Raw genomic sequence first — 45,734 nt, forward strand, 5'->3', positions numbered from 1 at the left:
CGATCGGTGAACTGACCTTTCGCCTGCCGGATGAGGAGCGCTTTCCCGCCACGCGGCTGGCGCGCGCGGCCGCGCAGGAAGGGGGCGGTATTCCCGCCGTGCTCAATGCCGCGAACGAGATCGCCGTGGCGGCCTTTCTGGCCGGTCAGATTTCGTTCACCCGGATTGCGGCACAAGTGGAACATGTGCTCAATGCCTTTGCGCCGGCGCCGCCTGCCTGCCTGTCCGACGTGCTTGCCGTCGACAGCGAGGCAAGGGCCAAGGCGAGGGAACTGATGGAGACTGCCTGACTTGACCGGATCGCCCAATCTGCTGACGACGATCTTCGCTTTCCTGCTGGTGCTGGGGCCTCTGGTCCTGATCCATGAGCTGGGGCACTATCTCGTCGGCCGCCTGTTCGGGGTGAAGGCCAAGGCCTTCTCGATCGGTTTCGGCAAGGAAATCGCGGGCTGGACCGACAAGCGCGGCACCCGCTGGAAGCTCTCCGCGCTGCCGCTGGGCGGCTATGTCCAGTTTGCCGGTGACATGAATCCCGCCAGCGCGCCCTCCGCGGCGGACGACGGGCTGACGCCGGAAGAGCGGGCGCACACGTTCCACGTCAAGCCGTTGTGGCAACGCGCGCTGATCGTGTTTGCGGGGCCGGCAACCAATTTTCTGCTCTGCGTCGCGATCCTGGCGGCATTTTCCTACGTCAACGGCCGGCTGGTTGGCGATCCCGAAGTTTCAGAGTTCACTGAGAACTCGCCAGCGCAAGCGGCGGGCATGGAGATCGGCGACCGCATCGTCGCGATCGACGGCAACAAGATCGAAAGCGTCACCGACGTTCCGGAATACACGGCCTATTTTGCAGGCAAGACGGTGTCGGTCGCGGTCGAACGGGATGGGCGCACGCTGGTTTTGCCGGTGACACTTGCCAACCGCGAAGTCAGCGATGAATTCGGCAATACCGCCCGGATCGGTGATCTGGGTGTGGATTTTGCGGCTCCGGTGATCGGCGGCTTCTTCGGGGCATCTTCGGCGGAGGCCGCAGGCCTGAAAGCGGGAGACCGGATCGTCGCGATCGATGATACGGACGTACACAGCTTTGACGACATTCCAGGGCTGGTCCAGCCGTTCCCGGGCAAGGTGGTCACGATCACGGCGCTGAGGAATGGCGAGGCACGCGTTTTCCACGTCACCATCGGCTCTGCGACTGTAACCGGCGAAAACGGCCGCAGCGAAACCATTGGCCAGCTCGGCATCCGCGCCGGGTTCGGGCATGTCGTGCCGGTGGGCGCCGTAGAGGCGGTGGAGCTGGGCGTGTCGCGCAGCTTTTCCATCATGGGAACCATGGTGACGGGAATTCGCCAGATCTTCACGGGTGAGCGCTCGGTGAAGGAACTGGGCGGCCCAATCAAGATCGCCAAATATTCGGGCGAGCAATTCAGCCTCGGCTGGGATGCCTTCGTTGGCTTTGCTGCCCTGATTTCGATTAACTTGGCATTCATCAACCTCCTGCCAATTCCTGGCCTCGATGGCGGGCACCTGGCGTTCTACGCGGCCGAGTTGGTCCGTCGCAGGCCTCTGGATGTGCGCAGTCAGGAATGGGCGATCCGCATGGGCGTGGCTTTGGTCCTTACGCTGATGCTTTTCGTCACGGTCAACGATCTGGTGTCTCTCCCGGTTTTCGGGGGATAGCCTGGAGGTTTTATTCAGCGATCACATTCTCGCCGGGTTTGGCTGCTTGATTGGAGGCCTTCCATCGGGCAGATGGCTGCGGTTGCTTGCTGGCGCCTTTGCGGGTTTGCCGGGCCGGGCGGGATTATCGCGAGAGCGAAAACGGGATTTTGCGTAGAATGATGGGATGGGTAATGGTTCGCAGCAATGAAGCCCGCCGCGCGTCGCAGCTTGCGGCCGTGCTTCTGGGAACCACGGTGTTTGCGGGCGTCCCCGAGGCGGCTTTCGCCCAGGATGCGGCGCCTGCCCCGCAGGGCGCACCGGCCGTGGAGCAGACGATCCAGTCGATCCAGGTCACCGGGGCCGAGCGTCTCGAACCGCAGACGGTGATGTCCTACATCAAGCTGCGTATCGGCCAGCCTTACACCAAGGCCGCTGCCGACCAGGCGCTGAAGGATCTCTACGAGACCGAGTTGTTCAAGAACGTCGAAGTCACCAACGACGGCGGCAATGTCACGATTGCCGTTCAGGAGAACCCGGTCGTCAACCGCATCATCCTTGAAGGCAACAAGCGCATCAAGGACGACAAGATCATGCCGGAGATCAAGGTCGCCCCGCGCCAGATCTTCACCCGCTCGAAAGTGCGCGCGGACGTTGCCCGCATCATTGAGCTTTACAAGCGGCAAGGGCGCTACGCGGCGACTGTCGAGCCGAAGATGGTCATGCTCGACCAGAACCGCGTCGACATCGTGTTCGAGATCACCGAGGGCGCCAAGTCCAAGGTCCGCCAGATCAACATCATCGGCAACGAGCATTTCTCCGACGGGGAACTGCGCAGTCAGATGGTCACCAAGCAGGCGCGGTTCACCCGCATCTTCAGCTCGGGCACGAGCTACGATCCCGACCGCATGGCCTTCGACCAGCAGAAGCTGCGCCAGTTCTACCTGACGCAGGGCTACGCCGATTTCCGCGTGGTTTCGGCCGTCGCGGAACTGACGCCGGACAAGAAGGACTTCATCATCACGTACGTGGTGGAGGAAGGAAAGCGCTACAAGTTCGGCGACGTGAAGGTGGAAAGCCAGCTTCGCGACTTCGACGGCGAGAAGCTGGCGAAGAACCTGCCGATGCACAAGGGCGACTGGTACAACGCCAAGCAGGTTGAAGACACGATCGACAACCTGAACGAGACCGCCGGCGCCTTCGGCTATGCTTTCGCCGACGTCCGTCCGAAGTACGACCGCGACAAGGACAACCTCACCATGGGGATCACGTTCGTGATCCAGGAGGCCCCGCGCGTTTACGTCGAGCGGATCGACATCAACGGCAACACGCTGACCCAGGACAAGGTCGTGCGCCGCGAGTTCCGCCTTGCCGAAGGCGACGCGTTCAACTCGCTGCAGGTCAAGCGTTCGACCAACCGCATCAAGTCGCTCGGCTACTTCCAGGAGAAGTTCGAGGTCGAGCAGAAGCCCGGCAGTGCCGATGACCGTATCGTGCTGGAAGCCAACGTCGAGGAGAAGCCGACCGGCGAACTCCAGCTGTCGGCCGGTTTCTCCAGCCTTGAGAGCTTCATCTTCCAGGCCTCGATCCGTCAGCGCAACTTCCGCGGCCGCGGCCAGACGGTCGGCCTTTCGGGCAGCTATTCGCGCTATTCTAAGAGCGTGCAGGCGAGCTTCGTCGAGCCGTATCTGTTCGACAAGAACATTTCGCTCGGCGTCGATATCTACCGCCGCGACTACAACAGTTTCAATTATTACAACTCCAGCCGTAATACGACGTACCAGCAGGCGACGACCGGCTTCCAGGTTCGCGCTGGCGTTCCGCTGACCGAATACCTGACGGCGGTCGCACGCTACACGCTCAACTACGATGACGTCTCGCTGAGCAAGAGCCAGTTCTATTCGATCGATGACAATGGCGATTACACGTGTGACCCGCTGCGCGCCGGCCGCTACCTGTGTGATGCGATCGGTAAACGCCTGAGCTCGATCGCGGGCTTCTCGCTCATCTACGACACGCTCGACAACCGCATCCGTCCTTCGCGCGGTGAAACGGCCTCGCTCAATATCGATGTCGCCGGGCTTGGCGGCGATGTGCGCTATGCCCGTCTGCGCGCCAATGCCGCGAAGTATTGGCCGCTGGGTCACGGGTTCATCTTCTCGCTTTCGGGCGAGGGTGGCGCGATCAAGGGGCTGGGCCAGGACGTGCGTCTGACCGATCGCTTCTATCTTGGCGAGCCGCAGATCCGCGGCTTCGGTATCCGCGGTGTCGGGCCGCGCGTCATTCGCCAGTACCTGACGACTGACAGCGACGGAAACTACACCGTGGATTCGTCGAAGTCGGACGATGCGCTGGGCGGCAAGTACTACTACATGGGCCGTGCCGAGCTTGAAATTCCGCTCGGTTCCGGTGCGCGCGAGATGGGGCTGCGTCCGTCGATCTTCGTCGATACCGGCGCGGTCTGGAGCATCAAGAAGCCGGATACGATCGATTGTTCGACGGGCTGCTTCATCGGCACGCGCGACAGTAGTGGTGCCCAGCTCTACTACCCGAACAATGGTGACGGCACTTACGACACCTCGACGACCACCACGTCGTCTCAGACCAACGGCCTCGACAACCAGGCGATCGGTTCGACGCAGTACTTCACCGAGCGTTTCGTCGGCGATACCTGGAAGCCGCGCCTTGCGGTCGGCTTTGGTGTGAACTGGAACTCGCCCTTCGGTCCGTTCCGCATCGATATTTCCAAGGTCCTGTTCAAGCAGGATGGCGACGATACCAAGACCTTCACATTCAACGTGGGAACGCAATTCTGATGAAAACCATGATCAAGACCGTCGCGCTGGGTTCGGCTCTCGCGCTCGCCACTCTCGCCGCGCAGCCGGCTCTGGCCGCGAAACCTGCTCCGGCGGCAGCTCCTGCTGAGAACGGCACGATCGTTGCCGGCCTCGGCATTGCCAATCTCGATGCGGTGATTGCCAATTCGAACGCGTACAAGGTTGCCGAGCAGCAGCGCGAAACGACCTACAAGCCGCAGTACGATCAGGCCAAGGCGCGCAACGATCAGTTGACCGCGCAGCTCAAGCCGATGATCGACAAGTTCAATGCTGACCGTCAGGCCGCCAACCCGAACCAGGCTTCGCTGCAGCAGCAGGCAGTTGCGATCCAGCAGCTGCAGGAGAAGGGCAAGGCCGAACTCCAGCAGATCCTTCAGCCGGTGGGTCTGTCGCAGGCCTATGTGCAGGAGCAGATCGAGGACAAGCTGAACGACGCTCTGAAGTCGGCGATGAAGAAGCGCAGCATTTCGATCGTGCTGTCGCCCGATGCCGTGATCGCTTTCAACGGCGGCGCCTACAATCTCAACCAGGACATCCTGAACGAGCTCAACACGGCCATTCCGTCGGCGCAGCTCGTGCCGCCTGCCGGTTGGGAACCGCGTCAGATCCGCGAACAGCGCGCGCAGCAGGCTGCCGCTCAGGGCCAGTCCGCCCAGAGCACCAGCACGCAGCCGGCCGGCCGCTGATAGAACGCGAGTACCGGGCATGAGCGAAGAGACGGAACTGGTCTACGATACCGCGAAGATCCTGGCGGCGCTTCCGCACCGCTATCCGATGCTGCTGGTCGACCGGGTGGTTTCCTTCACCGAGGAGGAGATCCACGCGGTCAAGGCGGTCAGCTTCAATGAGGATTTCTTCCAGGGCCATTTCCCCGGCCGTCCGATCATGCCCGGCGTCCTCCAGATCGAGGCGCTGGCGCAGGCTGCCGGGATTCTGGCCATCGAGAGCCTTGGCCTCGCCGGAACCGGCAAGCTGGTCTATTTCATGGCCATCGAGGAAGCCAAGTTCCGCAATCCGGTGACGCCCGGCCACTTGCTCGATCTGCGCGCGGGCTTCGTCCAGAAGCGTTCGCGCGTGTGCAAGTTCTGGGGCAAGGCCTCGATCGGCGATAAAGTGACCTGCGAGGTCAACTTTACCGCGATGATCGCCGACGCCTGATGCCATGGCCGGGTGCGAGCCCGGTCATGGGCATTCCCAAGGGACTCCTCCCTTGCATTTTGCCGCTTCCGGCGCTATGCGCGCCGCTTTCCAAGGCAGGCCGGTCGGAACCGGCCCTATGCGAAAGAGATAAGACATGAAGGCCGATACCCATCCCGACTACCACATGATCACGGTGCAGATGACCGACGGCACCACCTTCCAGACCCGTTCGACCTGGGGCAGCGAAGGCGATACGCTGGTGCTCGACATCGATCCGACCTCGCACCCGGCCTGGACCGGCGGCAAGGCCCAGATCCAGGACGGCGGCCGCGTGGCGCAGTTCAACAAGCGTTTCGGTGGTCTCTCGCTCACCAAGAAGTGAGTGTAGGCCCGGCTACGCGGGCCTTATCGCCAGAACGAAAAAGGCGGCCTTTCGAGGCCGCCTTTTTTGATGTCTGAATGAGGCAAGAGGGGGCGGGTTCTGCCCGCCAGAGTTCAGCCGTCCAGGCCCAGGTCCATCAGGTCGAGCCAGGCGGTCTGGTCCGCCGGCACCGCCCGCAGGAATTCCATACCCGCAGCCTGCCCCCGCACCCAGCGGACGATCGCGGGGAGCATCGAATCCTCGCAGAGCCCGATGGACACGAAGGCGCCCTGGCGCAGCTCGTCGGAATCTGTCTGCACGCAGCATCCGTGATGGGAAATGTCGGCCAGAAGTACCGAAGTCCTGCGGCCTTGCGAGGTTTCCAGCACGGCTTCGAAGTGCGTGGCATGACGCCGCTCGCGGCGGCGGTCGTCGAGAGTATCCTGCCGTGCGGTGTAGAGTCGTCCGATGGGTGCGTTCACGTCTTTTGTGTCCTTGGCGTCCCTTGGAATACCCGCCATTGTCCGCCTGCAATCGTTAATCAGCCTTCACAGGACAGCCTTGCTATCGCGGTAACCTCGTTTTTCCGCAGGATTGCGATTGCGTTTCGATCGCACGAATCTAGGCTGCACCGGCCGCGTTGCGGGACAAGGCGCGCGCGCTCGGCGTTGTGATGTGTGCTGCACTTGCGGAATTCCGGTGCCGGCGGCGTCGAGTCACAGAATGAGCCGGAAAGGCTCCGAACAGGAGAAGCGTAATGATCCGAACTGCCCGTATAGCCGCCGCTTGTGCTCTCGTGCTGTCCGCTTCCGCCGCGCTGGCGGACGATGCGCCGGCAAGCGGCGAGGGCAAGACGATTCACGCGACCGTGATCGGGCTCGACGGCAATTCGCTGGGTATGATCACGCTGCAGCAGACCCCCACTGGCGTGCTGCTCTCCACCGACCTCAAGGGGCTGCCGCAGGGCGAGCATGGTTTTCACTTCCATGAAAAGGGCGTGTGCGATCCCGCTGCCAAGTTCACGACGTCGGGCGGCCACTTCGCTGCGGGCAACCCTGAGCATGGCCTGATGGTCATGGGCGGGCCGCACGGCGGCGACATGCCGAATCAGTATGTGGGGCCGGACGGGACGCTCAAGACGCAGGTCCTCAACACAGGCGTCACTCTGACGCCCGGTCCGAAGTCGCTTCTCGATGCGGACGGTTCGGCGCTGGTGATCCATGCGGGCCAGGACGACTACACCAGCCAGCCGTCCGGCAATGCCGGCGGCCGTATTGCCTGCGCGGTGATCAGCGCCGGGGAGTGATGCCCGTTAAGGGCGGGCAGGGCGCTCAGCCCCAGCCCCAGGGCCGTTCGCGATACCATTGCGTGATGACGTACTTGCGGCCCGCCCGCACTTTCATCGCGTGATGCAGCGTGGCGGCATTGGGGCTGCCGTCCGGACGGCGGTTGTTCCAGGCCACCAGCTTGCCGCGTTCGGGCTGGATCGTCTTGTTGATGACCTTGAAACGGGTGGCGCCGCCTGCGTCCACATCGTTCAGGTAGATCATGAAAGTCCAGGTGCGCTGCCCGGATACCGAGCAATAAGTATCGTAGTCGGCGCTGCCGGGCTCGAAATAGTCGGTATGGGCCTTGAACTCCTGACCGACTTCATAGCGCTGGCCCTGCAGCGGTTCGGCATGGGCCTGGTCTATGCCGGACAGGTGCGAGAGCTTGAGCGCAAGCGCGGCCACGGCGGGCGTTTCGGGAGGAAGGTCGCATGTCGAACTGGTGCGGAACGCGTTATCCCCATTGCCGTCGGCAACTGTCGACGGTCGATGCTGTGCCTCGATCAGTCTGACAAGCGCATCGCACTCCGCGGGCGCGAGGAAATCGCGCACGACAAAGAGGTCGAGCCGCGACGAGGGGAAACGCTGCACGCCCGGACGTGCGAGGAGATGAGTGGCCGATGATTCGCCGAGTTCCGTCATGACGGCCTTCATAGACCCGGCAACTTTGCGGGAAAATTGCGTGAGATCGCGTGTGATCCGATTTTTTGCTTTGCAAGACGCTCTGCCTTGTGCAAAGGCGCGCTCCCGCACCGGTCGCTGTGTAGAGCGGCCTCGCGGGTGTTTCCGCATCTGGCATGATAAGCCGATGCGCAGTGTGGCGATCGTAGCTCAGCTGGTTAGAGCGCCGGTTTGTGGTACCGGAGGTCGTGGGTTCGAACCCCATCGATCGCCCCATTCTTTTCTGATCAGGCTTCGCGCCCGCACAAGATGCGGAGCGCGTAATTTACAGGTGACAAGCGGCCGTCTTTGCTGTCGAAGCACTTGCTCCGCTCGCTAGGGACTTTAGAAGCGCGCCTGTCATGCACGGATTTGCGAACCCGGCCCGTTTTCTCCGCATCGCCCGATGGCTGATGCCGCTCTGTATGGTCGCGGGTGTCGCCCTGGCCATGGGGGCGCTTGGCTGGGGCCTGTTCGAGGCGCCGGCGGAACGGCTGCAGGGCGAGACTGTGCGAATCGTCTATCTGCATGTGCCTTCCGCCTGGCTCGGCATGGCCGGCTGGATGGGCATTGCAGCGGCCAGTTTTTCTGAACTTGTCTGGCGCCATCCGCTGGCCGGTATCGCCGCGCGTGCCTGTGCCGTGCCGGGCGCGCTGTTCACGGCGGTGTGCCTTGTCACCGGATCGCTCTGGGGCCGCCCGGCCTGGGGGACCTGGTGGGTGTGGGACGGGCGGCTGACCAGTATGCTGGTGCTGCTGTTCCTCTATTTCGGCTGGATGGCACTGTCGCAGGCCAGCGAGGCATCGGATGGCGGCCATAACAAGACCCCGGCGATCTTCGGCCTGGTGGGCGCGGTCAACATCCCGATCATCCATTACTCGGTGACGTGGTGGAACAGCCTGCACCAGCCGCCCAGCATCACCATGGGCAAGTCGGCGATGTCCGCCGATTTCCTGGTGCCGCTGCTGTTGGCGATGCTGGGTTTCACGCTGATCTTTGCCGGCGTGGTGCTGGCGCGGATGCGCGCCATTCTGGCGGACCAGCAGGCCGAGGCGCGCCTGCGCCGCAAGGCTCTCAGCGAAGCGGAATTCTGACATGCGCGAGGCGATGGACCCATGGACTTTCGTAGTGGCGTCCTATGCCATCGGCGTGGGGGCGACTGCGGCGATGATCGCGTGGTCGCTATTGTCGATGAAACGCGCTGAAAAGCGCCGTGACGAGGCGAGAAAGCGCTGAGAATGGCAATCAAGGCAAAGCATCAGCGGCTCGTCCTGCTCGTGATCGCACTGGTGGTGCTGGTCGGCGCCGCACTGCTCGCGGCCTGGGCGCTGCGCAATCAGGCGAGCTATTTCTACGTTCCCAGCGAGATCGTCGCTGATCCGCCCGAGCCAGATCGTGCCGTGCGTCTGGGCGGCATGGTCGAGAAAGGCTCGATCAAGACCGAGCCCGACGGCGTGACCATCGCTTTCGTGGTGCAGGACGGCAAGGCACGCGTGCCGGTGGTCTTCAAGGGCATCGTGCCTTCGCTCTTCGTTGAAGGATCGGGCGTGGTGGCCGAAGGCAAGATGGGGGCGGACGGCACGTTCGTGGCCGACAATCTCCTGGCCAAGCACGACGAGAACTATGTGCCGCGCGAAATGCAGAGCATGACGGCCGAGCAGGCCAAGAATGTGGTGGCCGAAACAAAATGATCGCTGAACTCGGTCTTGCGGCCTTGTGGATGGCCGCCGCGCTGGCCGCGTTTCAGCTCGTTGCCGGTGCTTTTGGGCTGACGCAGCGGGGCTCCTCGCTGGGATCGGCGGTTCGTCCGGTGGCGGTGGTGCAAGGGCTGCTCGCGCTGACGGCGTTCCTGTGCCTGATCTATGTCTTTGCCGTCACCGACCTGTCGGTGAAGCTGGTTGCGCTCAACTCGCACTCGATGAAGCCGCTGATCTTCAAGATCGCGGGCGCCTGGGGCAACCACGAAGGCTCGATGCTGCTGTGGGTCACGGTCATGGGCATGGCGGGCGGCTTCGTGGCGCTGGTGGAAAAGCGGCTGCCCGAGCCGACGATGCTGGCGACGCTGGCGGGGCAGGCTTTCGTCAGCCTGGGGTTCTACGCCTTCCTGCTGATCGCTTCGAACCCGTTCGAGCGCATCTTTCCGGTTCCTGCCGAAGGCAACGGGCTCAACCCGCTGCTGCAGGACCTCGGCCTCGCGTTTCATCCGCCCACGCTTTACCTCGGCTACGTCGGCCTCTCGATCGCGTTCAGTTTCGCCATCGGCGCCTTGGTGACGCGCGAGGTCGGTCCGGCCTTTGCCCGCGCCATGCGGCCCTGGGTGCTGGGCGCGTGGATTTTCCTGACCATCGGCATCACCGCCGGCTCCTACTGGGCTTACTACGAGCTGGGCTGGGGCGGCTGGTGGTTCTGGGATCCGGTCGAGAACGCCTCGCTGATGCCCTGGCTGGCGGCGACCGCCTTGCTCCATTCGGCCAGCGTGCTGGCCTCGCGCAATGCGCTTCGGGCCTGGACGGTGATGCTGGGCGTGGTGGCGTTCTCGATGTCGATGATCGGCACCTTCCTGGTGCGTTCGGGCATTCTGACGAGCGTCCATGCCTTCGCGGTCGATCCCGAGCGCGGCACTTTCATTCTGGCCCTGCTGGCGATCAACATCGGCGGCGCGCTGACGCTGTTCGCGCTGCGCGCCTCGACCGTCACCGAAGGCGAGCGCTTTGCCCTGGTCAGCCGCGAGGGCGCGCTGGTGTTCAACAATGTGATGCTCTCGGCGATCCTGGGCATCGTGCTGTTCGGCACGCTCTATCCGCTGCTGGCCGAGACGATGGGTGCCAAGGTCTCGGTAGGCCCGCCCTATTTCAATCCCATGAGCGCGCTGTTCGCCGTGCCGATGCTGGTGGTGCTTGCGGTCGGCCCGCTGCTGCGCTGGCGGCGCGACCGGTTCGAGCGCATTGGCAAGGCGCTGGTGATTCCGGCGATGCTGACAGTGGCGGCGGGAATCGGCCTGCTGGCGATTGGCGGCGTTGCGCTGTTGCCGTTCCTGGGCATGGCGCTGGCCGCAGGGCTTGCCTGGGCGAGTGTGCTGCCGCTGCGGGAACGCAACCTGCGCCGCACGCCGCTGCCGGTATGGGGCATGGTCGTTGCCCACTTCGGCATTGCCGTCTCGCTGTTCGGGATGAGCTGCGAGAGCGCCTTTAACGTAGAGAAGCTGGTGGCGGTGAAAGTCGGCGACGTGACGACCGTCGGCCCCTGGGATGTCAAGCTGGACAGCATCGAGCCGGTCGCCGGTCCCAACTGGACGGCGCTCGAAGCGGGCCTGCTGGTGCGTTACGGCGCGGACGGCGCGGTCTCGCGCATGACGCCGCAGTCCCGCAACTTCTGGGCGCCGCCGCAGCAGACCAGCGAATCGGCATTGCACACGCGCTGGAACGGCCAACTCTACACCGTGCTGGGCGGCGAGGGCGAGGATGGGCGCTGGCAGCTCCGGCTCTGGTGGAAGCCGTTCGTGCCGCTGATCTGGATCGGCGGCCTGCTGATTGCGCTCGGCGGCGTTCTGGCGCTGCTCGGGCGCGTGAAAAGCGACGTGCGCCGCCTCGTTGCGAAGGACAAGATCGCCTATCGCCATGAGCGCAAGGCGCAACTGAGGGAGCGGCCATGACCGGGACCGGCAACGATGTGGGCACCGCCGCGCCCCGCCGCTGGGTGATCTGGCTGCCGCTGGTGTTGTTCCTTGGCTTCGTGGCGCTCGTTATGTTCGGCCTGCTGCGTCCGGCCGACCGGAATGTCGCCAGCGCGCTTGTCGGCAAGCCGATGCCGCAGTTCAGCCTGCCACCGGCCCTGCCGGGCCGTCCCGGTCTGGACAGCAAGCTGCTCAGGAATGGCAAGCCGCATCTCGTGAACATCTTTGCCAGCTGGTGCGTTCCCTGCCGGATCGAGGCGCCGCAACTGCAAGCGCTGGCCAAGGCGGGCATCCCGATCGAGGGGATTTCGGTGCGCGATACGACCGAGGCGCTGCAGGGTTTCCTCGAACAGAACGGGGATCCCTATCAGCGAATCGGGGCCGACGATGACGGCCAGGTCCAGTTGGCGCTGGGATCGTCAGGCGTCCCGGAAACTTACGTGATCGATGGCAAGGGCAAGATCGTCTATCAGCACATTGGCGAGATCCGGCCCGACCAGCTCGGCCTGATACTGGACAAGCTGAAGGAGGCGTCCGAGTGATTCGCCTGCCTGTTCTAAACACGCCTGTTCCGCACATGCTGGCCTTGCTGCTGATGGCGCTGCTGATGGCGCTGGGGCTGGCCACTGCCGCTCCGTTGATGGCGCAGGAGGAGCAATCCACCGCGCCTTACGCTTACCGGCAGCTCGACGATCCGGCGAAAGAGGAAAAGGCGCAGGCGCTGATGGAAACGCTGCGCTGCCTGCAGTGCCAGGGCCAGTCGATCGCCGATTCGGATGCGCCGATCGCCGGTTCCATGCGCAGCCTCGTGCGCGAACGAATCGAAGCCGGTGAAGATCCCGAGGCGATCCGCCGCTGGCTGATCGAGCGCTATGGCGACTATGTCAGCTATGCACCGCGCATTACCGGCCTGACCTGGCCGCTCTTTGCCGTGCCTGCGGCCTTGCTGTTGCTGGCCTTCCTGCTGCTGCGCCGCCGATTCGGCGGGAAACCGGAACAGGGAGAGGGCACATGATCTGGTTTTTCGTGGGCGCGCTTGCAGTGCTGGCCTTCGGGCTGATCGTGTTCGTGCTCAAGGCGCCGCGCGGCACGTGGGAGGCTGTCGCCGCCGCGCTGCTGCTCGGCATTGCCGGCTATGTCCTGCAGGGGACTCCGGGGGAGGCAGGCGCTCCGAAAGAGGCCTCCGAGCAGGTTTCGGGCAATGCGGCCGCGCTGGTCGAGGCGCGCCTCAAAGTGACGAACAAGGGCATTCCGCCCAACAACAAGTGGGTCGTTTTCGCCGACGGGCTCGCGCGCAACGGCCACTATGCCGATGCCGCCCAGATTCTGCGCGGTGAAGTGGAAGCCCACCCGAACAATTCGGAAGCCTGGCTGGCCATGGCCAATGCCCTGATGGCGCATTCGCAGGGTATTCTGACGCCAGCATCGCTCTATGCCTACCGCAAGGCCGCCAAGACGGCTCCCGACGAGCCGGGGCCGCCCTTTTTCCTGGGTCTTGCCCTGCTGCAGAACGGCCGCGTTGCCGAGGCGCAGACGCTCTGGACCGATCTTCTGGCCCACGCGCCCAAGGACGCGCCCTGGCGCGCGCCGCTGGCGCAGCAGTTGCAGCGGCTCGACGTGATGATGAACGGTCAGCCGGCAAGCGCCCCGGATTCCGCCGAGCAGCAGCCCTGACGTGTCCCAATCATGAACCGGCAGTTAAGACAGACTTTCACTATCGTTGCCTGCTCCTTCTCATGCTGCTAACGGCCACTCCCTTGCCGCACCTTCGGGTGGGGTTCGCGAGTCCATGACGGGGCGCACGAATGAGTGATGCAACATCGGATAGGGCTGAAGGGCCATCGCTGATTGATCCGGCGACAGCTTCGGCAACTCCGGCACACGGCGGCCACGGGCATGGCTCGGGCAATGTCGCCAAACTGGCTTTCGGTGCCATCGGCGTCGTCTTTGGCGACATCGGCACCAGCCCGATTTACGCTTTCCGCGAAACGTTCGTCGGCCCGCATCCGCTGGCCATCGACGAATTGCATATCCTGGGCGTTGTCAGCCTGATCTTCTGGTCGATGACGATGGTCGTCTCGATCCAGTATGTCAGCGTTCTGATGCGGGCGGACAACAAGGGGCAGGGCGGCAGCCTCGCACTGGTCGCGCTGATTTCAGGCGCGATCAAGAAATCGAGCTATGGCGGCCTGATCGTCATGCTCGGCGTCTTTGCGACTTCGCTGTTCTACGGCGATTCGATGATTACGCCTGCGGTTTCCGTGCTTTCGGCGGTCGAAGGTCTCACCGTCGTCCAGTCGAACCTGCAGCCTTTCGTGCTGCCGATCGCGCTGATCCTGCTGATCGGCCTGTTCGTGCTGCAAAAGAGCGGGACCGCCAAGGTCGGCGCGCTGTTCGCGCCAGTCATGGTGATCTATTTCGGCACGCTGGCTGTGCTGGGCATCTATCATCTGCTGCAGATGCCCGAGGTGCTGGTCGCACTGAACCCGTGGTATGCGGTGCAATTCTTCCTGACCGACAAGATGCTGGGTTTCCTGGCGCTGGGTTCGGTCGTGCTGGCGGTGACTGGTGCCGAGGCGCTCTATTCGGACATGGGGCATTTCGGTCGCGGGCCGATGCGCCTGTCGTGGTTTGCCTTTGTCATGCCGTGCCTGCTGATCAACTACTTCGGCCAGGCGGCGATGATCCTGGGGCTCGACGATGCCTCCGCGGCACAGGCGATGGAGAACCCGTTCTTCAACCTCGCGCCCGAAAACCTGCGCCTTCCCTTGGTGATTCTGGCCACTTGCGCCACGTTTATCGCGAGCCAGGCAGTGATTTCCGGGGCGTTCTCGATCACGCATCAGGCGATGCAGCTTGGCTTCATCCCGCGCCTCTCGACCCGGCACACCAGTGAGCACGAAGTCGGTCAGATCTACATCCCCTTCGTCAACTGGGCTCTGATGACCGGCGTGATCGTTCTGGTTCTGGTGTTCCAGAACTCGTCGAACCTCGCTTCGGCCTACGGTATCGCCGTCACCGGCGCGATGCTGATCGATACGTGCCTGATGGCCGTGCTGCTGATCGTTCTGTGGCGCTGGAAGCTGTGGCTGGCGATTCCCGTGATCCTGGCGTTCTTCGCGGTCGATGGCACTTATTTCGCCGCCAACGCCACCAAGATCCCCGACGGCGGCTGGTTCCCGCTGCTCATCGGCGGCGTGGCCTTCACGCTGCTGACGACGTGGAACAAGGGCCGCAAGCTCATGCGTGACCGCATGACCGAAGCCGCCCTGCCGCTCAACGTCTTCGCCAAGAGCGCCCACGGCAGCGCCGCGCGGGTGCCCGGCACGGCGATCTTCATGGCTTCCAGCAATATCGGCGTGCCTTCGGCGCTGCTGCACAACATCAAGCACAACAAGGTGCTGCACGAGCGCGTCGTCGTGCTGACGATCGAAGTGCAGGATGTGCCTTATGTCGAGCCGGCCGACCGCTGCGAAGTGATCGAATTGGGGCAGGGCTTCTACCGCATGACGCTGCGCTACGGCTTCATGGAAGAAACCGACGTGCCGCACGCCCTGGCGCACGCGCCGATGTGCGGCGGGCCGTTCGAGATGATGAAGACCAGCTTCTTCCTCTCGCGCCAGACCCTGCTTCCCTCTGAGAAGCCGGGCATGGCGATCTGGCGCGAAAAGCTCTTCGCGTGGATGATGCGCAATGCGGCGAGCGCGATGGAGTTCTTCCGCCTGCCGACCAATCGCGTGGTCGAATTGGGCAGCCAGCTGGAGATCTGAGGTCTGGGGCAGGCCGTGCTTCAGGCGAGGCGTGTGGCCAAACCGGCGAATTCCGAGACCGCGGCCCAGACGCGGCCGAATTCGGCCGCCGCGAGCGAACTGTAATCGTGGTCGCAATCGAGCATGGTGATCCGCGTATCGGCCGGCAGCAGGACGCCGAAGCGCGCTGGATCGTGCCCGTAAGGATCGCCTTTCCCCTGTACGATCAGCAGTGGCTTGTCCACGGATGACAGGTGGGCTGTGCGGTAGGTTTCGGGCGGGCGGTCGGGATGCTGGAACGGGTATCCGAAGCATATGATGCGATCGACCTTGGCATTCGAGGAAGTCTGGGTCGCCGCGATTCCGCCTGCGGAATGGGTGATCAGGAACGCGGCCTGACAGGGCAGCTTGTCGAGGAAACGGCCGAGTTCACGCGCAGCCATGACCGGGCGTGACACTATGGCTGCCTGCAGAAAGTCCCGGCGGTTCCGGTTCAGCAGTGCCAGCGCGGTTTTGACGGTGAAACGCAGTATCCGCAAAGGCAGGGCAAGGGTGGAAGGCGCGGCGGCAAGGCGGGGCCATACGCGTGCGATCGAGGCATTGATCTGTCGCGATGCCTCGGCACGCGGCGATTCGAACCAATAGACCGCATGGCCTTGATTATGCAGCCGCTCGGCGACTTGCATGATGACGTCGGACCGCTTCGTCTTGTCGTTCCGGCCGACGACGACGATTGCCGGAACATTGCCGGGAGATACCATTCCAGACCGCCATGGGGCTTTGTGGACGCCGTTATCTCGAACGGTTCGGCGGGCTATGCAATCGGGAATTTCGCGCCGGAGGCCGCCTGATCAATCGTGAGGCGGGTTCTCGATCACTTCTTCCTTCGCCGTCTCGCCCATACCGTGTTTCAGCACCATCGGCAGCTGGGAGAAGGTGAAGACGAAGGACAGCACGGTAAAGCCCCAGAGCTTGGCCTGCAGCCAGGTTTCGAAGCTCACGGTATAGACCAGCACGGTATTGAGCACGGCCAGCAGCAGGAAGAACCACGCCCAGTTGCGCGAGAGCTTCATCCAGCCTTCCTCGTTCAGCCCTTCGAAGGCGGACTGGAGGAGGTATTTGAGCATGGGCTTGCCGCGCCACAGGCCGAAGAACAGCACGCCTGCGAACATCAGATAGACGGCCGTCGGCTTGATGCGGATCCAGAAGTCGTTGTGGAACACCACGGTCAGCATACCGAAGCCGACGATCAGCACGGTCGTCAGCCACAGCATCGGCGAGACATGGCCAAGCCGCCACTTGGACACGCCGAGCGCGATCACGGTCGCCACCATGAAGGCGATCGTGCCCTTGATGACCGCGCCGACAGTCGCCAGCGAGTCGCCTTCTCCGGCCGGAGCATAGTGCTTGTAGGCCAGGAAGAAGACCAGCAGCGGGCCGAAATCGACGACGAGATTGACCCACGAGCTCTTGGGTTTTTCGGTTTTGGCGGTTTGCGTGTTCATCATGCAATTCCCGCAATGACGCGGGCCAGGAGGTCCGGGTTGAAGGGGCGCAAGTCGTCGATCTTCTCGCCCACGCCGATGGCGTGGATGGGCAATCCGTATTGCTCAGCCGCCGCGACGAGGACGCCGCCGCGCGCGGTGCCGTCCAGCTTGGTCATGATCAGACCGGAAACGCCTGCCACTTCCTTGAAGATCTCGATCTGCGAAAGCGCGTTCTGGCCATTGGTGGCATCGAGCACCAGTACCACGTCGTGCGGGGCCTCGGGGTTGAGGCGGCCGAGCACGCGGCGGATCTTGGCCAGCTCGTCCATCAGCTCGCGCTTGTTCTGCAGGCGCCCGGCGGTATCGACGATCAGCGCGTCGATGCCCTGTTCGGTCGCGGCTTTGACCGCGTCGAACACTACCGAGGCCGGATCGCCACCCTGGGGGCCTTTGACGATGGGGATGGAGAGCCGGTCGGCCCAGACCGCGAGCTGGCCGATTGCGGCGGCGCGGAAGGTGTCGCCCGCTGCCAGCATCACCGAATAGTCCTGTTCCTGAAACAGGTGCGCCAGCTTGGCGATCGTGGTGGTCTTGCCCGAACCGTTGACGCCGATCACCAGGATGACCTGCGGGCGCGGGAAGGCCACCACGTCGAGCGGCTTGGCGACCGGACGCAGGATCTCGGCAATCTCGCGGGCGACTACTTCCATGATCGCGCGCTCGTCGGCATCACGCTCGAAGCGCTCTTCGGCAAGGCGTTCGCGGATGCGGGCCGCGGCGCGCGGGCCAAGGTCCGACATGATCAGCGCATCCTCGATATCGTCGAGCTGCGCGTCGTCGAGCCGGGTCTTGCCCACGATGCCGGCGAGATTGCCGGTCAGCCGCTCCGACGTCTTGCGAAAGCCGCCGAAAAGGCGATCCGACCAGGCGTCGCCGGTTATGCCGGTTGCCGCGCCTTCCTCACTCATGCTTCCAGTATTCCTTCGACTACCCTTGCGGGCGTAACGCGGATCAGCGCTCCGGGCCGCGTGCCTTCGGGCAGGCGCACCGGGGCGAACGTCTCCGCATGGCCGGTCCCGCCTTTTTCGGCAAGCACCCATAGCGGCTTGTTCCGCTGTGCGGCAAGCCAGCGCTCCCGCACGCTGGCCAGCTTTTCCCGCAGCTGGGCCGCTCGGGCCTTTACCGCGGCCGGATCGGTCTGCGGCATCCGCGCGGCGGGCGTGCCGGGGCGGGCGGAGAAGGGGAAGACGTGGCCGTGGACGATTTGCAGTTCGCCGATGATCGAGAGGTTTGCCGCGTGGGCCGCTTCGTCCTCGGTGGGAAAGCCTGCGATCAGATCGGCACCGATGGCCACGTCCGGGCGGCGGGCGCGCAGCCCCTCGACCAGCGAGACCGCATCGGCGCGGCTGTGGCGGCGCTTCATGCGCTTGAGGATCAGGTCATGCCCGTGCTGCAGCGAGAGATGGACATGCGGCATCATGCGCGCCTCTCCGGCCAGCAGTTCGAACAGTGTCTCGTCCACTTCCGCCCCGTCGATCGAGGAGAGGCGCAGGCGGGGCAGGGCGGGAAAGCGCGCCAGGATCGCCTCGCACAGCGAGCCGAGACGCGGGCCGCCGGGTAAGTCGGCACCCCACGAAGTGAGATCGACGCCGGTCAGCACGATCTCGTTCACGCCCGTATCGAGATGCACGGCCGCGTCCTGCAAGACATCCGGCAGGCTGCGCGAACGGCTGGGGCCGCGCCCCTGCGGGATCACGCAGAAAGTGCAGGCATGGTCGCAGCCGTTCTGCACTTGCACGAAGCCGCGCGTATAGGCCCGCCGTTCGCGCGGCGCCCGGACAGCGGGCACGTTCCAGGAACGCGGGTCGAGCTTGGCCGTGTTGGGCACCAGGCCGTCGACTTCGGGCATGGCGCCGAGCATGGCGCGCTCGACTTCGGCTGCACAGCCGGTGACGATCAGGCGGGCCTCGGGCCGGGCCTTGCGGGCGCGGCGGATGGTCTGGCGGGTCTGGCGCACGGCTTCGCTGGTGACGGCGCAGGAATTGACGATGACGAGATCGTCCGCCTCACCCAGCAGGGCGCGCAGATCCTCGCTTTCGGACAGATTGAGGCGGCAGCCCAGCGAATGAACTTCGACGGTCAATCAGGGCTCCCGGCAGGGATGCCGTAGTCGGCAGGATCGAAGCTGCCGCGAAAGCTTTCGGTGGCCGGGCCGGTCATGACGATCTCGCCATCCTCGCGCCACGCGATGGCAAGATCGCCGCCGGGAAGTGAAACCGTCACCTCGCGGTCCACCAGCCCGCGCTTCATCGCGCCGACAGCCGTGGCGCAGGCGCCGGTGCCGCAGGCGCGGGTGAGGCCGGCGCCGCGTTCCCATACCCGAAGCGTGATGGCATCGCGCGCCGTGATCGCGGCGACGTTCACATTGACGCGTTCGGGAAAGACCGGATCGGTCTCGATCAGCGGGCCAAGACGGGCCATGTCGATCGCATAGGGATCGGCTACGAAGAAGATCGCATGGGGATTGCCGACATTGACCGCGATCGGGTTCGTCAGATCCTCCCAAGCCAGCGGCATGGTGTGCGTGTCCATGGCATAGGCCAGCGGTATCGCGTCCCAGTCGAACCGGGGCTGGCCCATCTCCACGGATATGCCGGTATTGGTCGGGGTGGCGCAAAGCAGCCCGCCCAGCGTTTCGATTCGCGCAGGCGCACCGTGGAGCAGCCCGACGGCGCGGGTGGCATTGCCGCAGGCTTCCACTTCGCTGCCGTCTGCATTGAAGATGCGCATACGGAAATCGCCCTTCTCGGACGGTTCCAGCAGGATCAGCTGATCGCAGCCGATGCCGGTATGACGGTCGGCGAGGGCGGCAGCAAAGGCGGCATCCATGGCAGGCAGGGCTTGCGCCAGAGCCGGATTGCGCGCGTCGAGCACGACGAAGTCGTTGCCCAGCCCATGCATCTTGGTGAAGTCGATCCGCATGGCCCGCGATCTAGGTGTTCGCGGGCGTCAGGTCCAGAGGGATGGGGCCGCTTCAGGCGCCGTGGGCGCGTTTTCCGGGCATTTCGGCCGGTTCGACTGTGCTTGCGGACATGGCCGCGTCTGCGGCGGCGCGAAAAAGGAGGGGTTCTGCGCCTGTGACCGAAACGGCCATACCGGCGCGCTGCGGATCGTTCAACCACTCGGCCAGTTCGCCCGCCGGGCGGGGGCGGCCGTAGAAATAGCCCTGACCCTTGATCTGGCCATACTGCAGCAGGTGGTTGAGAACTTCCCCGGTCTCGATTCCCTCGACCGTGACGGGCAGGTGCAGGCCCTTGCCCAGCATGGCGATGGCATGGACGATCGCGGCATTGTCCTTGTTTTCGATCAGGCTGGTCACGAAGCTGCGGTCGATCTTGATCCGGTCGAACGGCAGGCTGCGCAGCTGGGCCAGCGAGCTGTAGCCCGTGCCGAAATCGTCGAGGCTGATCTTGATGCCCTGGTTCTTGAGGCTGGTGATCAGCGAGCGGGCCTGGGCGATGTTCTGGTGCAGGCAGCTTTCGGTGATTTCGATTTCGAGGCGATGCGGCGGGAAGTTGGCATCGACGAGAAGGCGCAGGAGCTTCTGGGCGAACCACGGATCGCGAAGCTGCAGCGGCGAGACATTGACGGCCAGCGTCAGGCGCGCATTCCAGGTCTTGGCATCTATCAGCGCCTGGCGGATCACGCTTTCTGACAAGTCGCTGATGGCGCCGATTTCTTCGGCAATCGGAATGAAGACTTCGGGCGAGACGATCCCGAACTGCGGGGAATCCCAACGCGCCAGCATTTCGAAGCCGGTGAGTTCGCCGGTCTGGAGGTCGACCTGCTGCTCGTAGAAGGGGACGAATTCGCCTTTCGCGATGCCCTGCCGGATGCCCTGTTCGAGCTCGGTGCGGAAGCGCATCTCGTCCGCCATCATGCCTTCGAACCAGAAGTAGCCGTTCCGGCCCTGACGCTTGGCGTGGTACATGGCGATGTCCGCCATTTCGAGCATGGCATGGGCATCGGGGCGTTCACCGTCGACGCCGGGAGCGTCGGACCGCGCGAGCCCCATCGAGGCGGTGATCTCGATGCTGATGGCATTGATCTGGGCACTTTGCCCGATCGTTTCGATCAGCCCGGATGCGATCTGCTCGATCGTGTCGTCGCGGTTTCTGTCAAAGGCGAAGGCGGCGGCAAATTCGTCGCCGCCGATGCGGCCCAGAAGCGACTGCTTCGGCAGGGCCGAGGCAATCCGGCGGGCGCATTCGCGCAGCAGCAGGTCGCCGGCATTGTGCCCGTTGAAATCGTTGACTTGTTTGAAGTTGTCCAGATCGACCATCACCAGGACGACGAGTTGTCCTTGATTGTCCGCCTTTTCGATCAGGCGGTCGACGCACTGGTTGAAGCTGCGGCGGTTGAGAAAACCGGTGAGGGGATCGGTCTCGGCCATATGCCGGGCCTGCTTTTCCGCGGCCTTGCGCAGCTGGATCTCTTCGCAAAGCTGGCGGTAGCGGCTCCAGCCGAAGATGATGATGGCGATATTGAGCAGAAACGCGTTGAGGATGAGGTTGTCGGGGCCGACACCCTGGTTGAGCAGCGAATTGACCACGAGTGGGCCGACCTGGCTGCCGGTGGCGACGAACATCAGGATCGCGGCAGTGACAATGCCCAGCGCGACGACATCAAACTGCCGTGCGTTTTCGCATTCTTCGTCAGCGGCCGCGACATTCCCGGCGAATGATGCCTTCACCCGCAAACTCCCTAGGTCTTGCACTAGGGGGCTATGCTAGAACGGTTACTCTGAAATTTCCGTTAAGTAGAGCACCCTAGGCGGAGGGTGTCCGGTGTTTGCCATACCGGACACCCTCGCGCGTGGGTTACGCATGGGGTCTGCGCAGGGAACCGGCGTGTGGGATCGTGTCAGGCTTTCAGGCCGATTTCCCGCAGCCGCTCCTGCAGATAATCGTCGGCCGTGATCGAGACGGGGTAGCGGTCGGGATTGTCCGCGCTGATGCATTCGGGCAGCGTCACGAACCGGAAGTCGCTGCGCAGATGCAGGAAAAACGGCATCGAATAGCGGCTATGCGCCGCGCGGTCGCCCGCAGGGTTGCGCACCCGGTGAGTGGTCGAAGGCAGCACATGGTTGGTCAGGCGCTGCAGCATGTCGCCGATGTTGATGACCATGGCGCCTTCGGGCGGGGCAATCGAAAGCCATTTGCCGTCCTTGCCGAGCAGTTCGAGGCCCGCTTCCTCGGCACCGAGCAGCAGGGTGATGAGATTGATATCCTCATGCGCGCCGGCGCGGATCGCACCGCCGGCCCCTTCGCCGACGGGCGGGTAGTGCAGCAGGCGCATGACCGAGTTGCCGTCCTCGATGGCGGGATCGAACCAGTGGGAATCCAGGCCGAGGTCGATCGCGATGGCTGAAAGTATCTTCGCTCCGGCCTTGTCGAACTGGGCGTAGAGTTCGCTGAAGGTTTCATGAAAGCCCTCGACTTCCTCCGGCCATACATTCGGAGCCATTGTCGCGGCGAGCGGGGAGCCTTCCGGCAAGTCGCGGCCGACGTGCCAGAACTCCTTGAGATCCTTCTCGGTCGCGCCCTTGGCTACTTCGGTGCGGAACGGGGTATAGCCGCGCGCGCCGCCCTGGCCGGGGATGAAGTATTTCATCTTGGTTTCGACCGGCAGCGCGAAGAATTGCTTGGTCAGCGTCCAGGCGCGGTCGATCAGGTCCTGATCGATGCCGTGATCGCGAATCATCGCGAAACCGAAGGTGCGGAAGCTGCTGCCGATCAGGGCAGGCAGTCTTTCCTTGTCGGCATCAAGGCTCAGGACGGGAATTTCAGCAAGGTCCATGGGTAGTGTAATCCGTGGTGAATCGGTATGCGGCCACCGATAGTCCAAATGGAAAGGCAATGCATGTCGAAGCAGTATTGGCTGATGAAATCGGAACCGGACGCCTATAGCTGGGACGACCTCGTGGCCGAGGGCGAAGGCACCTGGGACGGCGTGCGCAACCATCGCGCCGCCAAGAACCTGCGCACGATGCAAGTGGGTGACGAGGCGTTCTTCTACCATTCGAACATCGGCAAGGAGATCGTCGGCATCGTCACGATCAGCCAGGCCGGCCTGACCGATCCGACCGATCCCGAAGGCAAGTGGGCGGCGGTCAAGGTGAAGCCCGTGCGCAAGCTGGCAAACCCGGTCACGCTCAAGCAGATCAAGGCAGACCCGGAACTGCCCGATATCGAGCTGGTCAAACTGTCTCGTCTCTCCGTTGCCGTCATCACGCCCGAGGAGTGGGCGCACATCCTTTCCGTATCGGAAGGGTAATCCGTTTAACCGGTGCGCCAACCGACGCCGGTTGAAGGCAGGGCGCAGGGGCAATCAAAGGCACTATCGAGCAGGGTCTGGGGACGCATGAAGTTGCACGTCATCGTGTGGCGCTCGTCCCGTTTTGGGAAGCTGCTCACGAGCGGCTTTACGCAATTGTAAACAAAACCTTAAGATGCGCGTCATGAGGAAAATGACACGCCGCGCGCTCGTTCTTACGCAGGAGTCGGCTGGACATCCGTTCCGCCGCTCGCTGCCCCCGCATGTCTTCACCGAGCCCTTGGGCGTGGATGTGGAGGCCGAGGAAAATGCACAGGCGGCGGAGCGCTGGCGGATGAGCGGCGGCGACTGGCGCAGCTTCCTGTCGGCCTATTGCGCCAGCTTCGTGGCCGTGATGATCTTTATCGCCTGAGGCGATTTCAGGCGGCGGCGGCCGAACGCTCGGCGCGAAACAGCATGTAACCGAGCCACGCCGATGCCAGGCAGCTGGCGGCCACGACCAGCAATTGCTGAACCACCGGCACCCCCAGCAGAGACATCATCTCGGTCACCACCGCGCCCAGCACCATGGCTCCCGAATTGACGATGTTGTTCGCCGCGACCGTGCGTGCGGTCTGCGACTTGTCGACGAAGGTCGTGAGGAAGGCGTAGAGCGGCACGACGAACATGCCGCCGCACACGGCAATGCCGAGCAGAGTCAGCAGCAGCGGAATCGCCAGCGGCTGCATGACGAAAACCGCCACGTCCATCAGTTCTTCCGGTCCGTCATGCGGCGGCCAGAGCGCGCAGACGCGCTGGAAGGCGATCAGGAACAGCCCCATGCCGATCACCGAGACCGGCGACCAGCGGGCCGAAACCTTGCCCTTGAGCATTGCGTTGATGACCATCGCGCCGATCGCGACGCCGACGGAGAAGATCACCAGAAACAGGCTGGCGACCTGTTTGCTGGCCATCAGGATGTTCTTCGCCAGCGGCGGGAACTGGACGAACAGCACGGTCCCGATCGCCCAGAAGAAGCTGATCGCGCAGATCGCCAGATAGACCCGCCGGTCGCGCATGGTCGTGCGCACCAGGGTGATGGAGGAGCGCACAATGTGAAAATCGAGCGGTTCGGGCTTGCATAGCGGAGGGGCAGGCGGAACCTTGCTGCCGGCAAAAAAACCGAGGCCCGCAACCACGACCACGGCGATCGCGGCGGCTTCCACGCTGATCCAGCCGGCCACGATCGTGCCCGCCAGCACGGCGAGGTAGGTGCCTGCCTCGACCAGTCCGGTGCCGCTGAGAACCTCATCCTTTTTCAGATGCTGGGGCAGGATCGCGTATTTGATTGGACCGAAGAACGTGGAATGGATGCCCATTGCGAACAGCGCCACCAGCATCAGCGGAATGGCGAGAGTGTGCAGCGCGATCCCCTGCCAGGCGAGCACGAGGCCCGAGCCGCCCACCAGCATGATGCCGATTTCGCAAGCCTTGATGATCCGGATCAGCCGCGCCTTGTCCCGCATGTCCGCAAGCTGTCCGGACAGGGCCGAAAGCAGGAAGAACGGAACGATGAAGATGGCCGAAGCCAGTCCGCTGAAGCGGGCTTCCTGGGCTTCGGAGTGATAGACTTCGTACACGACGAAGAGGATCATGGCGTTCTTGAACAGATTGTCGTTGAACGCGCCGAGCAGCTGGGTGACGAACAGAGGTAGGAATCGTCGCGCCCGGATGAGTTGGGTCGTCGTGGTCATGTCGGATCGTGTTACCGGCCTGCCTTTTTTGTTGGGCGGACGTTTAATGCGGTGGGCTGGAGGCACAACCCCCGATCGGCACTTTATTCTGTCATGGCTTCGGGGCTATGGGCAGGGGGACATGCTGACCTTGCCGAATATCCTCACTCTTTCGCGAATCATCACTGTGCCGCTGCTGGCCTTCCTGTTGTGGTGGCCGAAGTGGGAATTCGGTTATGGCCTGGCCTTCGGGCTCTACTGCCTGATGGGGATTACCGACTATTTCGACGGCTATCTCGCCCGGTCGAGCGGGACCGTCTCCAAGCTCGGCATTTTCCTCGATCCGATTGCGGACAAGATCATGGTGGCGGCGGTGATCCTGGTGCTGACGGCCCAGGGCATCCTGACCGGCCCTTATGTCGGCGACATGCACGTGATCGCGGGGCTGGTGATCCTGATCCGCGAGATCGCCGTCTCGGGCCTGCGCGAGTTTCTGGGGGGGCTGCAGGTCTCGGTTCCGGTCAGCAAGCTGGCCAAGTGGAAGACGACGTTCCAGCTCATCTGCCTTGGCGCCCTGATCCTGGGCGGGGCGATGCCGTGGTGGAATGTCACGCTGGCGGGCTTCGAGATGAACGTGCCGCATACGGTGGGCCTGACCACGCTGTGGGCGGCGGCGGTGCTGACGGTCGTGACCGGCTGGGACTACTTGCGGGTCGGCCTCAAGCACATGGATTGACCGGCCGTTCTGGCCGAACGGCGCCGGTAAACGGGTTCGCTATCCCGCCCGCAGCTCATCCGCCAGCATCCGGAATTCGTCCGAACGCGGCGAGTTCTTGCGCCAGACCAGTGCGATCTCGCGATTGGCATTCGGCGAAATCAGCGGCCGCGCCACCACGTTGGTGCCGTTGAGGATGCCCGCGTCCAGCGCCATTTCCGGCAGCATCGTCAGGCCCAGCCCGTTGTCCACCATCTGCACCAGCGTGTGCAGGCTGGTGCCGATCATCGTCGCGCTGGCCCGCAGCTCGGGGCGGTTGCAGGCGGCGAGGGCGTGGTCCTTGAGGCAGTGCCCGTCTTCCAGCAGCAGCAGCCGGTTCTCGTCGATGATCTCGGGCAGGACTTCCTCGGGCGGATTGCGCGGGTCGTCGTGCGGGAAAGCGACGAAGAAGGCGTCGAGCTCGATCGTCTCCTTCTCCACTTCGCCAGTGGCGTAGGGCAGGGCCAGCAGCACGCAGTCGGCCCGGCCGTGATGGAGCGATTCGATCGCCTGCTGGCTCGGTTCCTCGCGTAGGAACAGCTTCAGGTTCGGCCGCTCGCGGCGCAGACGCGGGAGCATTCGCGGCAGCAGGAACGGCGCGATCGTGGGGATCACGCTCATGCGCACTTCGCCCGAGAGCGGCTTGCCGCTGGACTGGACGAGTTCGGACAGTTCCTCGGTCTCGCGCAGGATGCGGTGCGCCTTGGCGACGACGGCATTGCCCAGCGGGGTGAAGCGCACGGCGCGCTTGGTGCGCTCGACCAACGTCACGCCCAGCAGCGTTTCCAGATCGCGCAGGCCTGCTGAAAGTGTCGATTGCGAAACGAAGCAGGCATCGGCGGCACGGCCGAAATGCTCATGCTCATGCAGGGCCACCAGATATTGCAGCTGCTTGAGCGTGGGCTGGTAAACCGTCATGCCGGGGCTTGGCCGCCGGTTTGTTCGGATATCGTGTCGGGGCTTTCCACGTCGTCGACGTGGGTCATCTTCAGCTTGCCGTTTTCGACCGCGAAAGCGAGCTTGCCTTCGACCAGATCGAGCGCGTCGTGGCCGAAGACGTCATAGCGCCAGCCCTGCAGGATCGGGAGGTTCTTGCGAACCCCGGCGGCCAGCATCTCCAGCTCGTCGCTGCGGGCGAGCAGGCGGGCGGCGACGTCGATTTCGCGCGAGCGGATCTTGAGCAGTAGCTTGAGCAGGTCGGCGACCAGTGCGCCTTCCTTGCCGAGCGGGGCTCCGCGCGGCGTGCGCGGCGGCAGTTCGTCGTCGGATAGCGGCTGCGCGCCGGCGATTGTGGCCATCAGCCGCCTGCCGATCTCGTTGTCCTTCCACCCCTGCGAAAGACCGCGCACTTTGGCGAGATCAGCCTGCTGCTTGGGCGGATGGCCGGCGAGGTCGGCCAGGGTTTCGTCGCGGGCGATGCGGCCGCGCGGGATGTTCTTGCCCTGGGCTTCCAACTCGCGCCATTCGGCGATGGCCTTGAGACGCCCCAGCATCTGCGGGTTGCGTCCGGGGGCTTTGATCCGCTTCCAGGCTTCGGTGGGATCGTTCCGGTAGTTTTCCGGATCGGCGAGCTTTTCCATTTCCTCGTTGAGCCAGGAGCCGCGCCCGGTCTTCATCAGGCGCTTGAGGATCTTGGGGAAGATCTTCGACAGGTGGGTAACGTCGCCGATGGCATAGTCGATCTGCCGTTCGGTGAGGGGGCGGCGCGACCAGTCGGTGAAGCGGGCGCCCTTGTCGATCGTGAGGCTCAGCCAGGATTCCACGAGGTTGGAATAGCCGATCTGCTCTGACTGGCTGATCGCCATCATCGCGATCTGCGTGTCAAAGATCGGATGCGGCGTGCGTCCGGTGGCGTTGAAGATGATCTCCACGTCCTGCCCGCCGGCATGGAAGACCTTGAGCACGTCTTCATTGTTGACGAGCAGGTCGTAAAGCGGCGTGAGATCGATGCCATCGGCGAGCGGATCGATCGCGGCCGCCTCGTTGGTGTCGGCGATCTGGACGAGGCAGAGTTCCGGCCAGTAGGTGTTCTCGCGCATGAATTCGGTGTCGACGGCAACGAAGTCGGCCTTCGCGAGGCGCGCGCACAGGTCAGCGAGTTCCTGGGAACTGGAGATCAGAGGATGGATTTTCATTGAAATGGGGCGTTACGCCTAACAGGGGAGGGGATCAACGCCCCGGTTAACGATTATACCGGGTCAAAGGCTATTTGCGGCGCAGCAGGCGCTGCAACAGGCTCGGTTTTTCGGTTGCCGCCAGTTCCGCGATGCTTTCCTGCGTAACAAGGCGGCGGCGCAATTGCGCTCCGGTGGTATGATCGGCCGCGGCGAATTCATCGTCGGGAGAGGCTTCCCCCGGCGCGTCGCTTTCCATCATCGATGTAATATCAAGGAGGAATTCATCCTCCTCGGCCGTGCCGTGCGCGAAATCCGCCGACATTTCCTGACTCCATGTGACCCGGTGTCTCAGGGATAACCAGTATCGGTTTATTTGGAGTTACCAGTTGGAGTTACCGGGCGGGGCTGCTGGGGGTTCCCGGCGCGCCGGTATTTGCGTGCTGGCGGCAATACGGCAAATCGGCATCTGGAAATCGCCGCGCCACTCGACTAGGGGGCTCGGCTTGCACATCCGTTATCAGTGAAGAAGCGCGAAACCGCCATGACTCATCCCTATCGCTCCCACACTTGCGGCGCCCTGACTGCGGCCGACGTCGGCCAGACGGTCCGCCTGTCCGGCTGGGTGCATCGCAAGCGCGACCACGGCGGCGTCCTCTTCGTGGACCTGCGTGACCATTACGGCATCACCCAGGTCGTTACCGATGCCGACAGTCCCGCGCTGGAATTGCTCGATTCGCTGCGGCTCGAAAGCGTCGTTACCATCGAGGGCAATGTTAAGGCGCGTACCGAAGCGACGGTGAATCCGAACCTGCCGACCGGCGCGATCGAGGTTTACGCGCGCAGCGCCACGGTGCTGTCGAAGGCCGAGGAACTGCCGATGCCGGTGGCCGGCGAGCAGGAGTACCCGGAGGATATCCGCCTCAAGTACCGCTTCCTCGACCTGCGGCGCGACACGCTCCACGCCAACATCGTCAAGCGCACCAGGATCATCTCGGACATGCGCAAGCGCATGGAAGGCATCGGCTTTACCGAATATTCGACGCCGATCCTGACGGCTTCGAGCCCGGAAGGCGCGCGCGACTTTCTGGTGCCGAGCCGTATCCATGCCGGCAAGTTCTACGCGCTGCCGCAGGCGCCGCAGCAGTACAAGCAGCTGCTGATGGTCGCGGGTTTTGACCGCTACTTCCAGATCGCTCCCTGCTTCCGCGACGAGGACCCGCGCGCTGACCGTCTGCCGGGCGAATTCTACCAGCTCGACCTCGAAATGAGCTTCGTCACCCAGGAAGAGATCTGGGAGACGATGGAGCCGGTGATTCAGGGCATCTTCGCCGAATTCGCCGAGGGCAAGCCGGTGACGCCTTCGGGCGAATTCCGCCGCATTCCCTATGCCCAGTCGATGCTGGACTACGGTTCGGACAAGCCGGACTTGCGCAACCCGCTGATCATCAAGGATGTCACCAGCCACTTCCAGGGCTCGGGCTTCGGCATTTTCGCCGGCATCGTCGAGAACGGCGGCGTGATCCGCGCGATCCCGGCGCCGGGTGCAGGCGCGGGCAGCCGCAAGTTTTTCGACGAGATGAACAACTGGGCGCGGGCCGAGGGCTTCTCCGGCCTGGGCTACATCAACATCAAGGACGGCGCGCCCGGCGGCCCGATCGCCAAGAACCATGGCGAGGACAAGACCGCCGCGCTGATCGAGGCTCTGGGCCTTGGCCCCAACGACGGCGTGTTCTTCGCGGCCGGCAAGGAAGAGCAGGCGGCCAAGCTGGCGGGGCTCGCCCGCACGCGCGTCGCCGAACAGCTCGACCTGATCGACAAGGACCGCTTCGAGCTGTGCTGGATCGTCGATTTCCCGTTCTTCGAATGGGACGAGGACAACAAGAAGGTCGATTTCGCGCATAACCCGTTCTCGATGCCGCAGGGCGGAATGGAAGCGCTGGCCGGGCAGGATCCGCTGACGATCAAGGCGTTCCAGTACGACCTCGTGTGCAACGGCTTCGAGATCGCCTCGGGCTCGATCCGTAACCAGAGCCCGGAGCTGATGGTTGCGGCGTTCGAAAAGGTCGGCCTGAGCAAGACGGACGTGGAAGAGCGCTTCGGCGGTCTCTACCGCGCGTTCCAGTACGGGGCTCCGCCGCACGGCGGCATGGCGGCGGGCGTGGACCGTATCGTCATGCTCCTGTGCGGCGCGCAGAACCTGCGCGAAATCACGCTGTTCCCGATGAACCAGCGGGCTGAAGACCTGCTGATGAGCGCGCCGTCTCCGGCCGAGCTCAAGCAGCTTCGTGAATTGCATCTGCGAGTGGTCGAACCCCAGAAGGGATGAACCTCTGGAAAGCTGCAACGCATGGCACTTGCCAGCACGCCCACCAGTCATTAGGGCGGCTGGCGAGATTTAATCCTCCGGATTTGTGAAGGGGTCAAAGAATGAGCGATACCGCCGATCGGGTTAAGAAGATCGTCGTCGAGCACCTGGGCGTGGAAGCCGACAAGGTTACCGAGGAAGCCAGCTTCATCGACGATCTGGGCGCTGACTCGCTCGACATCGTCGAGCTGGTCATGGCCTTCGAGGAAGAGTTCGGCGTTGAAATTCCGGACGATGCCGCCGAGAAGATCAGCACCGTCTCCGATGCCATCAAGTACATCGAAGAGAACAAGGGCTGAGCGAGGCCCTGCGTACCTGACCGCCGTCCGGTCCTATGGGCCGGGCGCGGAAAGGGGCGCAAACTTGCATTGAAATAGACAGGCTCGACCTCTAAGGGGGCGGGCCTGTTGCCGTTTAGGCCGGTTCTATCCGGCCGGCCGATTGTCGGAGAGCGTAATGCGTCGTGTTGTTGTTACCGGTCTTGGTCTCGTCACCCCGCTCGGGGCTGATGTGGAAACGACATGGAAGAACATCCTCGCCAGCAAGAGCGGGGCGGGGCCGATCACCAAGTTCGATGCTTCGGACCAGAAGTGCCAGGTCGCCTGCGAGGTGAAACCGGCCGATCATGAATACGGCTTCGACGCGGGTAAGCGCGTCGATCACAAGATTCAGCGCCAGGTCGATCCTTTCATCGTATTCGGTATCGATGCCGCCGGACAGGCCATCGAGGACGCGGGTCTGGAGGACATGGACGAGGCGACCAAGCTGCGCGCGGGCTGTTCGATCGGCTCGGGCATCGGCGGTCTGCCGGGTATCGAGAGCGAATCGCTGGTGCTGGCCAATCGCGGCCCCGGCCGCGTGTCGCCGCACTTCGTGCATGGCCGCCTGATCAACCTGATCTCGGGCCAGGTTTCGATCAAGTACGGTCTCAAGGGGCCGAATCACGCGGTCGTCACGGCTTGTTCCACTGGCGCGCACTCGATCGGCGATGCCGCGCGCATGATCCGCGACGACGATGCCGACATCATGCTGGCGGGCGGTGCGGAATCGACGATCTGCCCGATCGGCATTGCCGGCTTCGCGCAGGCCCGCGCGCTCAACTGCAGCTACAACGACCGTCCCGAACAGGCGAGCCGTCCTTATGACAAGGACCGCGACGGCTTCGTGATGGGCGAGGGCGCCGGTGTCGTTGTGCTCGAAGAGTACGAACACGCCAAGGCACGCGGCGCGAAGATCTACGCCGAAGTCGTCGGCTATGGCCTTTCGGGCGATGCCTATCATGTGACCGCGCCCGATCCGGAAATGGACGGCGCGTTCCGTTCGATGTCCGCCGCGCTCAAGAAGGCCGGCCTGACACCCGCCGATATCGACTACATCAATGCCCACGGCACTTCGACCATGGCCGACACGCTCGAACTGGGCGCGGTGCGCCGTCTGTTCGGCGATGCCATGGCCAATGTCTCGATGAGCTCGACCAAGTCGGCCATCGGCCACTTGCTGGGCGGTGCCGGTGCGGTGGAAGCGATTTTCTGCATCCTCGCCCTACGCGACCAGATCGTGCCGCCCACGCTCAACCTCGACAATCCCGACGAGGGTTGCGACGGCGTCGATCTTGTCCCGCACGTGCCCCGCAAGCGCGAAGTGCGCGCGGTGCTGAACAACAGCTTCGGCTTCGGCGGCACCAATGCCAGCTTGATCATGCGCAAGGTCGACTGAGAGCCGGAGCAGGACCATGATGTCCCGGCGCGGATGCGTTCTGGCTGCGGTTCTGGCCGCAGCCGCGCTGCTGGCCCTGTGGAGCTTTTTCGGCGGCTGGTATGCGTCCGGCCCGCTGGAGAAGGACCAGAACTTCGTCGTCCCCAATGGCGCGAGCCTGGCGGCCGTGGCCGAACGGCTTGAGGAAAAGGGCGTCGTCCGTTCCGCCGGCGGGTTCGCCCTGCGCGCCCGCATCTTTGGCGGCGGCAGCGGCATCAAGGCGGGCGAGTTCAAGATCCCCGCCCACGCCAGCGCCAGCCGGGTGCTGTCGATCATCTGCAGCGACGACGTTATCCGCCGCTTCGTCATGATCCCCGAAGGTATGCCTTCGATCATGGTGCAGGAGCGGCTGATGGCCGTGCCGCAGCTTACCGGAGAGGTCGCCGTGCCGGAAGAAGGCTCGGTCCTGCCCGACAGCTATGCTTTCGATGCGGGCGAATCGCGTGAGGCGGTGCTGCGCCGGATGCAGGCGGCGATGCGCCGGACGCTGGAGGAACTCTGGGCCCAGCGCGGGCCTGATCTGGCCGTGAAGACGCCGGAAGAGGCACTGATTCTCGCCTCGATCGTCGAGAAGGAAACCGGCAAGCCCGAGGAACGCCGGATGGTCGCCGGGCTCTATTCGAACCGCCTGAAGAAAGGCATGTTGCTGCAGGCCGATCCGACGATCATTTATCCGATCACCAAGGGCAAGCCGCTCGGCCGCCGCATCCGCCAGTCGGAGATCGAGGCGGTGAACGACTACAACACTTACACCATGACCGGCCTGCCCAGGCATCCGATCACCAATCCGGGCAAGGCTTCGATCGAGGCCGTGCTCCATCCGGCCAAGACCGATGCGCTCTACATGGTGGCGGATGGCAGCGGCGGACATGCCTTTGCCGACACGCTGGAGCAGCACAACGCCAATGTCGCCAAGTGGTTCGCGATCCGTCGCGAGCGCGGGGAGCTGTGAGCGCCGCCTCGGGCGACTGGATTGCGAAAGGGCCGCGGAAGCCCGGTGCTCCCCTGCTGATTACGGCGGAATTGCCGGGTGATGTGCTGGCCTGGACCGATGCCTTGCGGCGCGCCCACTATCCGCCCGAGCGCAACCGCCTGCAGGCCCATGTCACGCTGTTCCATGCCTTGCCGCCGTCGGTGGAGGAGGAACTGCTGCAAGTCCTGGGCGATCTGGCAAGAAACCCGGCGCCTCAGGCCCGGATCGAAGGGCTGATGAAACTCGATCACGGGACTGCGCTTGCCGTGGAAAGCCCCGTGATGGTGGACCTGCACGCGCAGATCGCCGAGCGTATGCATGGCCTGCTGACCGATCAGGACACGCGGCCGCTGCGGCTTCACGTTACGGTTCAGAACAAGGTCAAACCTGAGGCCGCGCGGGCGTTGCAGGCCCGGCTGGCGTCCGAACTGCGCCCCGCGTCCTTCCGTTTCCGGGGCTTCGGTCTTTATGCCTGGGAAGACGGACTGTGGCGCCCGATCCGTGTGATCGCCTTTCGGGGGTAGGGTGCGCGGCTGACAATGTGGCGGCGCGTGTTCAGACGATGCGGTTAGGCCCTTCACACAAGGAAGAACGCCCGGCTTTCCGGCCGGGCGTTCGGATGGCGGTCAAAACCGCCGGGGCTGTGCTCGCTAAGGCTCAGAAGCCTGCGGAAAGCGAGAACACAACCGTCGATCCGGCGATCGACGAGCCGTTCTTGGACGACGAGAAGTTCGGCTGAAGATAAGCCGTTTCCGACTTCGTGAGGTCGGTATCGATATAGGCCACACCCAGCGTCACAGGGCCGAGCACGTAGTCCGCGCCCAGCATCCAGTCCATGTACTTGCCGGTCGGCGCCGGGCTGGTGCCCCAGGGGCCGAGGCCGGGGTTGCCATCCGAAAAGCCGATGTGGCCCTTGAGGGTGAGGGCGGTGTTCGGGATACCCACGCTGGCGTCGGTCCAGAGGTACAGGTTGTCGTTCTTGTCGCCCGGGTTGTCATAGGCGGCCGATGCGGCGCTGTTGTACCAGGTGCCGAGCGCTTCCTGCTTGGGGGCATAAGCGACACCCACCATGATGTTGGCCGGGCCGATATCGCCCGAGAGCTTCACATAGGGTTCGGCGAAGTCGGTGGTGTCGAGGCCGCCGGGGAACATGTACCAGGTCAGGCCGACGTCGAGCGTGACACCGCTGGCGATCTCGGTGGCAAAGCCGCCGTAGATGTCGAGTTCCATGTTGGAACCGCCGAACGTGCCCCAGCCCGACAGGTTCGAGGCCCAGGTGCCGATATAGACGCCGCTTTCGTGCGAAACGCTCACGCCGGCCTGAACCGCCATTTCCTTGTCGGTCATGGAGACGCCGCGGAAGCGGTAGTCCGTCACCAGGGCGGCGCTGCCCGAGATGGTGATCGATTCGGGAATATCCTGCGCTGCGGCGGGAGCGGCAAACGCGAGGCAGGCGGTAGCAAGACTTGCGGCACCTGCAAGCAGACGAGTTTTCATATTGGGAACGCCCTCATGTTGATGTGATTTTTTTCGTTCCATCCTGCGGCCGGCGCGCCGAACCCAGCTTCGTGGCGAGCGCGTTTCACGCCGGCTGTTTTGGCCTACCGGGAACGGTTGTCGGCTCGCTTGCTGGCTTGTGACGAAATGTTTCCGCTATCCGCTTTGGCGTCCGCTCTGGCGAACCACTGGACAGAAAGCCGGGCGGACTTGCCTTCGCGAGTCCGCCCGGAGGTAGGGGGGACCGGACGTGAGGGTGCCCGGCCTCCAGATGAACGGGGCTTAGCTGCCGAGCGGAAGCGGGCGCAGGACCGACGGATCGCCGGTCACGCGGTCGCTATGGCCGCTCTGGCGGCGGCGCTGGATCCATTCGCCCAGCGTCTCCGCCGTGGTGTGATCCATGGCCTTCACATTGCCGAGGTCGAGGTGGACCGGGCGTCCTTCCGGCTGGCGCTCAAGGGCGGCATTGAGCCTGGTCAGGCCGACGAAAGTCGCCGCGCCGTGGATCTCGAGCCGGGTTTCCTCTTCCTCGTCATGCTGGTGCACCTTGAGGCGCAGTTCCTTCATGTGCGGCAGCAGTTCGATGGCCGTCAGCGCCAGGCCGACCAGCACTCCGGTGAGCAGGTCCGTGGTGACGACAAGAATGAACGTCACGGCCCAGACTACAGCGGGAAGGAAGCCGTGTGCCTTGAACAAGTGGCGCACATGCTTGAGGCTGACGAGCTTCCAGCCGGTGACGACCAGCACGCCGCCCAGCGCCGCCATCGGCACTTCGGCCAGCAGCCAGGGGAGAAGGGCGACGAAGCCCAGGATCCAGACGCCGTGCAGCATTGCCGAAAGCCGGGTTTTCGCTCCCGCCTGCACGTTAGCCGAACTGCGCACGATCACGCCGGTCATCGGCAGCGCGCCAACCAGGCCGCACAGCAGGTTGCCGACGCCCTGGGCGCTCAGTTCCTTGTCGTACTTGGTGCGCACGCCGTCGTGCATACGGTCCACCGCGGCCGCCGAAAGCAGCGTTTCGGCACTGGCGATGAAAGCGATGGCGAGCGCGGCAACGATAAGCGAGGGATTGGCCAGCGGCGCGAACCACCCGGCGGACGTCGGAAGAGCGAAGGCCGAGCCGATCGATTCGGGAACCTGAATGCGGGCGACATCGAGGCCCATGGTCCAGGCGGCCAGAGTCGCCGCCATCACGCCGAGCAGGGCTCCGGGGATCAGCGATAGCGATTTGGGTCGCAGCTTTTCCCAGCCGATCATCACGGCGATCGTCAGCAGGCCGAGCGTCAGCGCGAGTTCCGTCGCGGCGGCATCGCCGAAATCGAGGCCGAGCACGCGTGCGGGCATCATGGCCATGTTCTCGAGCCCGCTGGACAGGGGCTTTTCATCGAACAGGATGTGGAACTGGCCAATCACGATCAGCGCACCGATGCCGGCGAGCATGCCGTGAACGACAGCCGGACTGATCGCCCGGAACAGGCCGCCGAGCTTGAGGGCCCCGGCGACAACCTGGAACACACCGGCCAGCAGCAGAACCGGGCCGAGGGCTTCGAGCCCATGTTCCCGCACGAATTCGAAGACGATGACGGCAAGGCCGGCGGCAGGGCCGCTCACTTGCAGCGGGGAACCGGCAATAAGGCCGACGACGATGCCGCCGATGATGCCGGTGACGAGCCCCTTCTCCGGCGGTACGCCGGAGGCGATGGCAATGCCCATGCACAGCGGCATGGCCACGAGGAACACGACGATGGAGGCCGTGAAGTCACGGCCGAAATGGGCGAAGAGGCCGCGGCCTGCCTCGCCTGGAGCTGCAAGCGTTGCGCTCATTCGGCGGCCTCCGCGAACTCGGTGGCAATGCGCGTGCGCGCGGCCAGCGCGACCGGCAGATCGCGGCCTTCGCGCAGCGGCACGAATTCACCGCTGTCCCCGTCGAGGCCCAGAACCTGACCGGCGTGGATATCGACGAACCAGCCGTGCAGGGTCATCTGACCGCGCGCGATCGCTGCCGCCACCGCAGGATGAGTGCGCAAGTGGCTGATCTGGACAATGATGTTTTCGAGGCTGATCGCGCGGACGCGCTCCTTGCCGTCAAGGTCGCCGTGGCAGGAGCTGACGATATGTTCGGCTGCCGCTCCGTGGCGCAGCCAGGCGGCGACGTTGGGCATCGTTTCCAGGCCGGCCGGATCGCTCAGCGCCTTCATCGCGCCGCAGTCGGAATGACCGCACACGATGATGTCGCGCACACCGAGGGCAGCGACGGCATATTCGACCGTGGAGGTCACGCCGCCGTTCATGGTGGCGTAGGGCGGGACGATATTGCCGGCATTGCGGCATACGAACAGATCGCCGGGCTGGGCCTGCATGATCTGTTCGGGCACGATGCGCGAATCCGCGCAGGAAATCATCAGCGCCTTGGGCTCCTGGCCATGGGTGGTCAGCTTGCCGAACAGTTCGCCGTGTGCGGGAAATATCGATTTTTCGAAATGGAAAACGCGGCCGATCAATTCGTTCACGTCGCTTACCTTTCTGCGGGTCATTATCGACCGGGGCCCGATGCCGCCGGGATTGCCCAAGAGGTAGGCAGGCCGGTTTTCTTCCGTTGTTCGCGTGTGTAACGAAATCTTGCTGCGGCGCAGCAGGTGCGGAGCAGGGGCTCATGCCAAGGCGCTGAGATGCTGACGCATCACGCCTTGGAAATGCTCAAGCGCCGCACGGGCTTAACCAAAGCGCGATGAGTCAAGCTCATCGCGCTTTGGTGTCAGGCAGGCGCGAGGGGCAATCTGATCGTCGCGCGCAGGCCGCCTTCCGGCCGGTTGCGAAGGTCCAGCGTGCCATGCTCCATGCGCACGGCCTTGCGCACGATGGGAAGGCCCAGGCCCATTCCGGCCGTATCGCGGGCGCGGGAGGTGTCGAGCCTCACGAAAGGCTGAAGGGCATCGGCGATGCGCTCTTCCGGAATGCCCGGGCCATTGTCTTCGACAACGATCTCGGCGGCACCGCCATCCTGGCGCACATGAACCCGGGCGCTGCCGCCGTAATGGATGGCATTCTCGATGAGGTTCGACAGGGCCCGCCGGATCGCAACCGGCCTTACATAGACTTCAAGATGGGAAGCGCCGGAATAGGCCGCATCGGCACCATGGTCCGCAGCGGTATCGACCAGCGTTTCGGCCATGACGGCGATATCGATGCGCTCGGGCCGGATATTGCGTCCGTCGCTGTCGACATAGGCCTGCAGGGATTCGAGCAGCATCCGCATTTCGTCGATGTCGTGCGCCAGCCCTTCGCGGACTTCGGGGGCGACGGCGCTGTCGTCCAAGCGAAGCTGCATACGGGACAGCGGCGTCTTGAGGTCGTGGCCGATCGCCAGCATCGTCTGGGTGCGGTCGACCAGCGATTTATGGATGCGCAGCTGCATTTCGTTGAGCGCGCGGATCAGGCTGCGCAACTCGTCCGGGCCGCGCTCGGGCACCGGTTCGAGCGGGCCGGAGCCAAGCTGCCGCGTTGCTCCGATCAGGTTTCGCAGCGGTTTCAGTGTCGTGCGAAGCAGGACCCAGGCAAGCACGATCAGCAGCAGGGTGGGCAGCAACATGCTGATGATCCGCCCGGCAGTCAGTGTCCAGGCCGCATGGGCATGGGTGTGGAAGCGCAGGACGCTGCGGTCGGCAAGTTTGAGCGAGCCGCCGATATTGCCCTTGCCCGGCAGCTCCTCCAGATGCAGCTCCAGATCCGCATAGGCCAGTTCGGGTTCGATCTCGACCACTTGCGCGCGCAAGTTGGCAAGGCCCAGCGAGCCGCGCCGCCGGTCTTCGGGGGCCGTCCAGTCCAGCGTGAAATGTTCGGTGCTGAGCGCCCCGGCAAGGGCATCGCGCTCGCCGGGCGGGGCGCGTTCGAGCATTCGGGTGGACAGCACGAGGTTCTCGGCAATGCGCTGCGCATCGTCGCGCCGCAGTTCGAACGAGTTGGCGCGGTCGAACAGCAGGGAATTGGCCAGGAAGTCGACCACGATAACCAGCAGGAGAATGCCGAGCAGCCGCTCGGGCAGCCCGAGACGCCGGAATATCGCGACGAGGCGTCCGGCCATCAGTCGCGGGTCACTTCCGCCTTGAACATGTAGCCCACGCCGCGCACCGTCACGATCGGCGGTTCGCTGCCTTCGGCCTGCAGCTTGCGGCGCAGGCGGCTGACCAGAACGTCGATGCTGCGGTCGGAACTGTCGCCGATGCGGGAACGCGAAAGCTCCATCAGCCGCTCGCGCCCGAGCACGCGCAGCGGATAGCCGAGGAAAGTGGAAAGCAGATCGAATTCGGCCCCCGTGAGATCCACGATTGCGCCGCTGGGCGAGCGCAGTTCGCGGCGGGCCAGGGAAACCTGCCACCCGTCGAAGCGGATGATGTCCGGGGCGCGTCCGTCGGCGCTTCCGTCCAGGCCGATCTCGCTTCCTCCGCCACGGCGCAGGACGGCGCTGACGCGGGCGGCAAGTTCGCGCGTGCTGAAAGGCTTGGCGAGATAGTCGTCTGCGCCGAGTTCGAGGCCCAGCACCCGGTCTTCCTCGCTGCCTCGCGCGCTGACGAAGATGATCGGCACGTCGCTTTCGCGCCGCAGCTTGCGGAATAGATCGAAACCGCTCGTGCCGGGCAGCATGATGTCGAGCACGATGAGCTGGACGAACGCCTCCTTGAGCGTGACCCACATTTCCGCACCGGTCGCGGCGGTCAGCACATTGAAGCCGCTCTGCCGCAAGGCGCGCGCGGTCAATGTCCTCAAGGCGCCGTCGTCCTCAACCAGCAGGATGGTGGGGGGCGTCATCATCGAATCGTGGGGGGATCTGAGTGGGGGAGCGAGCGTCATCGTCTTTGCACTGGTTTGCCATCATATAGGTGCGAGGGCGCAGTCCGGCAAACCGCGCCCTGAACTTTCACCGGAAAGCGCTTCAATCACCGCTGCGGGAGCGTATCCGCTCCACGGCCTGAAGCAGCCCTGCCGCTTCGGCAGGGGCGAGGCCGCCGGTGATCGATCCGCCGTTTTCGTCCTTGAAGCGAAGCCGCCAGGGATCGCGGCTTTCGGGACGATAGGCTCCGGCGATTTCTTCCACCACCGAGCCCGGGATTTCGAAAACGAAGCGCGCATACTTGTTGCACGGCGCGGGTACGTCATCCACGCCGGGGCAGTCGTCGGACCAATGCTCCGCCACGAGGATGCCGGCCTGCTTCAGGCGTCCTTCGGCCTGGTAGTTGACGCCGACCATTTCGGGCCGGCGGCTGGGGTAGATCAGTTCGTGCCAGACCTGCCACCGTACCGCACCGCTCTGGCGGTCCACCAGGGCGCGCATGTGAACGTCGCTGGCATGGGCCCCGTCGATGCTGCGTCCGCGTTCCCAGGCCTTTTGCGTCGAGACCACGATGTGCGGTTCGAGGGCCTCGTCGTCGACGTGAATGCGCTCGGCAACGTCGGCAGGCGTCAGTTTGGCGAGCCCGCGCGGCAGTTCGTCGTAAGCTGCCGCGGAGCCGGCCCACCCCAGCGCGAGACAACTCGCCAGGGCCATGCGCAGCGGCATCACTGCATGGTCTCCCCCGCCTTGCTGCCCGCGGCTTCCGCCAGCGCAGGCGCATTCCGGCGCTCCTGCTTGGCCTGCACGATATTGTGGCGGCAGATCCGGCCCTTGGTCGGTTCGGGGTGGCAATTGGTCTGCGCTGCTGCCGCTTTGGCCGTTTTGGCCGGAGCGGGAAGCGGCGGATGTCCCTTGAGGCTTCTCACCGTATCGGCGCCGTAGGCCGGAAATGCGTCAGCAGGGGCAGGGGCCGCGGAAAGGCCTGCAATGGCCAGAAGGAATGCCGAAATCATGGCGATCTCCATTATGTGGTCGTTGTTTCCGCCAGATAAGGAAACCTCCATTTCGCGCCTCGTTCGAAACCGTAACGAAATGTTGCCAGACATCATTTTTACGCCGCAGTCCGCGCTGCCGCTGGAGCGGCAGCGCGAACGGCTGACAGGGGCAAGCTGGCAGGCGCAAAGGGAATGCAGGGCAGGCGGTAGTTCAGATCGCGCGCGCAGCATCCACCGGCGCCCTTGCCGGTATGGAAAACAGGTCTGTGAAAAATGGTAGCGGAGGAGGGATTGGCCCAACCCTCGTATCATACTGCAATTGATTATAAAAAAGCTCTAGAAGCTCAATCCGGCACCCCCAAATCCACCCCCAAATCAGCCAATTTCGACGAACTGCCCTCAGATGGCGATAAATTGAGTGTGCGTATTCGAGATCACGTCGACTAAGCCGAGAGCCTACGTCCCAGGCCCCCGTCCATGCCAACCAGAGCCGGACAGAGGTGGATGCGAGACAGCTGCTTTACAGCCTTCAGCACCGAATGCTGGCGTTTGCGTGGTGTCGGCTGCCGACCCATTTCAGTCATTCAGGCGCTGATTTTCGCGCTTTAGGAGCGGACGTTGCGATTCCGGCCACTCGCAACCAACTTGGGGCGTCTGCCGGGTCGGGCTTTGAAGGGTACCTTCCTGCACGACTTTACAGTTTGGTGTCAGGCGGCGACCAGCGCATGAACTGGTTTGGGTTTGATTGCAGTCAGGTCGGAATGTAAAGCGCGGCAACATAGCCTTGGATATGCTGTGGCCGCGAGAGGTCAGTGCTTAAGAACTCCAGCCCCCGGCGCAAAAGCGCAAGCGACCAAGTGACGATCTCATCGGTGAAGAGCACATCCTCGTCGTCAGGCGCGTCGACGATTTTCACCATTTCCTGGATATGGATTTTGTTCCGGTATTTGCGCAGGCGATGCATCTCCTCATAGATGTCGGCGCCCGCCGCATCCAGGACCTGGTACTTGCGCAGGATGTCGATGGCGATCGCGAATTTCTCAATCTTTGTATCTTCGATCTTGAGGCGGTCATCCTCCACAATGTTGGGGACACCCTCGAGGCAGAACTGCTGAGCGCGGTAGATGACCTCAATCATGGCAGCCTCGAGTATCGCGCCAGCCTGCAGCACGATCATCTTGGCAAAGCAGGCGTCCTCGTTCGCTTCGACTAGATCGCAGAGGACACGACAGTTGTACGAGAGATTGTCGCCGACCTTAAAGCGGCCGACGAAGTTGCAAGGTATTTCGATAGTCGCCATGTGAACTTCCCGGGGCGAGGTGGTACATATGGGGAGTGGAAGAACGCGTTTTCAAGAACATGGATCCACTTGCCACGGTCGCCCCTTGCCGCCCGCTCAGCCGCCAATTTGCGCTCCTCGGGAGCGGATCGTCTGCTTTCCCTTGCCGCACACGGAAGCCAGCCGCATTGCGACCTCATACCCTGGTGGCCTCGACCAAAAGGGTTAGCCTTAGTAAGACCTAACCGGCCTTTTGCCCCAAGACCCGTCATCCAACATAGAAGTGATCGCCCTTCGGGGTAGAAGCCCAAATCAACGATTCACCTCTTTCATTTCTTTTTGGGGGGCTTGCTAGATTTGCTAGGCTTTAGTTCCGGTGTATTGCCTGGCGTAGTTTTGTTGTCACGGCGCCGCTGATCCGGCTTCCCTGTTGACTTTGCAATCGGCTTTGGTCCTGGTTTAAGCGCCATAGATACTCTTCCGTTTTATTTTAAATAATTAATGCTACGTGCTAATTCTGACTAAGTTTTAGCACGCAGCGAAATTGTGCAATAGAGCACACGGGTTCTGGCTTGAGTCAAGGCCGGATAATTTTGATGCAGAACTCAACTCACAAAAATCGGTTGGCGGCGCTACCGACCAGACCCGGTCATTGCGATCGTCCACGGCGAATGTCCACTGCTGACAGAAGCTGCCGATTGAATACCGTGAACCAGCCGCCTCGGCAGTAGGCCTAGATCATGTCGATCTTCTCGACACGGTCTACCCAGGACACAGGGACTATGTCTGAGAAAACCATCCCGCAATCGAGCTTGAGGCGGGACGCACGGTAATCCGGGTACCCCAGCCAATAGCTCCAAACACGGAATAGGTCGTAGACCAAGTTCGGAAAGCCATCCGTCGGCATGCCGAAGCGATTGCATGCTGTAAGCGCAGCATCGCCTGGAACCAGCAGTGAAATGAGGTACGCATCGCCGTCCGCTGCCATTAGGACCTGGCCCTCGGAACCAAGCAAATGGTGCGAGACATGCCAATCGAACTCAGAGCCTTCCTTGAGGTAATGATTGAATCCGTTCACGAGGCCTGCCCGCGAGACCGTCAGATGCACTTGCCCTTCGCGCCTACCAGAGCGCATTCCTGGGCCGAATAGCTCTAACGCTGCTGGCAATGTGTGCGCAACCTCGTCCCATCGGGGATGCTGGCTCAAGGCGCGTTGCAGACGCTCGGTACGCTGCTGGACCCTGAGAGGCAGAAGGCCGTCTCGGCGAATAGACGCCAGCTCGTCGGCATTGACGCGTGTGCCATGGTAACCGCGTATCCGCTGGGACCGAAGCCAGTCGGTCATTACCGCAGAGAGAACCTGTTTATCCGCATGCGCCAGCACGACGTCCGCTGCATCCTCGATGAATTCAGGCTCTGCCGCCCCGACAATCTGGGCCATGTTGCCTGGCAGATAGGGGCGCAAAAGCTCCCATAAGCGCGGCCCCCATTCCGCATTGTCATCAAAATCAAAGATGGCGGCGCGTTCCGTCACAGCTCGGCTTCACATTGGGACTCGATCGATTGCAGTTCCGCAGCGATCCGCGTGCACAGGTCCGAAAAATGGTCCTTGAAGCTGCCGAAGTTAGCGATGGCGTCCTTTGCCGCTTGCGCCGCTTCGGTGCCTCTTGCGTGGCCCTGCAACTTCGACCGCAGCCATTGCGCCTCCCGCAGCCCCGACAGCTTCATCTGCTCATCCCGGTGGCGGCCGACATTCAGGAGCTTTTCCAACAATGCCAGCGTGCGGTCACTGTCGGTGTATTCGACCGATAACCGGTCAAGGCGCTGACGCAGGGGCTTTGTCTCGAAGCCTTCGACGACAAGCTTCGTGAGGTCCATGACGGCTTCGGCCCACTCATCCTTGCTCGCCGTCAGCGGAATGTTGGCCCGATCCATCAAATCGGAATCACGCAGTTTCCACCATTCAACCTTGCGGTCTCTCCATCGCCGGACAATGGACATGACTTCCTCGCGCGGGTGCCGGAACGTTACAAAGTCACCTTGGAAGTCATTGATGATGGCGCGCTCCGAGATGCCTGCCTGTGGCTCGACGTTGAAGGCCAGCCAGTGCAGCTGCTCCGTGTACGGCAGGGCACGCAGATCGCAGATATAGGCATGGACCTGACCCGCCTCATTCACGTCGTAGCCGCGCAGGTGCCATGCCGCCCGGCAACTCACTTCACGGTCTTTGATTGTGTATTTTTCGCGGTCGGTTTTGTATTTTGACAGCACCTCGGCCCGAAAGAAGGCCGGGGATAGCTCGAACGGCAGATCGTTGCCCTCCGCCTGAAAATAATTGGTCGTCGCTGCCGGGTCTGTGGAAATTTTGGCCAGTCGCTCATTGCGCCAATCATGCGCAATGAACTCAACGTACTGCTTGGACTTGTTCCCGCTCCAGCCATCCGTCACCCCCTGAAAGACCTGGTCAGCGCCACGGCGCGGGCGCATGATCTGGATACCGCGCGTGTAGGCACAGCGTCCGCAGTGACGCTGCCGATAGAAGAAATCGGCGGAATCGACATGGACCACGTCATCGATGTTGTCTGGCCAGCCATTGAATTCGCTGTGCTTCAGCAACGTGAAGTCGAACATGCGCACAAGCGAGCAACGTGCGATGGTCAGGTATTCCTCTAGCTCTTCCCAGGTAAACGAGACTAGCCGTACCTCTTCGCCACTGCGACCTAGCGTGACGGATGCACAGTGCCGAAGGTCACCGTGATCATCGAAGCGGCAATAGGCATTTTCCTCGGGTCGCCAGTGGACACCCGTCAGATGTGTGTATTCTTGATTGACTTCGATGTAGTCGCGCCCGTCGCCGCTCCATCCCTCAAACGTGCGCGCGAAAATGAGATCGCGCCCCTGATCAAGCGCCTTTGAGCCCCGGCGATGGTCATCCCGCTCGATCCACATCCCCCTGCGGCCACCGCCGGAGACATAGCTGGCGATGCTGACATAAGGATTGCAGCTCCATCGCAGCACGTCATCCTGCGATGCGGCCTTTAGCGCTTCATCCGGCACCACGATTGAATGAATGAACGTGTAGGGGCCGGACCCGTAAATGACTGTCTCGTCAGCGATGGCATTCTGCTTGAGGAACTTCAGGTGCTGACCGGCGCCGACCCATTGCAAGTATTGCGCATCATCAGACGGTAGCTCGTCGATCTTCTGGATCTTCTCGACGATTTTTTTGTGTGCGAAGCTGGGCATGCGGGAGCATTACCATACTCGGTTTCTCCGGGAAATTGGACTTTGCACAGGAACGCAAGCACTTAGAGCAGCTTTGGCGAAGTGCTGAGCGCCATCTGTCACGTCATTCAAGTTTTGGGTGTGGGCTCAAGCGAGCCGTGACCGGATGGCTAATTTGGGGAAGCGAGCGAGGTGCGATCCGAGGGTACTACGAGACCGACGGACACTTGGTGTTCCGCTTTCTACAGAAGCTGCGGTTCGCCACCACGATTGAGAACGGCAAGTAAGTCCCACTTTCAGCCCCAAAGCGCACAATGCGGGCTCCGTTCACTTCCGATGCCGCACAATCAACGCTTGAAGGCTGGCCACCGGTATCAGCGTAACGGACCCGATCTTGACGATCTCGATCTCCCCGGCGGCGATAAGCTCGTAAAGCTTCGATCGCCCGATCCCGGTCATGCGCACAGCGGTTGAGATGCGCACCGTCAGCGGCGCGAAATCGGCAGGTTTGCGCTTGCCAGAAGCCTCGTGGTTGGGATTGGCGGCAGAGCTGTCGCGAGGATCATCACGCATGGAATCGTATCCTTATCTGGGGGAGACTTAAGCGGGCCGCGAAGGCCGCAGCGGTTTGCCGGGACGGCTCTGCTGCCGCAGCGAACAGGCCCCCTCGTTACGACGCGGCCCGATGAGACCGGGGTTTGCCGTGGGCAGCTTGGGCTCGGCACTGGATGGCTCGGTGTCTTCGTCACTCTTCGCAGGCGGGACAAAAGGACGCGGCTCTTCCAGCGGAAGCTCGTGCTGTTCGGCGCCTTTCCCGTCCATCGGTGTGATCCGGACAGGCTCGGCGGTGCGATCAACAAACCCCGGTTGCGCGGCTTCGAAGCGCCGATACCGATCCCTGAATCGGACCACCGGAAGATCGCGCCCGAAACGAAGGTAGCCGGTGAGATTGGGAAGGTTGATGATCTCGGTCGGCATGACCAGCGGCCGGGTGACCTGCGCGCGGG

Annotated in this window: 49 protein-coding genes and 1 tRNA gene (1 of these 50 cut by a window edge); 25 read left to right on the forward strand and 25 right to left on the reverse strand. The window is 63.3% G+C overall.

Features of this window, described 5'->3' with window-relative positions; all coding sequences use genetic code 11:
• The 6 genes from NN5_RS04455 to rpmE all read left to right on the forward strand — a co-directional run.
• Window positions 1-290: the end of a 1-deoxy-D-xylulose-5-phosphate reductoisomerase gene (locus NN5_RS04455; RefSeq protein ID WP_067732814.1), read on the forward strand. It extends 862 nt beyond the left edge of the window; 290 of the gene's 1,152 nt are visible here — the last part of the coding sequence; its start codon lies beyond the left edge, outside the window; the stop codon is at window positions 288-290.
• 1 nt (window position 291) lies between these two features.
• Entirely contained in the window at window positions 292-1,677 is a 1,386-nt protein-coding gene (rseP, locus tag NN5_RS04460) for an RIP metalloprotease RseP (protein WP_067732815.1), read from the forward strand.
• Window positions 1,678-1,850: 173 nt separating this feature from the next.
• Complete coding sequence (gene bamA, locus NN5_RS04465) at window positions 1,851-4,472, forward strand: outer membrane protein assembly factor BamA (RefSeq protein ID WP_067732816.1); 2,622 nt, start codon at window positions 1,851-1,853, stop codon at window positions 4,470-4,472.
• Window positions 4,472-5,179, forward strand: coding sequence for an OmpH family outer membrane protein (locus NN5_RS04470; protein WP_067732817.1), 708 nt, complete (start codon window positions 4,472-4,474; stop codon window positions 5,177-5,179). The genes bamA and NN5_RS04470 overlap by 1 nt, the downstream gene beginning before the upstream one ends.
• 19 nt (window positions 5,180-5,198) lie before the next feature.
• Window positions 5,199-5,651: a 3-hydroxyacyl-ACP dehydratase FabZ gene (fabZ, locus tag NN5_RS04475; RefSeq protein WP_067732818.1), complete on the forward strand. Its 453-nt coding sequence runs from the start codon at window positions 5,199-5,201 to the stop codon at window positions 5,649-5,651.
• Window positions 5,652-5,787: 136 nt separating this feature from the next.
• Entirely contained in the window at window positions 5,788-6,015 is a 228-nt protein-coding gene (rpmE, locus tag NN5_RS04480) for a 50S ribosomal protein L31 (RefSeq protein ID WP_067732819.1), read from the forward strand.
• A 113-nt stretch (window positions 6,016-6,128) separates the two neighbouring features.
• Here the strand turns inward: rpmE and NN5_RS04485 are convergent, their stop codons facing one another.
• Complete coding sequence (locus NN5_RS04485) at window positions 6,129-6,476, reverse strand: PilZ domain-containing protein (protein ID WP_169800942.1); 348 nt, start codon at window positions 6,474-6,476, stop codon at window positions 6,129-6,131.
• 275 nt (window positions 6,477-6,751) lie between these two features.
• Between NN5_RS04485 and NN5_RS04490 the strand changes: the two genes are divergently transcribed.
• Window positions 6,752-7,300, forward strand: a complete 549-nt coding sequence (locus NN5_RS04490) for a superoxide dismutase family protein (RefSeq protein ID WP_067732821.1) — start codon at window positions 6,752-6,754, stop codon at window positions 7,298-7,300.
• A 25-nt stretch (window positions 7,301-7,325) separates the two neighbouring features.
• On the opposite strand, the gene NN5_RS04495 is transcribed toward NN5_RS04490, so the two are convergent.
• Window positions 7,326-7,964 (reverse strand): prolyl hydroxylase family protein, encoded by a 639-nt coding sequence (locus tag NN5_RS04495; protein ID WP_067732859.1) that lies wholly within the window; start codon window positions 7,962-7,964, stop codon window positions 7,326-7,328.
• A 178-nt stretch (window positions 7,965-8,142) separates the two neighbouring features.
• On the opposite strand from NN5_RS04495, the gene NN5_RS04500 reads away from it, so the two are divergent.
• The 9 genes from NN5_RS04500 (at window position 8,143) to NN5_RS04535 (ending at window position 15,425) form a co-directional block, all read left to right on the forward strand.
• Window positions 8,143-8,219, forward strand: a tRNA-His gene (locus NN5_RS04500).
• Window positions 8,220-8,344: 125 nt separating this feature from the next.
• Window positions 8,345-9,076 (forward strand): heme ABC transporter permease CcmC, encoded by a 732-nt coding sequence (gene ccmC, locus NN5_RS04505; protein WP_067732822.1) that lies wholly within the window; start codon window positions 8,345-8,347, stop codon window positions 9,074-9,076.
• Window position 9,077: 1 nt separating this feature from the next.
• Window positions 9,078-9,218 (forward strand): hypothetical protein, encoded by a 141-nt coding sequence (locus NN5_RS26235; RefSeq protein ID WP_169800943.1) that lies wholly within the window; start codon window positions 9,078-9,080, stop codon window positions 9,216-9,218.
• A gap of 2 nt (window positions 9,219-9,220) precedes the next feature.
• A complete protein-coding gene (gene ccmE, locus NN5_RS04510; RefSeq protein ID WP_067732823.1) occupies window positions 9,221-9,673 on the forward strand; it encodes a cytochrome c maturation protein CcmE in 453 nt (150 codons plus the stop codon).
• Entirely contained in the window at window positions 9,670-11,634 is a 1,965-nt protein-coding gene (locus NN5_RS04515) for a heme lyase CcmF/NrfE family subunit (protein WP_067732824.1), read from the forward strand. Before ccmE ends, NN5_RS04515 begins: the two co-directional genes overlap by 4 nt.
• A complete protein-coding gene (locus tag NN5_RS04520) occupies window positions 11,631-12,197 on the forward strand; it encodes a DsbE family thiol:disulfide interchange protein (RefSeq protein ID WP_067732825.1) in 567 nt (188 codons plus the stop codon). Before NN5_RS04515 ends, NN5_RS04520 begins: the two co-directional genes overlap by 4 nt.
• Before the next feature lie 35 nt (window positions 12,198-12,232).
• Complete coding sequence (locus NN5_RS04525; protein ID WP_373280323.1) at window positions 12,233-12,670, forward strand: cytochrome c-type biogenesis protein; 438 nt, start codon at window positions 12,233-12,235, stop codon at window positions 12,668-12,670.
• Window positions 12,667-13,329 (forward strand): tetratricopeptide repeat protein, encoded by a 663-nt coding sequence (locus NN5_RS04530; RefSeq protein WP_067732827.1) that lies wholly within the window; start codon window positions 12,667-12,669, stop codon window positions 13,327-13,329. The genes NN5_RS04525 and NN5_RS04530 overlap by 4 nt, the downstream gene beginning before the upstream one ends.
• Window positions 13,330-13,460: 131 nt before the next feature.
• Complete coding sequence (locus NN5_RS04535; protein WP_067732828.1) at window positions 13,461-15,425, forward strand: potassium transporter Kup; 1,965 nt, start codon at window positions 13,461-13,463, stop codon at window positions 15,423-15,425.
• A 20-nt stretch (window positions 15,426-15,445) separates the two neighbouring features.
• Here the strand turns inward: NN5_RS04535 and NN5_RS04540 are convergent, their stop codons facing one another.
• The 7 genes from NN5_RS04540 to NN5_RS04570 all read right to left on the reverse strand — a co-directional run bounded on the left by NN5_RS04540 (window position 15,446) and on the right by NN5_RS04570 (window position 22,750).
• Window positions 15,446-16,165 carry an alpha/beta family hydrolase gene (locus NN5_RS04540; RefSeq protein ID WP_067732829.1) on the reverse strand — a complete coding sequence of 240 codons (720 nt, stop codon included), beginning with the start codon at window positions 16,163-16,165 and terminating at the stop codon, window positions 15,446-15,448.
• A gap of 90 nt (window positions 16,166-16,255) precedes the next feature.
• Window positions 16,256-16,909, reverse strand: a complete 654-nt coding sequence (locus NN5_RS04545) for an inner membrane-spanning protein YciB (protein ID WP_157081005.1) — start codon at window positions 16,907-16,909, stop codon at window positions 16,256-16,258.
• Complete coding sequence (gene ftsY / locus NN5_RS04550) at window positions 16,909-17,859, reverse strand: signal recognition particle-docking protein FtsY (RefSeq protein ID WP_067732831.1); 951 nt, start codon at window positions 17,857-17,859, stop codon at window positions 16,909-16,911. The genes NN5_RS04545 and ftsY overlap by 1 nt, the downstream gene beginning before the upstream one ends.
• Window positions 17,856-19,034 carry a MiaB/RimO family radical SAM methylthiotransferase gene (locus NN5_RS04555; protein WP_067732832.1) on the reverse strand — a complete coding sequence of 393 codons (1,179 nt, stop codon included), beginning with the start codon at window positions 19,032-19,034 and terminating at the stop codon, window positions 17,856-17,858. The genes ftsY and NN5_RS04555 overlap by 4 nt, the downstream gene beginning before the upstream one ends.
• Window positions 19,031-19,873 (reverse strand): diaminopimelate epimerase, encoded by an 843-nt coding sequence (gene dapF, locus NN5_RS04560; protein ID WP_067732833.1) that lies wholly within the window; start codon window positions 19,871-19,873, stop codon window positions 19,031-19,033. Before dapF ends, NN5_RS04555 begins: the two co-directional genes overlap by 4 nt.
• Window positions 19,874-19,925: 52 nt before the next feature.
• Window positions 19,926-21,644: a putative bifunctional diguanylate cyclase/phosphodiesterase gene (locus NN5_RS04565; protein ID WP_245656228.1), complete on the reverse strand. Its 1,719-nt coding sequence runs from the start codon at window positions 21,642-21,644 to the stop codon at window positions 19,926-19,928.
• Window positions 21,645-21,814: 170 nt separating this feature from the next.
• Window positions 21,815-22,750: an isopenicillin N synthase family dioxygenase gene (locus NN5_RS04570; protein ID WP_067732834.1), complete on the reverse strand. Its 936-nt coding sequence runs from the start codon at window positions 22,748-22,750 to the stop codon at window positions 21,815-21,817.
• 63 nt (window positions 22,751-22,813) lie between these two features.
• On the opposite strand from NN5_RS04570, the gene NN5_RS04575 reads away from it, so the two are divergent.
• Window positions 22,814-23,227 carry an EVE domain-containing protein gene (locus tag NN5_RS04575; RefSeq protein ID WP_067732835.1) on the forward strand — a complete coding sequence of 138 codons (414 nt, stop codon included), beginning with the start codon at window positions 22,814-22,816 and terminating at the stop codon, window positions 23,225-23,227.
• A 193-nt stretch (window positions 23,228-23,420) separates the two neighbouring features.
• Window positions 23,421-23,639, forward strand: a complete 219-nt coding sequence (locus tag NN5_RS04580; protein ID WP_169800944.1) for a hypothetical protein — start codon at window positions 23,421-23,423, stop codon at window positions 23,637-23,639.
• A 7-nt stretch (window positions 23,640-23,646) separates the two neighbouring features.
• On the opposite strand, the gene NN5_RS04585 is transcribed toward NN5_RS04580, so the two are convergent.
• Complete coding sequence (locus tag NN5_RS04585) at window positions 23,647-24,960, reverse strand: MFS transporter (RefSeq protein WP_067732836.1); 1,314 nt, start codon at window positions 24,958-24,960, stop codon at window positions 23,647-23,649.
• A gap of 121 nt (window positions 24,961-25,081) precedes the next feature.
• Between NN5_RS04585 and pgsA the strand changes: the two genes are divergently transcribed.
• On the forward strand, window positions 25,082-25,675 hold the full coding sequence (pgsA, locus tag NN5_RS04590) for a CDP-diacylglycerol--glycerol-3-phosphate 3-phosphatidyltransferase (protein ID WP_067732837.1): 594 nt from the start codon (window positions 25,082-25,084) through the stop codon (window positions 25,673-25,675).
• A gap of 39 nt (window positions 25,676-25,714) precedes the next feature.
• On the opposite strand, the gene NN5_RS04595 is transcribed toward pgsA, so the two are convergent.
• The 3 genes from NN5_RS04595 to NN5_RS04605 form a co-directional block, all read right to left on the reverse strand.
• Window positions 25,715-26,611 carry a hydrogen peroxide-inducible genes activator gene (locus NN5_RS04595; protein WP_067732838.1) on the reverse strand — a complete coding sequence of 299 codons (897 nt, stop codon included), beginning with the start codon at window positions 26,609-26,611 and terminating at the stop codon, window positions 25,715-25,717.
• Window positions 26,608-27,828: a ribonuclease D gene (gene rnd / locus NN5_RS04600; protein ID WP_067732839.1), complete on the reverse strand. Its 1,221-nt coding sequence runs from the start codon at window positions 27,826-27,828 to the stop codon at window positions 26,608-26,610. Before rnd ends, NN5_RS04595 begins: the two co-directional genes overlap by 4 nt.
• 70 nt (window positions 27,829-27,898) lie before the next feature.
• Window positions 27,899-28,132, reverse strand: coding sequence for a hypothetical protein (locus tag NN5_RS04605; protein WP_067732840.1), 234 nt, complete (start codon window positions 28,130-28,132; stop codon window positions 27,899-27,901).
• A 219-nt stretch (window positions 28,133-28,351) separates the two neighbouring features.
• On the opposite strand from NN5_RS04605, the gene aspS reads away from it, so the two are divergent.
• From aspS to NN5_RS04630, 5 genes are all read left to right on the forward strand, one after another.
• The gene (gene aspS, locus NN5_RS04610; RefSeq protein WP_067732861.1) at window positions 28,352-30,136 is read left to right on the forward strand and encodes an aspartate--tRNA ligase; all 1,785 of its coding nucleotides are present in this window, start codon (window positions 28,352-28,354) and stop codon (window positions 30,134-30,136) included.
• A 101-nt stretch (window positions 30,137-30,237) separates the two neighbouring features.
• On the forward strand, window positions 30,238-30,474 hold the full coding sequence (locus tag NN5_RS04615) for an acyl carrier protein (RefSeq protein ID WP_007013838.1): 237 nt from the start codon (window positions 30,238-30,240) through the stop codon (window positions 30,472-30,474).
• 157 nt (window positions 30,475-30,631) lie between these two features.
• On the forward strand, window positions 30,632-31,891 hold the full coding sequence (gene fabF, locus NN5_RS04620; RefSeq protein ID WP_067732841.1) for a beta-ketoacyl-ACP synthase II: 1,260 nt from the start codon (window positions 30,632-30,634) through the stop codon (window positions 31,889-31,891).
• 16 nt (window positions 31,892-31,907) lie between these two features.
• A complete protein-coding gene (mltG, locus tag NN5_RS04625; RefSeq protein WP_067732842.1) occupies window positions 31,908-32,882 on the forward strand; it encodes an endolytic transglycosylase MltG in 975 nt (324 codons plus the stop codon).
• Window positions 32,879-33,427 carry a 2'-5' RNA ligase family protein gene (locus tag NN5_RS04630; protein ID WP_245656230.1) on the forward strand — a complete coding sequence of 183 codons (549 nt, stop codon included), beginning with the start codon at window positions 32,879-32,881 and terminating at the stop codon, window positions 33,425-33,427. The genes mltG and NN5_RS04630 overlap by 4 nt, the downstream gene beginning before the upstream one ends.
• A 133-nt stretch (window positions 33,428-33,560) precedes the next feature.
• On the opposite strand, the gene NN5_RS04635 is transcribed toward NN5_RS04630, so the two are convergent.
• The 7 genes from NN5_RS04635 to NN5_RS04665 form a co-directional block, all read right to left on the reverse strand.
• On the reverse strand, window positions 33,561-34,400 hold the full coding sequence (locus NN5_RS04635; RefSeq protein ID WP_067732843.1) for a TorF family putative porin: 840 nt from the start codon (window positions 34,398-34,400) through the stop codon (window positions 33,561-33,563).
• 282 nt (window positions 34,401-34,682) lie between these two features.
• Entirely contained in the window at window positions 34,683-36,224 is a 1,542-nt protein-coding gene (locus NN5_RS04640; protein ID WP_067732844.1) for a SulP family inorganic anion transporter, read from the reverse strand.
• Complete coding sequence (locus tag NN5_RS04645; protein WP_067732863.1) at window positions 36,221-36,910, reverse strand: carbonic anhydrase; 690 nt, start codon at window positions 36,908-36,910, stop codon at window positions 36,221-36,223. The genes NN5_RS04640 and NN5_RS04645 overlap by 4 nt, the downstream gene beginning before the upstream one ends.
• A 245-nt stretch (window positions 36,911-37,155) precedes the next feature.
• A complete protein-coding gene (locus NN5_RS04650) occupies window positions 37,156-38,481 on the reverse strand; it encodes an ATP-binding protein (protein ID WP_067732845.1) in 1,326 nt (441 codons plus the stop codon).
• Entirely contained in the window at window positions 38,481-39,206 is a 726-nt protein-coding gene (locus NN5_RS04655) for a response regulator transcription factor (protein ID WP_067732864.1), read from the reverse strand. Before NN5_RS04655 ends, NN5_RS04650 begins: the two co-directional genes overlap by 1 nt.
• A 124-nt stretch (window positions 39,207-39,330) precedes the next feature.
• Window positions 39,331-39,954: a hypothetical protein gene (locus NN5_RS04660; protein WP_067732846.1), complete on the reverse strand. Its 624-nt coding sequence runs from the start codon at window positions 39,952-39,954 to the stop codon at window positions 39,331-39,333.
• Entirely contained in the window at window positions 39,954-40,241 is a 288-nt protein-coding gene (locus tag NN5_RS04665) for a hypothetical protein (RefSeq protein ID WP_067732865.1), read from the reverse strand. The genes NN5_RS04660 and NN5_RS04665 overlap by 1 nt, the downstream gene beginning before the upstream one ends.
• On the opposite strand from NN5_RS04665, the gene NN5_RS25630 reads away from it, so the two are divergent.
• Window positions 40,240-40,503: a hypothetical protein gene (locus NN5_RS25630; RefSeq protein WP_157081006.1), complete on the forward strand. Its 264-nt coding sequence runs from the start codon at window positions 40,240-40,242 to the stop codon at window positions 40,501-40,503. The genes NN5_RS04665 and NN5_RS25630 overlap by 2 nt on opposite strands.
• Window positions 40,504-40,974: 471 nt before the next feature.
• On the opposite strand, the gene NN5_RS04670 is transcribed toward NN5_RS25630, so the two are convergent.
• The 5 genes from NN5_RS04670 to NN5_RS26760 all read right to left on the reverse strand — a co-directional run.
• A complete protein-coding gene (locus NN5_RS04670; RefSeq protein WP_067732847.1) occupies window positions 40,975-41,523 on the reverse strand; it encodes a hypothetical protein in 549 nt (182 codons plus the stop codon).
• 712 nt (window positions 41,524-42,235) lie between these two features.
• Window positions 42,236-43,036, reverse strand: a complete 801-nt coding sequence (locus tag NN5_RS04675; RefSeq protein WP_067732848.1) for a hypothetical protein — start codon at window positions 43,034-43,036, stop codon at window positions 42,236-42,238.
• Complete coding sequence (locus NN5_RS04680) at window positions 43,033-44,748, reverse strand: hypothetical protein (protein WP_067732849.1); 1,716 nt, start codon at window positions 44,746-44,748, stop codon at window positions 43,033-43,035. The genes NN5_RS04675 and NN5_RS04680 overlap by 4 nt, the downstream gene beginning before the upstream one ends.
• Window positions 44,749-45,054: 306 nt before the next feature.
• Window positions 45,055-45,300 (reverse strand): helix-turn-helix domain-containing protein, encoded by a 246-nt coding sequence (locus NN5_RS27245; protein ID WP_157081007.1) that lies wholly within the window; start codon window positions 45,298-45,300, stop codon window positions 45,055-45,057.
• Between the two features lie 27 nt (window positions 45,301-45,327).
• Window positions 45,328-45,734 (reverse strand): type IV secretion system DNA-binding domain-containing protein (locus tag NN5_RS26760; protein WP_373280322.1); only part of this gene is annotated, 407 nt, incomplete at its 5' end.

The organism is Novosphingobium naphthalenivorans NBRC 102051, assembly GCF_001590985.1.
Lineage (GTDB): Bacteria > Pseudomonadota > Alphaproteobacteria > Sphingomonadales > Sphingomonadaceae > Novosphingobium > Novosphingobium naphthalenivorans.

Excerpts from the sequence above, each read along its gene's own strand:
- bamA (WP_067732816.1), top strand. The coding sequence starts at position 1,851 with ATGGTTCGCAGCAATGAAGCCCGCCGCGCGTCGCAGCTTGCGGCCGTG.
- NN5_RS04470 (WP_067732817.1), top strand. The coding sequence starts at position 4,472 with ATGAAAACCATGATCAAGACCGTCGCGCTGGGTTCGGCTCTCGCGCTC.
- fabZ (WP_067732818.1), top strand. The coding sequence starts at position 5,199 with ATGAGCGAAGAGACGGAACTGGTCTACGATACCGCGAAGATCCTGGCG.
- rpmE (WP_067732819.1), top strand. The coding sequence starts at position 5,788 with ATGAAGGCCGATACCCATCCCGACTACCACATGATCACGGTGCAGATG.
- NN5_RS04490 (WP_067732821.1), top strand. The coding sequence starts at position 6,752 with ATGATCCGAACTGCCCGTATAGCCGCCGCTTGTGCTCTCGTGCTGTCC.
- NN5_RS04495 (WP_067732859.1), bottom strand. The coding sequence starts at position 7,964 with ATGACGGAACTCGGCGAATCATCGGCCACTCATCTCCTCGCACGTCCG.
- ccmC (WP_067732822.1), top strand. The coding sequence starts at position 8,345 with ATGCACGGATTTGCGAACCCGGCCCGTTTTCTCCGCATCGCCCGATGG.
- NN5_RS26235 (WP_169800943.1), top strand. The coding sequence starts at position 9,078 with ATGCGCGAGGCGATGGACCCATGGACTTTCGTAGTGGCGTCCTATGCC.
- ccmE (WP_067732823.1), top strand. The coding sequence starts at position 9,221 with ATGGCAATCAAGGCAAAGCATCAGCGGCTCGTCCTGCTCGTGATCGCA.
- NN5_RS04515 (WP_067732824.1), top strand. The coding sequence starts at position 9,670 with ATGATCGCTGAACTCGGTCTTGCGGCCTTGTGGATGGCCGCCGCGCTG.
- NN5_RS04520 (WP_067732825.1), top strand. The coding sequence starts at position 11,631 with ATGACCGGGACCGGCAACGATGTGGGCACCGCCGCGCCCCGCCGCTGG.
- NN5_RS04525 (WP_373280323.1), top strand. The coding sequence starts at position 12,233 with ATGCTGGCCTTGCTGCTGATGGCGCTGCTGATGGCGCTGGGGCTGGCC.
- NN5_RS04530 (WP_067732827.1), top strand. The coding sequence starts at position 12,667 with ATGATCTGGTTTTTCGTGGGCGCGCTTGCAGTGCTGGCCTTCGGGCTG.
- NN5_RS04535 (WP_067732828.1), top strand. The coding sequence starts at position 13,461 with ATGAGTGATGCAACATCGGATAGGGCTGAAGGGCCATCGCTGATTGAT.
- NN5_RS04540 (WP_067732829.1), bottom strand. The coding sequence starts at position 16,165 with ATGGTATCTCCCGGCAATGTTCCGGCAATCGTCGTCGTCGGCCGGAAC.
- NN5_RS04545 (WP_157081005.1), bottom strand. The coding sequence starts at position 16,909 with ATGAACACGCAAACCGCCAAAACCGAAAAACCCAAGAGCTCGTGGGTC.
- ftsY (WP_067732831.1), bottom strand. The coding sequence starts at position 17,859 with ATGAGTGAGGAAGGCGCGGCAACCGGCATAACCGGCGACGCCTGGTCG.
- dapF (WP_067732833.1), bottom strand. The coding sequence starts at position 19,873 with ATGCGGATCGACTTCACCAAGATGCATGGGCTGGGCAACGACTTCGTC.
- NN5_RS04570 (WP_067732834.1), bottom strand. The coding sequence starts at position 22,750 with ATGGACCTTGCTGAAATTCCCGTCCTGAGCCTTGATGCCGACAAGGAA.
- NN5_RS04575 (WP_067732835.1), top strand. The coding sequence starts at position 22,814 with ATGTCGAAGCAGTATTGGCTGATGAAATCGGAACCGGACGCCTATAGC.
- NN5_RS04580 (WP_169800944.1), top strand. The coding sequence starts at position 23,421 with ATGACACGCCGCGCGCTCGTTCTTACGCAGGAGTCGGCTGGACATCCG.
- NN5_RS04585 (WP_067732836.1), bottom strand. The coding sequence starts at position 24,960 with ATGACCACGACGACCCAACTCATCCGGGCGCGACGATTCCTACCTCTG.
- pgsA (WP_067732837.1), top strand. The coding sequence starts at position 25,082 with ATGCTGACCTTGCCGAATATCCTCACTCTTTCGCGAATCATCACTGTG.
- NN5_RS04595 (WP_067732838.1), bottom strand. The coding sequence starts at position 26,611 with ATGACGGTTTACCAGCCCACGCTCAAGCAGCTGCAATATCTGGTGGCC.
- rnd (WP_067732839.1), bottom strand. The coding sequence starts at position 27,828 with ATGAAAATCCATCCTCTGATCTCCAGTTCCCAGGAACTCGCTGACCTG.
- NN5_RS04605 (WP_067732840.1), bottom strand. The coding sequence starts at position 28,132 with ATGTCGGCGGATTTCGCGCACGGCACGGCCGAGGAGGATGAATTCCTC.
- aspS (WP_067732861.1), top strand. The coding sequence starts at position 28,352 with ATGACTCATCCCTATCGCTCCCACACTTGCGGCGCCCTGACTGCGGCC.
- NN5_RS04615 (WP_007013838.1), top strand. The coding sequence starts at position 30,238 with ATGAGCGATACCGCCGATCGGGTTAAGAAGATCGTCGTCGAGCACCTG.
- fabF (WP_067732841.1), top strand. The coding sequence starts at position 30,632 with ATGCGTCGTGTTGTTGTTACCGGTCTTGGTCTCGTCACCCCGCTCGGG.
- mltG (WP_067732842.1), top strand. The coding sequence starts at position 31,908 with ATGATGTCCCGGCGCGGATGCGTTCTGGCTGCGGTTCTGGCCGCAGCC.
- NN5_RS04635 (WP_067732843.1), bottom strand. The coding sequence starts at position 34,400 with ATGAAAACTCGTCTGCTTGCAGGTGCCGCAAGTCTTGCTACCGCCTGC.
- NN5_RS04640 (WP_067732844.1), bottom strand. The coding sequence starts at position 36,224 with ATGAGCGCAACGCTTGCAGCTCCAGGCGAGGCAGGCCGCGGCCTCTTC.
- NN5_RS04650 (WP_067732845.1), bottom strand. The coding sequence starts at position 38,481 with ATGGCCGGACGCCTCGTCGCGATATTCCGGCGTCTCGGGCTGCCCGAG.
- NN5_RS04655 (WP_067732864.1), bottom strand. The coding sequence starts at position 39,206 with ATGACGCCCCCCACCATCCTGCTGGTTGAGGACGACGGCGCCTTGAGG.
- NN5_RS04660 (WP_067732846.1), bottom strand. The coding sequence starts at position 39,954 with ATGCCGCTGCGCATGGCCCTGGCGAGTTGTCTCGCGCTGGGGTGGGCC.
- NN5_RS25630 (WP_157081006.1), top strand. The coding sequence starts at position 40,240 with ATGGCGATCTCCATTATGTGGTCGTTGTTTCCGCCAGATAAGGAAACC.
- NN5_RS04665 (WP_067732865.1), bottom strand. The coding sequence starts at position 40,241 with ATGATTTCGGCATTCCTTCTGGCCATTGCAGGCCTTTCCGCGGCCCCT.
- NN5_RS04670 (WP_067732847.1), bottom strand. The coding sequence starts at position 41,523 with ATGGCGACTATCGAAATACCTTGCAACTTCGTCGGCCGCTTTAAGGTC.
- NN5_RS04680 (WP_067732849.1), bottom strand. The coding sequence starts at position 44,748 with ATGCCCAGCTTCGCACACAAAAAAATCGTCGAGAAGATCCAGAAGATC.
- NN5_RS27245 (WP_157081007.1), bottom strand. The coding sequence starts at position 45,300 with ATGCGTGATGATCCTCGCGACAGCTCTGCCGCCAATCCCAACCACGAG.